49 protein-coding genes (2 of these 49 cut by a window edge) are annotated in these 57,671 nt (G+C 46.8%); 40 read left to right on the forward strand and 9 right to left on the reverse strand.

Annotated features, from left to right (window positions below; translation table 11 throughout):
* Both QMA01_RS00245 and QMA01_RS00250 read left to right on the forward strand, forming a co-directional pair.
* Positions 1–357, forward strand: the final stretch of a protein-coding gene (locus QMA01_RS00245; protein WP_191713647.1) for an LLM class flavin-dependent oxidoreductase. It extends 717 nt beyond the left edge of the window; the window shows 357 of its 1,074 coding nt (coding positions 718–1,074); its start codon lies beyond the left edge, outside the window; its stop codon occupies positions 355–357.
* Positions 354–920 carry an NADPH-dependent FMN reductase gene (locus QMA01_RS00250; protein WP_290214040.1) on the forward strand — a complete coding sequence of 189 codons (567 nt, stop codon included), beginning with the start codon at positions 354–356 and terminating at the stop codon, positions 918–920. The genes QMA01_RS00245 and QMA01_RS00250 overlap by 4 nt, the downstream gene beginning before the upstream one ends.
* Before the next feature lie 77 nt (positions 921–997).
* Here the strand turns inward: QMA01_RS00250 and QMA01_RS00255 are convergent, their stop codons facing one another.
* Positions 998–1,699, reverse strand: a complete 702-nt coding sequence (locus QMA01_RS00255; protein ID WP_290214041.1) for a ketopantoate reductase family protein — start codon at positions 1,697–1,699, stop codon at positions 998–1,000.
* A complete protein-coding gene (locus QMA01_RS00260) occupies positions 1,617–1,832 on the reverse strand; it encodes a 2-dehydropantoate 2-reductase N-terminal domain-containing protein (RefSeq protein WP_290214042.1) in 216 nt (71 codons plus the stop codon). The genes QMA01_RS00255 and QMA01_RS00260 overlap by 83 nt, the downstream gene beginning before the upstream one ends.
* Before the next feature lie 1,166 nt (positions 1,833–2,998).
* Between QMA01_RS00260 and galU (QMA01_RS00265) the strand changes: the two genes are divergently transcribed.
* From galU (QMA01_RS00265) to QMA01_RS00275, 3 genes are all read left to right on the forward strand, one after another.
* Complete coding sequence (galU, locus tag QMA01_RS00265) at positions 2,999–3,880, forward strand: UTP--glucose-1-phosphate uridylyltransferase GalU (RefSeq protein WP_290214043.1); 882 nt, start codon at positions 2,999–3,001, stop codon at positions 3,878–3,880.
* 55 nt (positions 3,881–3,935) lie between these two features.
* Positions 3,936–6,617 (forward strand): glycosyltransferase, encoded by a 2,682-nt coding sequence (locus tag QMA01_RS00270; RefSeq protein ID WP_290214044.1) that lies wholly within the window; start codon positions 3,936–3,938, stop codon positions 6,615–6,617.
* A gap of 940 nt (positions 6,618–7,557) precedes the next feature.
* On the forward strand, positions 7,558–7,833 hold the full coding sequence (locus QMA01_RS00275; protein ID WP_290214045.1) for an excalibur calcium-binding domain-containing protein: 276 nt from the start codon (positions 7,558–7,560) through the stop codon (positions 7,831–7,833).
* A gap of 186 nt (positions 7,834–8,019) precedes the next feature.
* On the opposite strand, the gene QMA01_RS00280 is transcribed toward QMA01_RS00275, so the two are convergent.
* Positions 8,020–9,393, reverse strand: a complete 1,374-nt coding sequence (locus QMA01_RS00280; protein ID WP_290214046.1) for an LA2681 family HEPN domain-containing protein — start codon at positions 9,391–9,393, stop codon at positions 8,020–8,022.
* Positions 9,394–9,628: 235 nt separating this feature from the next.
* Here QMA01_RS00280 and QMA01_RS00285 point away from each other — a divergent pair, with 235 nt between their 5' ends.
* From QMA01_RS00285 to QMA01_RS00300, 4 genes are all read left to right on the forward strand, one after another.
* Entirely contained in the window at positions 9,629–10,690 is a 1,062-nt protein-coding gene (locus QMA01_RS00285; RefSeq protein ID WP_290214047.1) for an S-layer homology domain-containing protein, read from the forward strand.
* A gap of 363 nt (positions 10,691–11,053) precedes the next feature.
* A complete protein-coding gene (locus QMA01_RS00290) occupies positions 11,054–11,692 on the forward strand; it encodes a nitroreductase family protein (protein ID WP_290214048.1) in 639 nt (212 codons plus the stop codon).
* A gap of 115 nt (positions 11,693–11,807) precedes the next feature.
* Positions 11,808–12,236, forward strand: coding sequence for a MarR family winged helix-turn-helix transcriptional regulator (locus QMA01_RS00295; RefSeq protein WP_290214049.1), 429 nt, complete (start codon positions 11,808–11,810; stop codon positions 12,234–12,236).
* Between the two features lie 31 nt (positions 12,237–12,267).
* Positions 12,268–12,564, forward strand: a complete 297-nt coding sequence (locus QMA01_RS00300) for a putative quinol monooxygenase (protein ID WP_290214050.1) — start codon at positions 12,268–12,270, stop codon at positions 12,562–12,564.
* A gap of 158 nt (positions 12,565–12,722) precedes the next feature.
* Here the strand turns inward: QMA01_RS00300 and QMA01_RS00305 are convergent, their stop codons facing one another.
* Positions 12,723–13,475 (reverse strand): SDR family NAD(P)-dependent oxidoreductase, encoded by a 753-nt coding sequence (locus QMA01_RS00305; protein WP_290214051.1) that lies wholly within the window; start codon positions 13,473–13,475, stop codon positions 12,723–12,725.
* A gap of 584 nt (positions 13,476–14,059) precedes the next feature.
* Between QMA01_RS00305 and QMA01_RS00310 the strand changes: the two genes are divergently transcribed.
* From QMA01_RS00310 to QMA01_RS00365, 12 genes are all read left to right on the forward strand, one after another.
* Positions 14,060–14,854 (forward strand): glycoside hydrolase family 16 protein, encoded by a 795-nt coding sequence (locus QMA01_RS00310; RefSeq protein ID WP_290214052.1) that lies wholly within the window; start codon positions 14,060–14,062, stop codon positions 14,852–14,854.
* 20 nt (positions 14,855–14,874) lie between these two features.
* Entirely contained in the window at positions 14,875–16,353 is a 1,479-nt protein-coding gene (locus tag QMA01_RS00315; RefSeq protein WP_290214053.1) for a glycosyltransferase family 2 protein, read from the forward strand.
* 311 nt (positions 16,354–16,664) lie between these two features.
* Positions 16,665–17,360: an N-acetylmannosamine-6-phosphate 2-epimerase gene (locus QMA01_RS00320; RefSeq protein WP_290214054.1), complete on the forward strand. Its 696-nt coding sequence runs from the start codon at positions 16,665–16,667 to the stop codon at positions 17,358–17,360.
* Between the two features lies 1 nt (position 17,361).
* Positions 17,362–18,228 (forward strand): N-acetylneuraminate lyase, encoded by an 867-nt coding sequence (locus QMA01_RS00325; RefSeq protein ID WP_290214055.1) that lies wholly within the window; start codon positions 17,362–17,364, stop codon positions 18,226–18,228.
* A gap of 23 nt (positions 18,229–18,251) precedes the next feature.
* Complete coding sequence (locus QMA01_RS00330) at positions 18,252–19,760, forward strand: sodium:solute symporter family protein (RefSeq protein ID WP_290184125.1); 1,509 nt, start codon at positions 18,252–18,254, stop codon at positions 19,758–19,760.
* A 21-nt stretch (positions 19,761–19,781) separates the two neighbouring features.
* Positions 19,782–21,485 carry an FAD-binding protein gene (locus QMA01_RS00335; RefSeq protein WP_290214056.1) on the forward strand — a complete coding sequence of 568 codons (1,704 nt, stop codon included), beginning with the start codon at positions 19,782–19,784 and terminating at the stop codon, positions 21,483–21,485.
* 83 nt (positions 21,486–21,568) lie between these two features.
* Positions 21,569–22,465 (forward strand): ROK family protein, encoded by an 897-nt coding sequence (locus QMA01_RS00340; RefSeq protein ID WP_203339151.1) that lies wholly within the window; start codon positions 21,569–21,571, stop codon positions 22,463–22,465.
* A 16-nt stretch (positions 22,466–22,481) separates the two neighbouring features.
* Entirely contained in the window at positions 22,482–23,321 is an 840-nt protein-coding gene (locus tag QMA01_RS00345; protein ID WP_203339152.1) for a MurR/RpiR family transcriptional regulator, read from the forward strand.
* Between the two features lie 45 nt (positions 23,322–23,366).
* Positions 23,367–24,140, forward strand: a complete 774-nt coding sequence (nagB, locus tag QMA01_RS00350; RefSeq protein ID WP_290214057.1) for a glucosamine-6-phosphate deaminase — start codon at positions 23,367–23,369, stop codon at positions 24,138–24,140.
* 304 nt (positions 24,141–24,444) lie between these two features.
* The gene (locus QMA01_RS00355; protein WP_203339154.1) at positions 24,445–24,921 is read left to right on the forward strand and encodes a VanZ family protein; all 477 of its coding nucleotides are present in this window, start codon (positions 24,445–24,447) and stop codon (positions 24,919–24,921) included.
* Between the two features lie 222 nt (positions 24,922–25,143).
* Complete coding sequence (locus QMA01_RS00360; protein ID WP_290214058.1) at positions 25,144–29,295, forward strand: tetratricopeptide repeat protein; 4,152 nt, start codon at positions 25,144–25,146, stop codon at positions 29,293–29,295.
* 216 nt (positions 29,296–29,511) lie between these two features.
* The gene (locus QMA01_RS00365) at positions 29,512–30,021 is read left to right on the forward strand and encodes a DUF6241 domain-containing protein (RefSeq protein WP_290214059.1); all 510 of its coding nucleotides are present in this window, start codon (positions 29,512–29,514) and stop codon (positions 30,019–30,021) included.
* A 47-nt stretch (positions 30,022–30,068) separates the two neighbouring features.
* Here the strand turns inward: QMA01_RS00365 and QMA01_RS00370 are convergent, their stop codons facing one another.
* Together QMA01_RS00370 and QMA01_RS00375 are read right to left on the reverse strand one after the other, a co-directional pair.
* On the reverse strand, positions 30,069–30,470 hold the full coding sequence (locus QMA01_RS00370) for a DUF2512 family protein (RefSeq protein WP_191713674.1): 402 nt from the start codon (positions 30,468–30,470) through the stop codon (positions 30,069–30,071).
* 127 nt (positions 30,471–30,597) lie between these two features.
* Positions 30,598–31,422 (reverse strand): aldo/keto reductase, encoded by an 825-nt coding sequence (locus tag QMA01_RS00375; protein WP_191713675.1) that lies wholly within the window; start codon positions 31,420–31,422, stop codon positions 30,598–30,600.
* A 128-nt stretch (positions 31,423–31,550) separates the two neighbouring features.
* Here QMA01_RS00375 and QMA01_RS00380 point away from each other — a divergent pair, with 128 nt between their 5' ends.
* From QMA01_RS00380 to QMA01_RS00430, 11 genes are all read left to right on the forward strand, one after another.
* Positions 31,551–31,886 carry a hypothetical protein gene (locus tag QMA01_RS00380; RefSeq protein ID WP_203339159.1) on the forward strand — a complete coding sequence of 112 codons (336 nt, stop codon included), beginning with the start codon at positions 31,551–31,553 and terminating at the stop codon, positions 31,884–31,886.
* Between the two features lie 352 nt (positions 31,887–32,238).
* Positions 32,239–32,523 (forward strand): hypothetical protein, encoded by a 285-nt coding sequence (locus QMA01_RS00385; RefSeq protein WP_290214060.1) that lies wholly within the window; start codon positions 32,239–32,241, stop codon positions 32,521–32,523.
* 144 nt (positions 32,524–32,667) lie between these two features.
* Positions 32,668–34,404 carry a DNA/RNA non-specific endonuclease gene (locus QMA01_RS00390; protein ID WP_290214061.1) on the forward strand — a complete coding sequence of 579 codons (1,737 nt, stop codon included), beginning with the start codon at positions 32,668–32,670 and terminating at the stop codon, positions 34,402–34,404.
* Positions 34,405–34,406: 2 nt separating this feature from the next.
* Entirely contained in the window at positions 34,407–35,192 is a 786-nt protein-coding gene (locus QMA01_RS00395) for an ABC transporter ATP-binding protein (RefSeq protein WP_290214641.1), read from the forward strand.
* Between the two features lie 307 nt (positions 35,193–35,499).
* Complete coding sequence (locus tag QMA01_RS00400; protein ID WP_290214062.1) at positions 35,500–35,679, forward strand: hypothetical protein; 180 nt, start codon at positions 35,500–35,502, stop codon at positions 35,677–35,679.
* Positions 35,676–37,100, forward strand: a complete 1,425-nt coding sequence (locus QMA01_RS00405; RefSeq protein ID WP_290214063.1) for an amidase — start codon at positions 35,676–35,678, stop codon at positions 37,098–37,100. Before QMA01_RS00400 ends, QMA01_RS00405 begins: the two co-directional genes overlap by 4 nt.
* A gap of 255 nt (positions 37,101–37,355) precedes the next feature.
* Positions 37,356–38,294: an acetamidase/formamidase family protein gene (locus tag QMA01_RS00410; protein WP_290214064.1), complete on the forward strand. Its 939-nt coding sequence runs from the start codon at positions 37,356–37,358 to the stop codon at positions 38,292–38,294.
* Positions 38,295–38,478: 184 nt separating this feature from the next.
* Positions 38,479–38,640, forward strand: a complete 162-nt coding sequence (locus QMA01_RS00415; RefSeq protein ID WP_290214065.1) for a hypothetical protein — start codon at positions 38,479–38,481, stop codon at positions 38,638–38,640.
* A 34-nt stretch (positions 38,641–38,674) separates the two neighbouring features.
* Positions 38,675–39,484 (forward strand): GNAT family N-acetyltransferase, encoded by an 810-nt coding sequence (locus QMA01_RS00420; protein WP_290214066.1) that lies wholly within the window; start codon positions 38,675–38,677, stop codon positions 39,482–39,484.
* 135 nt (positions 39,485–39,619) lie between these two features.
* On the forward strand, positions 39,620–40,573 hold the full coding sequence (locus tag QMA01_RS00425) for a hypothetical protein (RefSeq protein ID WP_290214067.1): 954 nt from the start codon (positions 39,620–39,622) through the stop codon (positions 40,571–40,573).
* Positions 40,574–40,758: 185 nt separating this feature from the next.
* Complete coding sequence (locus QMA01_RS00430; protein ID WP_290214068.1) at positions 40,759–42,876, forward strand: LTA synthase family protein; 2,118 nt, start codon at positions 40,759–40,761, stop codon at positions 42,874–42,876.
* Positions 42,877–43,397: 521 nt separating this feature from the next.
* On the opposite strand, the gene QMA01_RS00435 is transcribed toward QMA01_RS00430, so the two are convergent.
* Positions 43,398–45,014: an aryl-sulfate sulfotransferase gene (locus QMA01_RS00435; protein ID WP_290214069.1), complete on the reverse strand. Its 1,617-nt coding sequence runs from the start codon at positions 45,012–45,014 to the stop codon at positions 43,398–43,400.
* Positions 45,015–45,188: 174 nt separating this feature from the next.
* On the opposite strand from QMA01_RS00435, the gene QMA01_RS00440 reads away from it, so the two are divergent.
* Complete coding sequence (locus QMA01_RS00440; RefSeq protein WP_290214070.1) at positions 45,189–45,572, forward strand: VOC family protein; 384 nt, start codon at positions 45,189–45,191, stop codon at positions 45,570–45,572.
* A gap of 580 nt (positions 45,573–46,152) precedes the next feature.
* Entirely contained in the window at positions 46,153–47,127 is a 975-nt protein-coding gene (locus tag QMA01_RS00445) for a N(5)-(carboxyethyl)ornithine synthase (RefSeq protein ID WP_191713692.1), read from the forward strand.
* Between the two features lie 63 nt (positions 47,128–47,190).
* Here the strand turns inward: QMA01_RS00445 and QMA01_RS00450 are convergent, their stop codons facing one another.
* A complete protein-coding gene (locus QMA01_RS00450; RefSeq protein ID WP_290214071.1) occupies positions 47,191–47,967 on the reverse strand; it encodes an SGNH/GDSL hydrolase family protein in 777 nt (258 codons plus the stop codon).
* A 193-nt stretch (positions 47,968–48,160) separates the two neighbouring features.
* On the opposite strand from QMA01_RS00450, the gene QMA01_RS00455 reads away from it, so the two are divergent.
* Positions 48,161–48,544 carry a helix-turn-helix domain-containing protein gene (locus tag QMA01_RS00455; protein WP_290214072.1) on the forward strand — a complete coding sequence of 128 codons (384 nt, stop codon included), beginning with the start codon at positions 48,161–48,163 and terminating at the stop codon, positions 48,542–48,544.
* A gap of 169 nt (positions 48,545–48,713) precedes the next feature.
* Positions 48,714–49,907, forward strand: a complete 1,194-nt coding sequence (locus QMA01_RS00460; protein ID WP_290184177.1) for a cation:proton antiporter — start codon at positions 48,714–48,716, stop codon at positions 49,905–49,907.
* 48 nt (positions 49,908–49,955) lie between these two features.
* On the opposite strand, the gene QMA01_RS00465 is transcribed toward QMA01_RS00460, so the two are convergent.
* Positions 49,956–52,343, reverse strand: coding sequence for an EAL domain-containing protein (locus QMA01_RS00465; RefSeq protein WP_422766028.1), 2,388 nt, complete (start codon positions 52,341–52,343; stop codon positions 49,956–49,958).
* Positions 52,344–52,636: 293 nt separating this feature from the next.
* Here QMA01_RS00465 and galU (QMA01_RS00470) point away from each other — a divergent pair, with 293 nt between their 5' ends.
* The 4 genes from galU (QMA01_RS00470) to QMA01_RS00485 form a co-directional block, all read left to right on the forward strand.
* A complete protein-coding gene (gene galU / locus QMA01_RS00470) occupies positions 52,637–53,518 on the forward strand; it encodes a UTP--glucose-1-phosphate uridylyltransferase GalU (protein WP_290214073.1) in 882 nt (293 codons plus the stop codon).
* A 182-nt stretch (positions 53,519–53,700) separates the two neighbouring features.
* Positions 53,701–55,806 (forward strand): LTA synthase family protein, encoded by a 2,106-nt coding sequence (locus QMA01_RS00475; protein ID WP_290214074.1) that lies wholly within the window; start codon positions 53,701–53,703, stop codon positions 55,804–55,806.
* A 461-nt stretch (positions 55,807–56,267) separates the two neighbouring features.
* Positions 56,268–57,278, forward strand: coding sequence for a GNAT family N-acetyltransferase (locus QMA01_RS00480; RefSeq protein WP_290214075.1), 1,011 nt, complete (start codon positions 56,268–56,270; stop codon positions 57,276–57,278).
* A gap of 185 nt (positions 57,279–57,463) precedes the next feature.
* On the forward strand, positions 57,464–57,671 hold the start of the coding sequence (locus QMA01_RS00485; RefSeq protein WP_290214076.1) for a VanZ family protein. The gene runs 278 nt beyond the window's last position; 208 of the gene's 486 nt are visible here — the first part of the coding sequence; its start codon is at positions 57,464–57,466; the stop codon falls past the right edge of the window.

Below are 57,671 nucleotides of genomic sequence, written 5' to 3' on the forward strand. Positions count from 1 at the left end.
TTGCCGATCGCGACAGCCGGATTTTTCTATGCGGCGGAATCTTCCCAGCAGGCGCTGAAAGAGCTGTACCCGCACATCAATGAAGGCATGAAACGCACCAACGGCGGTGGGTTCCCGAAACAGCTTTTCGCACAAGGCGTCGATCCGCACAACATCATGAATATCGGCAGCCCCCAGCAGATTATCGAAAAAATCCTTCATCAGCATGAAATGTTCGGCCATCAGCGCTATATCGCCCAAATCGATTTTGGCGGCATGCCGATGGACAACATCAAGAAGAACCTGGAACTGATCGGTACGGAAATCCTGCCGGCCATCAAGAAATACACCGCTAAAAACAAGGAGGGGCAGGCATGAAGATTGTTGGCTTATCCGGTTCCCAAATTGGCTCGAAAACAAGAATCGCCATGGACGCCACCCTTAAAGTGATGGCGGAAAAATACCCGGAAGTGGAAATGGAATTGATTGACCTCGCAGACTACAAAATGGAATTCAGCGATGGCCGGAACTATTTGGATTACAGTGGCGACACCGGCTATGTGACAAAGACCCTGATGGAAGCGGACGCCATCATCATCGGCACGCCGATTTTCCAGGCTTCGATTCCGGCAGCGTTGAAAAATATTTTTGACTTGCTTCCGGTCAATGCGTTCCGCGACAAAGTCGTCAGCATGCTGGTAACAGCAGGATCCGCCAAGCATTATTTGGTGGCGGACACCCAGTTGAAGCCGATTCTTGCGTACATGAAAGCGCAGATGGTGCAAACTTTTGTTTTCATTGAAGAAGTGGATTTTCACCAGAAACAAATCATCAACCACGACGTGCTGATGCGCTTGGAGCGTTTGGCGGAAGATACTGTGGTCTTGACGGAAACGTTCACGAAGATCCGTGAGGAAAAAGAAGCGGAGTATGATTTTTAATTGGATGTAATCACGAGAAAAGACGCCGGAAATTCGGCGTCTTTTTTTGATCTCTTCAGTACATGAGCTTGAAGCGTTCAGAAATGGCCCATGACGTTTTCAAAGGTTGGACTCTTGGCGATTTTGCTGACCATTAAGACAAAAACCGGCTCTGGAACCCGCTCGATTGCCCGGATCCCAGGAGGCGTGATGGTGACTCCGGCATTTTGAGTGGCCTGGAGTGCTTCATGCAGTGCGCGTTTCAACAACACATGGGCATCCCGTGTAGCGGCGAAATGTTCTGGATCTGTATTGCACGCGTAAACGGCTGGGGCCAGCGTCGGAATCAACAGAGCGACATGCGTCTTCAGCCAATCGTCCATGTCTGTCCGAATCTCCGCACGGAAGCCGCGCATCGAACTCAGCACTTCTGCCACTTCACGTGTTCTGGCTGTCACGCTGCCGTCCACTTCGCCGATTGGCAAGGCCATCGGTTTCTTTTCTTCAACAGGCATCATGTGCATGACATGCCCTTTCTTAAAGCCGCCGGGATGCGGAAAACCGGCCATTACCCGTTCTTTGCCCAGTGCGTCAATGAATTCCTGCTGCCCCGCTGCATTGTTCATCATGAACAGAAACGTGGGGATGAATTTATTGGCAGCCAAGGCAGGGAGAATCTCGGACACACGATTTTTGCGCATCGGCACGATAACCAAATCATAATGGTCTTCTTCGTTCAAGTGGTCCACGACTGGCAGGTGTGACCGTCTGTTCGCCAGTTTCCGTGTTTTCGGTGACAATTCCGTACGTTTTCAATTCTTGCTGCCGCTCCTCGTGGTCAAGCAGGGCAACCGAATGCCCTGCCTGTGTCAGCCGTTCAGCGAACAAGCTGCCGAACGGCCCGACACCGTAGATCAGGATGTTCTTCTTCATGGGGATCGCTTCTTTAACATATTGGAAAGCGGCCATGGCTTGAGCAGTGGCTTTTAGAACTGCTCGTTTGAAGGAAGGACCTCCTTTTCGTTAGGGAATGTGTTATTCGCTCCAAGCTCAACGTATGAAGAGATATGTAAAATTGGTTAGTTGTGGGCTTTGATGTGCTCCAAATGTTATGTACACGTGCTATTTAATTGATTTATTATATCACTTTTCATGGCTTGAGCATTACAAGAAATCTCAGCCTGGCCGCGAAGGTTGGCTCGCTTTTGATTCGATATGATTATGATATCAATCAATTCATAATTGAATATTCAGTTAAATTAATTTATGATAGATATAGTACTTTAAAACTAAGGAATTTACATAGTGGTTTGAAAGTTAAAAAACTGGGAAGATCCCGTATGAGGATGCAGGACAATGAAAGGCTCTTCTTCTTGATCATTCAGAAGAAAGAAGCAGAAGGGGAAATGGAGGGATGAAAAGATTAGCGCTTCCGGCTTTATTGCTTGGCATTATTGCTATTGGTTTGTTGATTTTCTGGCTGTTGGGCCAGTATTTATAGAAGATGTGCGAGGCAATGAGATAAATGGATAAAAGGCGTTTCCAGAAGTTTTGTGATTCTGGAAACGTCTTTTTGTTTCTGCTTTGTTATCCAGCATCTGTAAATTCAAGAATTGCCTGAATGTATACTGATTTTTGTTAATTTTGATGAAACAAAAGGTGGGATGTGGTATAGTCCTTTAGGTAAACATTAAATGGTGTGTAATGAACATTATTATTCTGATAAATACAAGTATTTTACATATGAAATAGCGAATGTTACTATAAAAAACAATTCGGAATGAGTGACTGTTCATTATTAAAAAATCAGCCTCCTTGTCTTTGTTTGTTTTTCATGTGGAAAACGACGGGAACGTATTTTTAGAAAGTCGTTCGGTTTGTTCATTTATCTCTTTATCTGGTGGAGTGGGAATGTGCCCGGCTGGTGGCTGAAAAGCTGTGAAAATGAGCAAAGCTGAACGGCTTTCTGGTTCTTTCCGATTGGCGGGTGGCTTGTTGCTGATTCATGAAATCCCTCTTTGTGGTCAACTGCTTGCTTGTTTTTCTACAAGAGCGGGGCGTTAAACTAACTTTTATAAAGACAGAAAAGAGGAATCAGCTTGCAAGTTAAAAAAGCGATTATACCCGCTGCGGGACTTGGGACACGGTTCCTGCCGGCAACCAAGGCGATGCCGAAGGAAATGCTGCCGATTGTCGATAAACCGACCATCCAATACATTGTGGAAGAAGCCATTGCTTCAGGAATAGAAGACATCATCATCGTCACGGGCAAAGGGAAGCGGGCCATCGAAGACCATTTTGACCACGCTGTTGAATTGGAAGATACGCTCTTAAAGGCTGGGAAATTGGATATGCTCGATTCCGTTACAAAGACATCGAAAGTGGAAATCCATTACATCCGCCAAAAACAGCCGCTCGGACTTGGGCATGCCATTTGGTCGGCGCGGAATTTCATCGGAGATGAGCCGTTTGCTGTGTTGCTTGGAGATGATATCGTCGAAAACGATCCGCCTTGTTTGGCTCAATTGATCGAGCAGTTCGACCAGACCCAGAAAAGCGTCATCGGGGTGCAACGAGTCGATGACCAGCACACGGACCGTTACGGCATCATTGATCCGGTTGTGGTCAACGGCAAACTCATTGAAGTTAAGCAATTTGTCGAAAAGCCGGAAATCGGCACGGCACCGTCCAATTACGCGATTATGGGCCGGTACGTCCTGACGCCTGAAATCTTCCGTTTTTTGGGCGAGCACCAACAAGGGACGGGCGGAGAAATCCAATTGACGGATGCGATTCAGAAATTGAACGAAATCCAGTCTGTTTTTGCTTACGAGTTTGATGGAAAACGCCATGATGTGGGCGAAAAGCTTGGGTTTATTGAAACGAATATCGAGTTTGCTTTGAAGCGGCCGGAACTGCGGGAAAAACTGTTGGAACTGTTTCAGCAAAAGTTGGATGAAGCATACATAAAGAACGACTGACAAGGCTTTTATACAAATGAAGAGATCTATTTTAATCGACAAGGAGAAAGATAACGTGAAAACTGACGTAGCATTGCCATTGAAGAAAGTGAAGAAATTAATCGAAAAGGTTTCCGGGTACAAGATCACGGTTTCCAAACCAAAGTTGAAATCCCCTGGGAAACCAAAGTCAAAAGCAGCGATCAAAAAGAAGATGGACGAAGTGGGGCTTGATTACACGTCGATTTTTTCGGAAGCCGATCTGCAGTCGGAAGACAAACGGCTGGTCATTCAAAACATCATCAAAAAACACAGCACCAATAAAGCGTTCAAGCGGACCGTCGATTACATAGGTTATTACGAAAAGCTGCCCGTGGACGATTCGGTCATTTTGTATGAAAGTTTCCACGGCAAGAACATCAGCTGCAATCCATATGCGATTTTCAAGAACCTGGTGAAGAATCCGGACTTCTCGGAATACCGCCATGTGTGGGCATTGAACAACCGGGAGGACTGCCCGGAATGGATCGCGTATTTGCCGAATGTGGAACTGGTCACTGTCCACAGTGATGAGTACTTGAGGTATTTGGTGTCGGCAAAATACTTGATCAACAATACGTCGTTCCCGCCGTACTTCATTAAAAAAGACGAACAGGTTTACGTCAACACGTGGCATGGCACGCCGCTGAAGACGCTCGGCAAAGACATGAACGGCACCTTGGGGCAGCACAAGAACTTGATGAAGAACTTCCTGCAATCGGATTTCATCGTGTCGCCGAACCGGTTCACTGCCGATAAGATTGTGGATTCCCATGACCTCAGAGGAATCTACAGCGGGAAAATTGCCGAGACGGGCTATCCCCGGATTGATGCAGTCACTGAAAACCACGACCACTTGAAAGCTTTATTGGGCTGCGACAGCGCAAAAGGTGTACTTCTTTATGCACCGACATGGAGAGGGGAAGTCGGCAAAGTCAGTGCAGAAATTGACCGCTTTGTCGCCGATGCCCAGCAGCTGGAGAAAACGGTCGGGGACCGCTACACGGTGTTATTGAAAGTGCACAGCTTGATGAAAAAGCACATCAAAGAAAAGAATTTAAAGTTGAATGTCGTGTCTGATGCCATTGATACGAATGAACTGCTCAGCATCACCGATGTGCTGCTGACGGATTATTCGAGCATTTTCTTTGATTTCATGGTGACGCAAAAGCCGATCATCTTTTACGCATACGACCGCTTGGAATACGAAGTGGACCGCGGATTCTATTTGAACCTCGATGACATGCCGGGGGCGATTTGCACCGATATCGGCCAAGTAACCGAGGAAATCAACCGTGCCCATACGTATCAGGAAGATCATGCCATGGAGATCCAGCAAGCCCGGAAGAATTTCATTTCCCTGGAAGATGGAGCGAGCACGCAGCGCTTGATCGATGCGGTCTTTAACCAGCACGAGCAGCATACCTATTCGGTGTTGGATGACAAAACGAATATTTTGATCTACAGCGGTGGATTCATGAACAACGGAGTGACAAGTTCCGTCATCAACCTCATGAACAACATCGATTACGCGAAGTACAATGTCATGATCGCGGATAAGAGCAATTTTGATGAAGAAAGTTCCCGGAATCATGTGAAACTCAACAAGAATGTCAAGAAGTATTACCGTGCCGGCAACATCAACTACAACCTGGATGAATTGCTGGAACAAGAATTGCTGTTCAAGCATGGCGCTGAAACCTTCTATCATAATGGACCTGAGAATTTCCTGGATGACAAGATTTTGGCGATTTACAGACGTGAATATAAACGGATGTTCGGCCACAGCAAAATTGATGTCGTCATCGATTTCAGCGGCTATGTGAAGTTTTGGACTTTGCTTTTCGCGGCCAACAACTTTGATAAGAAGCTGATTTTCCAGCACAACGAAATGATGGAGGAATACGTCAAGGTCATTGCCGGGAAATACAAACACCAGCAAAACCTGAATGTCATCTTCCCGCTGTACAATTATTTTGATTCCATTGTTTCGGTTGCCAAGCATACCCGAAACACCAATCAGCAAAGACTGTCTCATCTGGTCGCGAACAGTGAAGAGAAAATGATCTATGTCCACAACTCGATCAATTACGAGTATGTTTTGGATGCCATCCATGAAAGAGGCGCGGATGATTCGGCTCTTCCGGAACTGATGAACCGGGACATTGAACCGGTTCATGCTATGCGCCAGCCCGATGCAGAGCGATTCAGTTTCGTGACGATGGGGAGAATGTCTCCTGAAAAAGACCACCAGAAACTGATCAGCGCTTTTGCGCTTCTTCACCAAAAGAGAGATGACGTGGAATTATTCATTATCGGAACCGGCCAGTTGAAAGACGAGCTGATCCAACAAATCGCTGACTGCGGCTTGGAAGACCATATCCACCTTGTCGGCCAACTGGAGAACCCGTTCCCGCTGATTCAGGCATGTGATAGTTTCGTGCTGCCTTCCAATCACGAAGGGCAGCCGATGGTTCTGCTGGAATGCCTGATTTTGAACAAGCCGATCTTGGCCACCGATATTCCAGGGAACCGCAGCATTCTGGAAGACGGCTACGGAGAAATTGTCGAAAACTCCATCAATGGCCTGTTCCTTGGCATGGAGAAACTGCTGACGGAACAACCTGCTTTTAAAGTCTTTGATTACAAGACCTATAATGAAGAAGCCATGGAGATGTTCTATCAGTCGATGGGCAAAGAATTGGCGGTTGCTTATTAATATCTAGTTTGAAGGGGAGTCCGGCGTGCCTGTTGCCGGGCTTCTTTTTTTGTGTGGATGGGAATATGCTGAAATACAGACTGAAATGTGAGGTAAAGAAGCAGCGTTCATGTAGAAGGAGGAGAATGTGAGGTAAGGCGAGCGAAAGTGCGTGTAAGGAGACCGAAATGTGAGGTAGAGAAGGCGGATGGTGAGGTAAAGGAGCAGCGTTCATGTAGAAGAGGGGAAATGTGAGGTAAGGCGAGCGAAAGTGCGTGTAAGGAGACCGAAATGTGAGGTAGAAAGGACGGATAGTGAGGTAAAGGAGCAGCGTTCATGTAGAAGGAGGGAAATGTGAGGTAAGGCGAGCGAAAGTGCGTGTAAGGAGACTGAAATGTGAGGTAGAGAGGGTGGATAGTGAGGTAAGGGAGCAGCGTTCATGTAGAAGGGAAGAAATGTGAGGTAAGGATTGTGATAGTGCGTGTAAGGAGACTGAAATGTGAGGTAGAGAGGACGGATAGTGAGGTAAAGGGGCAGCGTTCATGTAGAAGGAGGAGAATGTGAGGTAAGGCGTGCGGAAGTGCGTGTAAGAAGACCGAAATGTGAGGTAGAGAAGGCAGATAGTGAGGTAAAGGAGCAGCGTTCATGTAGAAGGGGAGAAATGTGAGGTAAGGCGAGCGAAAGTGCGTGTAAGGAGACCGAAATGTGAGGTAGAGAAGGCAAAGAATCAGATAAAGGGGGCATACACAGGGAGCAATGATAGTGAAGCCAGAATACAAAATTCATTAAGTGATACATAAGTTTTAATGGAATATAAAATATATTTTTCGAGACTATAGTCACTCTGCGAGTTTGCTGTTAAACTGAATTAGCTAACAATATTTGGATGTTGTTGCTTTAATGCTGTAAAAGTTATCAAAGGGAAAACTCGAAGGCGATAATTGAAAAAGGGGGATTTATTATGAAAAAGATCGGTTTTGCTATTATGTCTTTAATGATCGTAATTAGTTTCACAATCAGCGCGGCACCGATGCCGGCAGATGCTGCAGGCGTGAAGGCAAAGACGTATGCCAACTGTAAAGAAATCAATAAAAAATACAAAGGCGGTATTGCCAGTTCTTCCAAAGTGAAGAACAAAGGCGGCGCAACGAAATACAAGCCGTTTGTATCCAAAGCTTTATACGAAGCGAATAAGAAGAGCGATCGGGATAAAGATTTGATTGCTTGCGAGCGATAAAAAAGTGCCAGGCTCTTCTATGAGCCACCGGTTGTAGAAAAAAATGCCATCTTCGATGAAATCAGCAGATTCGAAGATGGCATTTTTTCGTTTAAAGAGAAGGATGAGGGCGGTTATAATCTGTCCTTGTAGGCAGAACTCTCAACAAAAAACATCCCAAAAAAGTTTTTGGGATGTTTTTTCTATTTATTTCTTCTCCAAACCGATTGTAAACCCTAAGTAGCTCAAGGCATTGCGTGCTTTGAACAAATTGCTCATGGCCATGCGTTCGAGTTCGATCTGCGTCATCTGGTGCTTGCGGAGTTCGCCGTCTTGGGCGATTTCTTCCTGCTTGGTGATGACTTGGACAAAGCTGCGTTCCATTTGGTCGCGCAGCTGCAGCGTCCGGATGGTGGCGACGTTCTGGACCTGGGACAGCTCGTAGCCGAAGATGTCCTTCGACAGCCAGAACAAGGCTTTCAACGCGCCGTTTTTGGTGTCGCGGATAAACGGTTTGAGCGGGTTTTTCATGTTTTCTTCCTCGAACCAGATGCGCTGCATGCCGGCGCGCGGGTCTTTCATATCGAGTTTGTAATAATGGGCCACGAATTGAGCAGTTTTTGTGAACAGCGAGAACGACTGGCGGTAAACGGTCTTCAACTGTTCGTTGCGTTCTGCGCTTGGTTTCTTTTCCTGCGCTTCGTATAAGTTCCAGCGCAACGCCGTGAATTCCGAAACCATGGCGTCCATGAAGGTTTCGAGGAAGACGCCGCGTTCCTGGTCATTGGCTTCTTTGTGGCGGTAATTCAGCGTATCGATTTTCATAGTGCCTTTGGGATCGATTTCATTGCCATCGTTCAGAAGCAAACGGTGCTTGGCGCACCAGTCGCGGTACTCGCGCTCGTGGCCTTCGAAAAAGTTTGGCTTGTAGCTGCCGGTCATATCGATTGGCCCGATTTCCTCAAGCATCTTGACGGCGAGCTTCAGGCGGTCTGCGTATAACGCGCGGCCGTTGGTGTTGCTGATTTTCTCAGCGCCTTTGTCGAGCAAGTCGCGTGACAGGTGAAGCGCTTCGGCTTTCTGGTCTTTGTCGCGCAGGAACGTCGAATAGAACAATAGCCCCCAGCCGCGCTCAGCATCTTTGCGCTCGTAGGATGGATCTTTCTCGGCTTCGATCATGTCTTCCAAGACATCCAGCCCATCGAGTGAACGGCCTACATAAATCAACGCTTCTGCGTAGTTCAGGCAGATTTGATTCCAGATGGTGGTCGGCACTTTGGCACGGAACTGGGCGTGCAAGCTTTCAAAGAGAAACAGCTGGCGCTGCTTCATCGGACTGTTCCAGTCTTTTTGCAGCTGGTGCTGGATGCCGAGTTGGCTTGTTTCCAATAGAATCGCCAGTGGATAGGAAGTTTGGCCTTCCAGGCGCTTTTTCAAATGGCTGATGATATCGTTGAGCTTTGCCGGCTGTGTGCGGGTTTTCTGGAATTCCTGCAGCAGCAGCTGAGCAGCTTGGTATACTTCTTTTAAATCAAATTGCCCGTAATCGTCTGATTGGGCAATGTCCTGTAATGTTGACATGGGAACCCTCCTTGAATAGGTGCTTCTTCTATTATTGTAACGAAGTGTGGGGCAGGGGTCACTCTTTGTTGTCGGAATTTTATGGTTTTCAGTTTTGGAAGTGGAGAATCGAATTTTAAAGGGAATTTAATGTTTTATTAATATCTGAATTTTTGATAATTTATAGGGGTATTCGTAAGATTTTGCTGTTAAACTAAGGTCAAGAAGCAAGCCATTAAACGGAGGAGTGACGAGCGTGAAAAAGCTGATGGGTGTGCTGGTTGTAGTGCTGTCGCTGTTTTTAGCCTTGCCTGTTGCCGCTGCTGCACCGGATTTGCCGCAGAATCACCAGTTTTATGAGGAAATGACTTATTTGATGGAGAAAGGAGTGATTACAGGATATCCGGATGGTACGGTGCGGCCGGATCAGCAAGTGACCCGTGCCGAAGCGACGGTCATGATTGGCCGACTGCAAGGGCTCGATGGGACGAAACGGGCGACGCCGTTCCGTGACGTGCCGGCTGGCCATTACGCCAGCGGCTATGTCGCAGAAGCAGCAGAAGCGGGCTATATCCTGGGTTATGGAGACGGGACGTTCCGTCCGAATGCGCCGATCATTCGCGGGGATATGGCGCTGATTTTGGAGCGGGTCTTTGGTTTGGCGTTTACGTTCAACCAGTCGTTTACAGATGTGCCACAAAACGCCTATTACACAGAAGCCATCAGCAAGATCCTGGCGGCGAACATCACCATCGGTTATCCCGACAATACGTTTCGGCCGAAACAGGCTGTGACGCGCGGCCAGTTCTCTGCATTTCTTGCGCGCGCCTTGGAGCCTGAATTCAAAAACGATGCGACGATCGCCCGTTCCTACCAGAAAGACAAAACCAAAACTTACACGTATCACATGTCCGACGGAACAACAGCGGTCCACCGCTTTGTCGATGTGCCGGATCGCGGCGGGATGGCCTACGGATTCATGTGGACAGTCGAAGTGGATGGCGACACCTACGAATACATGGAGTTTGAAAGCCATCAGCTCTTCGCATTCGGCTATCCGTATTCCGAGTATGATGTCGCGCTCGTCTATCCGGTCCAAGTCGGCAAGACCTTCAATGTGGGATTAGGCGATGAAGTGATTGTTCATACCATCACGGGTGTCAACAAAACCGTCGAGACGCCATACAGTACATTCACCAACGCAACTGAAGTGACGACGCAGGATGGTCTGCGGTATTACATGGCGGAGGGCTTTTCAACGATTAAATCGATCAACGCGCAAGGGCGTGTGGAAAGTGAATTGGTGAGTGTGGAATAGGACGGAATAGTGAGGAATTGTGTGCGTGCCTGGCACGCACACAATTCAATTTGCGGAGTTACGCACGCTCAATATAAAATGCGTTTACTCAAAAAAACTTATGCACGTAAAAAAAGAAATACGCACGTTTGAGTTTTAAAATTAGCAGCTAGTTAACTATTCGCCCTCAGGTTTAGGTGCCTGGCACGCACACAATTACCAGCCGCTCTGCATTCTGCAGAGCGGTTTTTATATAAATCTGAGCAATCAGTTCATATGAATTGCATATTTTGTAAAGGCGTATTATATTGTATGAGACATCAATCATTGACCCATCAATTATATGGGTTTGACAATCAGTAGATAAAAAGGAGTTTCGACAGTATGCAAAAATTAAAAGTAACAAATGACTTCGATCAGATCGTCAACGGCCGCCGTTCGATCAAACTATATGACCCGGCGGTGAAAATAAGTCGTGAAGAAATGACCGAAATCATCGCTCAGGCGTCGAGAGCTCCGTCTTCGATCAACCTGCAGCCATGGCGTTTTCTGGTCATCGACAGTGAAGAAGGAAAAGAAAAGTTGCTGCCTTTGGCTTCATTCAACAGCAATCAGGTCAAGACTTCTTCAGCGGTCATCGCCATTTTTGGAGACCTCAATAATTTTGATTATGCTGAAGAGATTTTCGGCAAGGCAGTGGAGCTGGGCTATATGCCTAAAGAAGTGAAAGAGATGCAGTTGAACTACTTCACCCCTCTGTTTGAAGAAATCAGCAGGGAACAGATGAAAGACACCGTTATGCTGGACTCCGGTCTTGTGGCGATGCAGCTGATGCTGGTCGCCCGTTCGTACGGATACGATACAAATCCAATCGGCGGATACGACAAAGAACAGATTGCTGAAGTATTCGGCATGGACAAAGAGCGCTATGTTCCGGTTATGCTCATTTCCATCGGCAAAGGGGTAAATGAAGGCTATCCTTCTTATCGCCTGCCGGTAGAGACGATTACAACCTGGAGCTAAGCCAGTGTTTATTTCCGTTGCGTATTGGCCGGTGGTGTATACTAATGATTGACAGGTCAATGAATAGTGAACCGCGCTATCAACTGGCCTCAACTATTAAGTAGGAGGTCCCGTTATGACGTGTTCATTTTCAAAACAGGAACAAGTCCTGCAGCAGTTCAAAGGGCTCACCAACCAAATCAGCCCAAAGTTTGAACGGTGTACAGGCATCAGTGCATCGCGTTATGAGTTGCTGTCCCAGCTTTATCAAACAGATGAAATCAACCAGTCGACCTTGCAGAAAGTCGTCAATATCGACGGCGCGGCCATTACACGCCACTTGAAGCAGCTGGAAGCCAGCGGAATGGTGACAAGACGAAGAAATCCGGCAGATAACCGGGTGATTTTCGTCAGTTTGACCGAAGAAGGGCGCAAACAGATTGTCGAATACCGTAAAGAAAATATGGGATTTGTGAAGCAAATGCTCCATGATTTTACGCCGGAAGAAGTAGACGTCTTGTCTGATATGCTGAACCGCATGCAACACAATATCGTTGATTACTGATACAAAAACAGTAAAGGATAGGTGAGACTCAATGATCATCATTCACGCCAACATGCAAGTAAAATTGGATCAAGAGCAGGAATTTCTGGAGGCAATCAAAGAACTTCTGCCAGCAACACGAGCGGAAGAAGGCAACATCAGCTACGAGTTGATGAAATCCATCGAGCAGGACGGCCATTACACCATGGTGGAAGTATGGAAAGACTTCGAAGCCACGACTGTCCACGGCAAAAGCGAACATTTCACGGCTTTCACCGATAAAGCGGCAACGTTCATGGCTGCCCCAATGGAGTTGAAAGTGTTTAACGGAGAGACTGTCGAAATCTAAATTTATAAATTTGTAATGCCGCTCTGCATTTTGCAGGGCGGTTTTTTATGTGTGAATTGTGTGCGAATTGTTTGCGTGCCTGGCACGCAAACAATTACCTAAAAACAGCCAGCTTCGGCAAGAAGCTGGCTGTTTGCTATAGTAGTCGATTTTAAAATTTAAAGCGCCGCCATACCGCCATCGATCCGGTACTGCGACCCTGTAATGAACGTACTTTCATCGGATGCCAAGAACACTACCAGGCTCGCGATGTCGTCCGACTCGCCGTAGCGTCCGAGCGGAATGCTCTTGGCCATTGTGGCTTCATCCACTTCCAAACCGGTTTCCAGGGAACGCATCATGCGTGTGTTGACTGGTGACGGATGAATAGAATTGACGCGGATTCCGTGAGGCGCGCTTTCCACTGCTGCCGCTTTCGTCAAACCGACAACTGCGTGCTTCGACGTGATATAAGGCGAAACGTTCGGCGATCCGCCGAGTCCCGCAACCGAAGAAGTGTTGATGATGCTGCCGGATTTTTGCTTGATCATGACCGGCAATACTTTCTGAAGCCCTAAGAAGACGCCGCGTACGTTGACGGCAATGACTTTATCGAAATCCTCCACTTTTTGTTCGGTAATCGGTGCTACTTTGCCTTCGATACCGGCATTATTGAAGAAAATATCAATTTTGCCGAATTGCTCTACGGTCTTGTCGACGTACTTCTGGACATCTTCTTCTTTCGAGACATCCGCTTGAACCGTCAGCACTTTGCCGCCCAGTTCTTTTTTCGCTTCAGCGAGTGCATCTTCGAACAAGTCGACCAAGACGACAGAAGCTCCTTCATCCAAAAAATGCTGTGCTGTGACTTTGCCGATTCCTCCGGCTCCGCCTGTAATCACTGCTACTTTATCCTGTAATCTTCCCACCATACATTCCTCCTGTTAATTTCAGAATTGCTGAATAATTATTGAGGTACAGTTCTTATTCTACTAGTAATATAACTGATATCAATTAATTGGGGTTATTGGGTGGAGCCGAGACCCTCATTATTAAATTATTATAGAAAGAAAAACAACCAGCTTCTAGCCGAAGTTGGTTATTTTAAAGTAAAGGATGCGTATTAAGTTCGTGTGTTTATGTAATTGTGTGTGTGCCAGGCACCCATACAATTTCCCCACTATTAAAGCCACCTAATTAGAAATCCTAAAAATGCTGTTCCTTCGCTTTATGCGAAAGAACAGCATTTTTTGTGTGTGCAAATGTAACTAAAGAGTAATTATAAAGAACTATTCTTTAATTGTTTAACAAATTATTTATTTGGTTGCATATATCTATTTGCCTAGTCTTTTTTAAATGTTATAGTTTATTGAATTATCAGTAAATAATAAGTAATGAATATTCAGTTTTATTTATTATTAATTTGATATTTAATAACTTATTTGATTTACGGGGGTGAGGACTTTAAAAGGGGCGATTGTATCAAAAGCTTCAGTAAAAAATAAGGTGGGTTGAAATGAACAAGATATATGGGGTGATTTGTACGACGGCCATGCTGTACTGTACGCCGGGAGAAACGTTTCTGGAGCGGCAGCTGAGTGAATTTACTGAAGTTCAAAAGGAGGCAGTTATGGAAGTTGAGCAAGCAGATTCGTGGCAATTGGTGTGGCAAGAAGAGTTTGAAAGCAATGAAATTGAAATGGAGACGTGGAATGTGCTGGACGATGCTTTTGGTTTCGGCAACCGCAAACAGCATTACAAACCCAAAAATGTTGAAGTCAGCAACGGGGCATTAAAAATTACGACGAAAAGAGAGCGGTCTGAAGGGATGCCTTATACCTCTGGGGCAGTGACGACGAAAGGCAAAGCGGTTTTTCAGCAAGGCAAGCTTGAAGTAAGGGCTAAAATGCCTTCGGGCAAAGGTTTGCTTCCAGCGATTTGGCTTTGGACAAACAGCGGAAACACTTATCCAGAAATCGATATTGTGGAAATCCTCGGCCAGGAGCCGGGCCAGGCCTGGTCGACGATTCACTACGAAGTGGGCGGCCTTTACAGCAAAACCTATAGCTACGCGGATCTGCAGGATTTGACCGCGGATTTCCATACTTATGGAATTGAATGGGAGAAGGACAGCCTGACTTTTCTGATTGATGGCAACCCCGTCTATACCACTGCGGCTTACGTTCCGGATGAAGAGATGTATTTGTTCATCAATACAGCTGTTGGAGGAGATTGGGTGGGGGAACCGGATGGCACAGTTGAATTTCCGAAGGAACTTTTGGTGGATTGGATCAGGTATTACAAAAAATAAGACAGTCTGGAAGTGGGATTATGAAAATCATACTAGTGGTCGGTTTATTGCTGTTTGCTATTTTCTTCTCGTTGCAGCTTATGTATTTGTTTCTGTCGTTAAAATTGTCAAAACCCGCTAAACAGCAAAGTGGCCAAAGAGTGCCTCAACAGAAATTGACCATTTTAGTGCCTGCATACAATGAAGAAATGGTCTTAAGGAGTTGCCTGGATGGCTTCCGTAATTTGGTCTACCGCAATTACGAGCTGATTATTATTAACGACGGCTCAAAAGACGGCTCCATTCCTTTGTTGATGGACGTGCTGCAATTAAGGGAATGTCCACTTCCTGCAATGAATAAGCTTGAGTACGAGGCTGTTAAAATGACCTATTGTTCCGATCTGTATCCCCACATACATGTAATTGATAAAGAAAATGGCGGCAAAGCCGATGCTTTGAATGCAGGGGCTGACCATTCAACGGGAGATATCATCATTACGCTTGATGCCGACAGCGTACTGGAGAAAAACTCGCTTATGCACATCAATGAAGCGATGCAGGATCCTCTGGTTATCGCGAGCGGCGGCATGGTGCATGTTGGACAAATGTACAAAGGAGGCCATCCGGAATTTAAAGGAAAAGGCCTGGTGAAATACCAATTGTCTGATTACATGATGTCGTTCTATGTCAAACGCCTGGTGCAAGCAAAATTCGGCTTAATGTCCGTCGTGTCCGGCGCATTCGGTGCATTTCGGAATTACGCATTGTTTGAAGTCGGCGGCTATAAGAAAACGATTGGCGAAGACATGGAAATCACACTCAACTTTCAAAAGCTCATCCATCAAAAATACAAAAACAGCAAAATGCTCTTTGTTCCGAAAGCGCAATGCTATACCGAAGTTCCTGCTGACTTTAAGAATCTGTCTAAGCAGCGTGTCCGCTGGCAGAAAGGGTTTCTCGATTCCTTGCGAATCTACAACAAACATAAAGTCCATAACCTGGGGATGAAGTTCGTGATGTTTATGATTTTGGATGCCTTACTGCCTGGAGTAGTTGGCATTGTCACCACATTTGCGCTCATCGTATCGCTTTTCACTGGGGATCTGGTGGGACTGACGTTGATCTTGTTGATTATGACAGCGACTTTGCAAATCTGCCTGCGTTTGACTGCTTACCGAATCGCCATGCAATATGACCATCGGTATTCACTCGTAGACTATGCTAAAATTTTCGTTTTTTCAATTCTTGAATACCCCACTTATCGGATGCTGGATACGTATTATTTCGTCTATGGCTCGGTTGCTTACCTGTTTCAGCACAACCACTCATGGAATAAAGTGGAACGAACCGGCTTGGTTTCCATCTATCCCGAAACCCTGGCTGTAAATGGCATACCAGAGGTGCTTCAAGTGGCCCATGCAATGGTTGTTGACACAGTCCTGGAAACCTTGGAAAAAGTAGAATCGGTCGAGTCGAATGAAACCCAAAAAACGAATGAGGGAGTTAAAAAAGTTGGATAGGGAAATGACTAGCATGAGTACGCTCGTTCGCTATTATTACATAGAATCATCTTCTTGAAATCAATAGATTTCAAGAAGATGATTTTTTGTTTTGAGGTGAATTGTGTGCGTGCCTGGCACGCACACAATTCACACACAATTAAAAAATAAAAATGAAAGTTAAAAATCATTTTAAAAATAAATGTTGAAAGTTAATTGTCATGATGGTATAGTTCGATTAATAAAATATTTCGACAACGAACAGGAGGACGGCTATCCAATTCAGCAGAACCTTGAAGAAAAGAAAATGAATGAAGATAGGGAGTTTTTAAATGACGGTTTTAGAACAGATCCATAAAAAAATAATCGTTTCCTGTCAGGCGCTGGAGGAAGAACCACTTCATGATCCGTACATAATGGGGAAAATGGCGTTGGCCGCAAAAATCGGGGGAGCCAAAGGAATTCGTGCAAATACTGTAACGGATATCCAGGCAATCAAAAAAGAAGTGGACTTGCCGATTATCGGCATCATCAAGAAGGATTATCCGGGGAGCAATGTTTACATCACGTCGACACTTCAGGAAGTTGACGCACTGGTTGAAGAAGGCGTTGACATCATCGCAATGGATGCGACAAAACAGCAGCGACCGAACGGCCAAAGCTTCAATGAGTTTTTTTCCGAGGTTAGGCTAAAGTATCCCGACCAACTTTTTATGGCGGATGTATCGACGATTGAAGAAGCACTGGCGGCCGAACAGGCAGGAATGGATATTGCAGCTCCGACATTGGCCGGTTATACGCCTTACTCAGTGGGCACGGTTCCACTCGAATTGCTGAAGGAAATGACGGACAAGTTATCGATTCCCGTTATTGCGGAAGGAAATTTCGATACACCCAATAAAGCGCAGCTAGCTCTTGAGGCGGGTGCACATTGCGTCGTCGTTGGAAGCGCTATCACACGGCCGCAGCTGATTACAGAAACATTTGCGAAAGCGATAGAAAAAATAGAAAAGGGACAGGTGATATGAGATGAAAGGTTTATATACAGCATTGATGTGTTCATTCGATGAACAAGGAAACGTGAACGAAAAAGGATTAAGAGAAATCGTGCGCTACAATATCGAGGTTTCTGAAGTGGATGGCCTGTACGTCAACGGCAGTACCGGGGAAAACTTCCTCATCTCGACGGAACAAAAAAAGCAGATCTTTGAAATCGTCAAAGATGAAGTCGGCGATCAAGTGAAACTGATTGCGCAAGTCGGCTCTTTGAATATTGAAGAGGCATCCGATTTAGCCAAATTTGTTACCGACCTTGGATACGATGCCATTTCAGCGGTAACCCCGTTCTATTACAAATTCGATTTTGAGGAAATTAAAGACTATTACAATACAATCCTCGAAGGCGTCGATACGCAACTCATCATTTATTCGATTCCAGCATTGACAGGGGTTAATATGAACCTGGAACAATTCGGAGAGCTGTTTGAAAACGAAAAAATCATCGGCGTGAAATTCACGGCACCGGATTTCTTCTTGTTGGAGCGCTTGCGCCATGCATTCCCGGACAAACTGATTTATTCAGGATTTGACGAAATGCTATTGTCTGCAAGTGTCTTGAATGTAGACGGAGCGATCGGCAGCACGTTCAATGTCAATGGCAAGAGAGCGAAGCAAATCTTCACATTGGCACAGGGCGGGAAAATCGACGAAGCGCGTGAAATCCAGAAAGTGACCAATGACTTGATTGAAGAAATTTTGAACAATGGACTTTACCAGACGATTAAGGAAATGCTGAAAACGCAGGGAGTCAACGCTGGGTTTGTCAGAAAACCGATGAAACAGCTGACAGAAGAAAGAGCGATTAAAGCACGTGAACTAGCTAAAAAATACTTGTAATGACGAACGGGGGTATGGGATAGATGAATGGGACATTTGCGGTTATCGATTATGTGATTTTATTTGCTTATCTTTTGTTTATTTTATATGTGGGAATTGCCTTTGCCAAAAAGGAAATGAAAGGCAAAGAATTCTTTAAAGGGGACGGCTCGATTCCATGGTGGGTGACTTCGGTCAGTTTGTTTGCCACCTTGCTCAGCCCGATATCGTTTTTATCACTTGCTGGAAACTCATATTCCGGAACATGGCAGTTGTGGTTTGCTCAACTTGGCTTATTGATCGCCGTGCCTGTAGCAATCTATTTTTTCCTGCCGGTTTATCGCAAACTGGATTTGGATACGGCTTATGAATACTTGGAAAGAAGATTTGATAAGCGGATGCGGATTTTAGGAAGCCTGCTTTTCATTGTTTACCAAATCGGGCGCATGTCGATCATCATGTACTTGCCTGCGATTGCATTAGCTACTGTAACCGGCATTAATGTAATCGTCATCATCTTGTTTATGGGGGTCATTGCGACCATCTATTCTGCTTTCGGCGGATTGAAATCTGTCCTTTGGACCGACTTTATCCAAGGGATCGTCTTGATCGGTGGCGGGATCTTCGCCTTAATCATCCTGCTGTTCTCCATTAATGGCGGGCTTGGAGAAGTCATCAGTGTCGGGACCAGCAATGAGAAATTCTTTGGAGATATCGCTTTATTTGATCCGAACCTCATCAATAACAGTATTTTAATCATCATTTTGGGCGCGGGATTATCGACGACGTTTTCGTATATTTCCAGCCAGGATATGGTGCAGCGCTATTTGACGACGAAAGATTTGAAGGAAATGAATAAAATGACGTACCTGAACGGTGCATTGTCATTGGGTACGGCAACTTTGTTCTTCTTGATCGGTACATCTCTGTATGTTTTCTATTCACAGCAAACGGCTGCTATGCCGACAGGGAAATCGGATTTGATCTTCGCCAACTTCATCGTCAGTGAATTGCCTGTAGGGGTTTCAGGGTTATTGATCGCCGGATTATTCGCAGCCGGCCAATCAACGCTTTCAACAGGACTGAACTCAGTGGCGACAAGCTGGACGCTTGATATTCAGCAAGTATTAAGAAAAGACATGAGTGATGAAAAGAGCACACGGATGGCCCGTACAGTATCGACGGTTGTCGGGATTTTCTCTATCGCCTTTGCGATTATTCTTGCGTACTCCAATGTCGGTTCTGCTTATTCTTGGTTTAATGGATTGATGGGCTTGGCACTTGGGATTATCGGTGGGACCTTTACGCTTGGTGTCTTGACGAAACGTGCAAATGCAAACGGTGCTTTGTTCGGTTTTATCGCTACCACGATCTTGGCTGTCTACATTTCTTACTTTACGGATATCACATTGTGGGCGTATTCGATCATTAACTTGGTCGCTTCGATCGTCTTCGGCTATGGCTTCAGTCTACTGTTCGCCAAAAAAGAAGAAAAAGACGACGATGAAGGAGTCACATTCTTCGATTACAATAAAGTGATTAAAGAAAAATAAGCTTTAGATTTAGGTGGGAGCATGTTGGAAATCTCTCGAAAGATCAAAACAGACGTTTTAGTGGTCGGCAGCGGACTGGCAGGAATTAAAGTTGCAAAAGAATTAGCCGATCAAGGACATGAAGTCTTGCTGGCAACAAAAATGAAATTGGCTTCTGGTTCAAGTTTTTATCCGTTGAAAGCTTCGCTGGGTACACAAGTTACGAGTAGTAATTCCGATAAGCATGTCTTTTTGGCGGATATTACAGCATCGAGCAGAGGCATGCACCGCCAGGATTTGGCGGAAGTATACGTGGACGAAATTCAGGATCGCGTCAAAGAATACAGCGATATCGGCGTGGTTTCCAAAAAGCTCGAAGGCGAACGGAAAGCTTGTTTTGCTGAGCATCCAAGAGATATTTACTTGCTGAGTGATTGGGACCAAATCAGGGAAAACGTATCCGGAATTTTTGGGCGCTATGAAAATTTGGCGGTGTTGGAGCGGACAGTGGTCATTTCACTGATAAAAAAAGAAAATCGGATTGCGGGCGCATTGATGTTGGATCAATTCAATCAAGTGGTGCTGGTGGAATGCAAGGCAGCCGTGCTTGCCACGGGCGGGTTCGGCAGCATCTACAAGCACAACCTGAATCCGAATGATGTTGACGGATCAGGCCATATACTCGCTCTTGAAGCAGGAGCCAGGCTGGTCAATATGGAATTTATCCAATTCATCCCAGGCATTACATCTCCGCGCTATAAGACCCTATTCGGCGAACATACTTTGGCGTATTGCCGAGATATTGTCAAAGATAGTGGAGAGAGCCTGTTGGATGGAGTCCTTCCGGCAGGGCTCGCGAAAAAAGAATGTCTGGATATCCGCAGTACCCATGGGCCGTTTACAGATTCACTGGAATCCAAATATGTGGATATTGCGATGATGAAGGAAATCATCACTGCCAAAAATGAGAAGGGCTTTAAATTAGTTTTCCATAAAGAACTATACGAAAATGAAGAAGAGTTTTATACCGTCTATTTAAATTGGTTGAAGACAAAAGGAATCGATATGCTGAAGGATGAGGTGCGGATTGCGCCTTTCGCCCATGCCAGCAATGGCGGTGTCCACATCGATCCATACGGGCGCTCGGGTGTGCCAGGATTGTATGCCATCGGTGAACTGTCTTGTAATATCGAAGGAGCCAATCGGCTTGGGGGCAACTCGACTGGCGCCTGCATGGTTTTTGGCAAGCGTGCAGCAGCGGACTGCAGCCGTTATCTGGCAAAAGCCAGACTTTGTGCCATCAGTGATCAAGATGCCAAGCGCCACTTAAAAACTGTATTGGGCAACGGCGATGGCAACAGAGTTGGAGAGAACAGTTCGCCAGAGTCTGACAAAGAGCAACTCCACCAGACCATAGAGAAAATCAGGGAAATACTGTGGTATTCTGGAAATGTCGTCCGTTCGGAAAAACAATTGCTCGCCGCACTGGAGAAGATAGCCGAGCTGCAGTCCAAAATGGATATCAGCCGTTTATTCGAACAGCAGGAAACCAGAAAAATGGTGATCAAAGCAAAGAACTTCATGGAATTGTCCCAATTGTTGCTTCGGGCGATGCTAGAGCGAAAAGAAAGCCGGGGAGCGCATTACCGCGAGGATTATTCTGCTGAAAATCCAGCATTCTCCAAACGCTTGTTTATTTCAAGAAACCCTGCAGGGACATTATCGCTGGAATTCCTGGATCAGTAAAGAGCAACTTCAAGTATCAAGAAAAGAGAAAAGCCTAGTTGTGGTTTTTCTCTTTTTATTCATTCAGAAAAGAGGAAAACAAAATGCAGCTTGGTGTAATTGATATTGGCGGTACGTTTATCAAATATGCAGTCATGGACGAAGAAGGGGCATTTCTGTTCCATGACTCGGTTCCGACGGATGCAGACCATGGCGCCAATAGCTTAGTGGCCAAAATAGTGGGCCTCTGCGGCCGAATCATGAATGATTTTGAAATCGACGGAATCGCCATCAGTTCAGCAGGACAAATCGATTCACGGCAGGGAGTGGTGGTCTTTGCGACCGATAATCTCCCGGGCTATACTGGAACCAGACTGGCCGAGTTGATATCTGACCATACCGGCTTGCCGGTGACAGTGGAAAATGACGTTAATTGCACAGCACTCGGCGAATCCTGGAAAGGGGCTGCCCGTGGAATAGACAATTTTCTCTGCGTCACCATCGGTACCGGAATCGGGGGAGCACTGTTTTTGAACGGACAGCTGTATACTGGAGCAGGCTTTTCAGCTGGTGAAATTGGACACATGGTTTTGCATCCGCATGGTCGTGAATGTACGTGCGGCAGCCGGGGCTGCTATGAACAATACGCTTCAAGTTCGGCGCTCCATCGTTCAGCGGTAGAAACATTCGGAGACGAAATGACTGTAAAAGCGCTGTTTGAACGCGTCAAATCAGGCGATCGAGAAGCAATTGGCATATTTGAAGTATGGATAGATAACTTGACGACCGGCCTTCAGTCGCTCGTTCATCTATTCAATCCCGAGTTGATTGTCATCGGTGGTGGCATTTCCGCACAAGGCGAATTTTTGCGTCAGGCGATTAATCAGTCACTGGAACAGAAAATCATGCCGAACCATCAAAAATGGCTGCAGATCAAAATGGCTGAACATGACAACAAATCAAATTTACTGGGAGCAGCAAAAAGCTTCCTGACACATTAAAAAGGAGGTGGACACGATGGAATCTAAAACAATGGCAGGACCAAAACCTTCTATTTTAATGGAACAGCACAAACATACTTTCACCAAATCAGAACACAAAATCTATGATTACATCCTGTCGCACCCGGACAAAGTCCTTTACCATTCCCTGACGGAGCTTTCGGAATACAGCAAAGTGGCTGAGGCGACAGTGTTGCGCTTTTTCCGCAAGCTGGGGTTCAAAGGCTTTCAGGACTTTAAATTCCTCTTCGCCCAGGAAGTGCCTCAAGCCAATCATGCGCCACAAGACGAATCGTTCGTTCATCGAATTCGCTACAACATCGTCCAGGCCATCGAAGATTCTTCGGAAGTTGTGGATTTGGGCACGTTGGAGAAATGCATTAACGCGATCGATGCTTCTCAGGATGTGGTGATTTTCGGAATCGGTTCATCGGGCATTGCCGGCTTGGATATGCAAAATCGTTTGATGCGGATCGGCAAGCATGTCAATGCCATTACAGACTCCCATTTCCAGATCATGAGAGCTTCATCGCTCAACGAAAACTCAGTGGTGATCGCCATCAGTTTGACGGGAAGCACCAAAGATATCGTTGACGCCGTAAAATTAGCGAAAGAAAAAAAGGCTACAGTCATTGCCCTGACCAATTATGTGAAGTCGCCATTGACCAAATATGCTGATCATGTTCTGTTGTCTTCTGCGAAAGAAAGTCCGCTCGACAGCGGTTCGCTGGTATCGAAGATTGCCCAATTGTATTTGATTGATTTGATTTGTACGGGTCTGACAATGAATAATGTGAAAGATGCTGAAAGTGTTAAACGGGAAATTACCGAACATATTGCTGGAAAACTATATTAGGGACGAAGAGTTCTTTACATATGGCTTTCATTAAGAGGTGGAAAAGTGCAAATTATTAAAGCAAAGAACTATGAAGAAATGAGCAGACTTGCGTGCTCGCTGCTTGTGGAGCATGTGCAGCAAACTGAATCTCCGGTAATCGGATTGGCGACAGGTTCGACGCCAGAAGGGCTGTACAAATGCCTCGTTAAAGAATTCCGGGAAGGCAGAGTTTCATTCCGCGCGGTGTCTACATTCAATCTAGATGAATACGCCGGTCTGTCCATGGAAGATGCCAACAGCTATCAATGGTACATGACCGATAAACTGTTCGCCCATGTAGACGTGCCCGCCCGGCAAATCCATTTGCCTGACGGAATGTCACAGGATTTCGAGCAGGAATGTTTAAATTACGAACGACAAATTCAAGAAGCCGGCAACATCGACATTCAAGTCTTGGGACTGGGCTTGAACGGCCATATCGGATTCAATGAACCGGGAACATCGTTTCTAAGCAGAACGCATGTCGTCGATTTGGACGAATCGACGCGCGAAGCCAATGCCCGCTTCTTCCCAAGCATTGACGAAGTGCCGACCCAAGCCATCAGTATGGGAATCGCTTCCATCATGGAAAGCAAGAAAATTTTGCTTTTGGTATCCGGAAAAGAAAAAGCCGAAGCCTTGTATCAGGCGATGAACAGCCCGGTCTCGGAAGAATTTCCGGCAACAATCCTACAGCTGCATCCTGAAGTCACCGTCATCGCCGATGAATTGGCGTTGTCGAAAGTGCTCGAGTCATATGGAGAAGACGCCATCGCTCATGAATTGCAAGTGAAATAGACATACAGGTGAAATAGATATACAGACAATTAACCCCCTGCCGTCACGGCAGGGGGTTAATTGTTTGGGAATTGTTTGCGTGCCAGGCACGCAAACAATTCCCTTTGAATAGGAGAAAAATACTAGTCAATTTTCATCGTGGGTCTTATAATGAAAAGAATCAAGTTGCTCTATAAAATTAGAAGAATTAATGATATAGCTATTCGATAAACCCAGTCTATTTTCCATCAAGGCTCAACCCATTTGAATCACCATGCAAATAGAGGACTTACGACTATAGAAGAAAGCTGAAGGGAAGAACGCTTTGAAAGCTAAATACATACCGGTTGTGCTGTGGGCTTTGTGCATCCTGCTGGCCACCAACAACTACAATTTTCAGTCCCTTTTATTCGCTCAGGAAATCGATTTCCACATTCGCCTGTTCCCGAACTTTTCGGATCTGTTCATCACGAGCGATATCCATTTGGAAAGCAAGACCTATGTGTTTCAGAAAGTCGGTCATGCCCTGTCTTTTGGCATCCTGTTCTTGATCTTGGCCAAAACCATTGCCAACGATACCAAAGCCATCATTCTATGCAGCTTGTTTGCCTTCTTCACGGAAGTGCTGCAGTTGTTCTTTGAACGGAGCGGCAGGTTGAGTGATGTGCTGATCGACATCGGCGGCATTTATCTTGCGTATCGTTTGAGTGTTTACGTGAAAGCACAGGGAGGACCGGTTCCGGCTTTCTGGAAAACCGTCCAAAAAATTTCCGGCGCCTTTGCGGATCAGAAATCGCGTTAGTCTTAATAATAAAAATCGCCGCCTCTTCGATGGTTGAAGAGGCGGCGATTTTTATTAATTATGAAGAGAACGTCAGTAAAAGAACTTATTAATTTAAATAAAAGTTACCACGTTAAAATTATTTCCTAAGACCTCTGAAATGGTATTGCATCCTATAATTTTCCACTATATAATAAATCAACCACATTTTCATAGGGCAATGGGAGAGGCGGGAACAAACAAATGAAAGCGACAGAGATACAGACAGCACAGCAAGCCGTGGAGGCGATCCGTCAGTTATGGGCGGGGCGTTCAATCGGGAAATTGCGTGCGTTTTTAGGGGAACTCGAGACAGAGGATGATTTTTACCGGCTGATGCGTTTGACGGATCAGGCGGATTTATATACGTATAGCCATTTGCTGGCAACTCAGGCGCATAAGCGTTTCGGGACGCTGCGGACATTTACGTGGAGTTGTGCGCGACTGCTTGAAACGGGGCGCAGCCTGGAAGCGGAAGAACGCATGATGGGCAGGTTGCAGGGCATTTCGTCTGTTAACGATTCGGTGGAAGAGCTGGCGTCGGCGCATCAATTGCTGCTGCGGGTATTTGCCCAGCTGAACCGCCTGCCGGAAGCGAAAGCGCAACTGGATCGTTACGCGGAACTGAAAGGTTTTGTCTGGCCGGACCTGGAAGGCTTTTATTTTATCCACAGCGGAGAATGGGCTGAAGCGGAACAGGTATTGGAAAAAGTCTTAAGCGATGAAGTGACCGAACGCAGCCCATACGTACGGCTTCAATACGCCGACGTACTGGCGATGACCGGCCGCCAAAAAGAGTCGTTGGACGTTCTGGAACATGGAGAGCAGATCGAACCCGGCACATGGACTTACCGTGCGGACATCATCCGCACGCTGTTTTTCCTGGGCCATTATGAAGGAACACTGGATTTGATCGCGGCATACAATGAAGAAAATCCATACCATGTCCACCGTCCGTCTTTTATTTACATGACTGCCGAAGCTCTCTATAAACTCGAGCGCTGGGAAGAGTTGAAGGCATGGGTCGCGGATCACCCGAAAGTGCTGGAGAAAAGTGTCTACGGTAAAGGCGAAATCCGACAGGAAGCCGAGCGCCGGGAGCTGCAATTGACGCCGAACATCCAGAAGCTCAATTATTGTGTGCCGGCATCACTCGCATTGATGCTGGAAGCGTATGGCATGAAAAAAGGGCAGGACGAAATCGCTGAGCATGTGTTTGACGTAACGGGTTCAGATCTGCAAAAGACCATGGAATACATGGAGACGCTTGGGTTTACAGCGCGTTATTTCAAAGGGACGATCGGCGTTTATAAACAACTGATCGATGCTGGAATTCCGGTGCTGCTGAGCATGATGATTGAAAACAATGCGCATGTGCAAGTGGTCATCGGTTATGATGACCGGCTGCAGGCGTTGATCATCCAGGATCCGAATGACCTCGGGCCGTATTTATTGTCCTACTTGGATGTCGCCGATACGTTCAAGTTGACCGATTCCTTGAGCATGGTATTTTTGATGCCGGAACAGCTGGAAATGCTAGAGTTGCTGGACAGCAAGCAGCACGACTTTTTCAATGAATTATTCACCATTTGGGGAGACGACACGAAAGGCCGCGACAAAAACCGGTCGATCGAGTTTTTGAAGGCACATCCCGATGAGCGCTATGCGGCAGTGGTCGGTTTGGTGACTTTGTTCTCAGAAGAAGCGAAAGCCCTTCATTCGACATGGCTCGAAAAGATCCACCAGGACCTCGGCAAAGAAGACGGCGAAGTGGCTTTGCTTGCGGCGCATATGCATTACCAGAAAGATGAGACGGAACAAGCGCTGGCAAGCCTTGCGCTGGTGAAGGAAAAGAATTCGCCATACGCGCTGTTTTTGAAAGCGGCGATTTTGATGAGCCGCAATGAACACCAGAAAGCGATCCCGCTCTTGAAACGCTCGATTGAGTGGGACAATTACCAACCAATGGCGTACAGCCATTTGGCGCGCTGTTATTTGGAAGTCGGCAAGACCTACCAGGCATTCAAATGGTCGAGCATCGCACTTGACCAGGTGCCGAACGACATCTCGACGCGCATTACGCATAGCCTGATCCAATACGAATCGGGTGCTTATGAGAAAGCGTTGGCGCGTTTCCGTGAACTTTCCGACGAGCAGCCGGAAGATGGGTATTTCATTTACGAAATGGGCCGTTGTCTGTTGGCTCTCGGGGAAGAAGAGAACGCCATCGGGGCATTCGGGCGTGCGCGGGATATTGATCCGAAAGAACCGTTTTCGTATTTGCGGATTGCTGAAATCCACCTGGCCGCAAAAGACTGGCCAGAGGCGGAAAGCGTTCTGCATGCCGGCATCGCCAATTGCGAAACGGCTGATGTGCTGCATCAGTATTTGGGCCATCTCGACATGGAAAAAGAACAGTATCAAGAAGCGGAAGCGGAATACCGCAAATCGCTTGAAATGGACCCGAATGATTTGTTTACGGTGACGCATATTGCCCATGCGCTGCTCAAGCAAGAGAAAATGGCCGAATTGGGTAACTGGGTCGCGCATTATGCGGAAACCGGCGATACCGATTATTTTGTCCGGACAGCAGCGATGCTGTGGCAGGAGTCAGAGGACGATGCGGGCAAAGCACTGGCGCTGGATCTGCTGGAAAACGGTATGGCGCGTGTTGCGCTGGATCTCCATGAAATGGCTGAGCAGTATGCGGATTTCGGCGACGCACCGCAGTTCCGCAGCCGCTTGTTTGATTTCTTCAAAGGCCTGCGTGAAAAGAAAGCGGATGCGCTTTTGCTGTGCTATGAAGCGAGTCTTTACGAACTGGAGGACCATCAGCGTTTTGCGCAAATTCTCTACAGCCAGGCGGCGGAACTGGATGGCCTGGCGTTAGCTCCTTACCGCCTTGGCTTGCTTGCTGAACAAGCTGGGAAATGGAATGAAGCACTGGCTCACTTCACGAAATGTGCGGAAGCGGAAGCCGGCTTCACAGGAGCTCATGAAGGATTGATGCGGACGCATTTGGCGTTGGAAAATAAAACACAAGCGTTTACAGCGGCTTTGCATGTGCTGGAAAATGAACCGCTGCTGCTTGATCTGGGTGAGCTGTTCGGTCTGATCGACAATGAAACACAGCTTGCGGCTGTAGAGAATTCATTGAAGAAAGTGTCCTTGCAAGTACCGGAGGAATGGCTGCTTGCAGCACAAGCTCATATAGCAGAGAAAAAAGGCGATTTATCGGGAGCAGAATCGTTGTTCCAACAGGCGAAAGCAGTCAACGGGGCCTATCCTTCGCATTACCAGCATATCGAATTTTGCGTCCGCCAAGGAGATGTCAAGCGGGCAGTCGGCTTGCTGGAGGAATTGATTGCCGAGCATCCGGACGAGGAAGGTTTGTATGCTGAATACGTTCGTTTGCTGATGGACATGCGCAAAACCGGCGACCTGCACAAACGGTTGAGAAAACGTCTGAAAGGCGAGGAATTGGCGATGGCGCAAACGTACAGCGCAGATCAATTGGCGGAATGGGTCGATGAAGAGGATGAAGAAGCGCCGAAGCATTTTATCCGCAGGCTGCGTGACAAGTCACGGCGTTTCCTGATGCTTTCAAACGTCATTTCGCTTTACCTGGACGCCATGAAAAATTTCAAGGACAGCGAAGTGCCGGTGCTGCATCTCGCCGACTTCTATATGAACCGCGGAATGGCGGATGATGCGGCGGAAGAACTTGCCCCGTTCGTCAAACGCACCGGCCATTTTGGAGCTGCCAAAGCGCTGCTGCAGGCGACGCTGCAGGAAGCGAACGAAAAACAGTCCGAAAAGCTGTTGAATAAAGCCATCAAACAGGCGGAACAACTTCATTTGGAGCAGCCGGCAGATATCGATATTGTATTATGGCAAGGCGATATGGCGGCTGTACTCGGCGAAATCGCACGGGCAGAGGCGTATTACGAGCAGGCGATTGCTTTGAATCCATACCACAGCGAAAGCTATGTCCGTTTGCTGCATCTGCTGGCAGAGCACCGGCCGGAAGACGCCAAACGTTTCGAAAGCCGTCTGCCCGAAGAGCTGCAAGTCAATGAATGGATTCGCTTGTCGCTGGCCATGATCTACACGACGATGGGCGACAGCGCAACTGCCACAGAACGGCTGTTGGCGCTGCAGGATGATGAACCCACATACTTGCCGGTGGGCTATGAACTTGCACGTGCTGCCATGAAAGCCGGGCAACCCACGCGTGCCAAAGAATTGCTGAGCCAGTTATTTAATACCGAAGGTGGGGAACAATTTATTGAAACCGCCATCGAAGAGGAATTGTTCGAAGAAATATTGGAAGATGTTTTTGCCGTAGGGGTTTAACTCTGTTCCAAAAATAAATACAGCTAATCAAACCACCTTTCCTGAAGCTCATAGATTTCAGGGTAGGTGGTTTTTGTATGCCGAAATATGGCAAAGGTGTGAGTGGATGATTGCCTGTATTTGTCGAAAAGAGTTGAATTTGGTACTACCTTTCTTCATAATTATTAGGGATATAGTCATGAAGTAAATACAATAGGTTCAAGGAGTGGCAAAAGAATGAAAATGATGGTCAAAACGATAAGTATAACAATCGGCGTCTTGGCGCTGTTGGCAGGAGCCGGTTATTATTTTTTCACGCAAAATTCCACGAGCGGCGGAGAAATAACGAAAGTGGCGGACAAAATCGAGGAGCGTGAAGAAAAAGAAGGCACGCCTGAAAAGAGCGGAACTGAAGAAGAAGATGCTGATATGACAGAAGTCGATTTGCAAATCCTACTTCATCAGATGACGCACCAAAAAATCAGCGCTGGCAAAAAGAAAGGCGCTGTCGAAATGACGCAAGAGAACATCGATGGCTTGCTGCTGATTGTACAAGCCAACAAGCATCTGTATGAGCACGGCCCTTTTTATGAAGACGCCTTGACCGAGTGGCAGCAAGGAGATTTCTCCAACTCCGTCACGGTCCACAACACCATTTGGGATTGGCATAAAGGTACGGTCGGCAGAGCAACGGGGCTGATGAGCGCCGAAGAAGAACAGGAATTTGTTGAAAGACATTTTAGATAAAAATACTATACATAGAAGAAGAGGCTGTCCGCGGACAGCCTCTTTCTTCAGCTTCTTGCCGATTTGTAATTGTTGTACTCAGGCACCACCGAGCGGTCCACATAAAGGTGGAAGAACCACTCGCCGGCTGACAGGACCAATGCGCCAACCAGCGCCGGCGTCACCATCTCGAAATTCTGGCCGGTCAACAGCCAACCGATCAGCCAAATGGTCAGGAACGCCATGACGAAATCAACAAAAGTTGCGATGGTATTGCGCCCTGACTGATTTTCCGGTCTGCCGGCATTCAAAAAAATCATGATATCGCCCATTGCGTAGGACAACGCTGTCAGCGCCAAACTGATCAGCAGCGTATCAACAAACGAAACATCAAAAATCAAGGTAAGAACGATCAATAAGACAGCAGCCACCATTACAAATTTAATTGCCAGTGCAAGCAAATGCCTCAATAGCTTCTCCTCCTTATATAAATTCTATTAAGGAGAATTTACCCGTTTTCCGAATAGAGTATGCCGAAATGTGAAAATAACAGAAAAAGCCGCCTCTCCATTGGCTGAAGAGGCGGCTTTCAAACGATTAACGTACGTTCATTTCATTGGGGTGAGCGCCTTTGCGGCGGTCTTTGTTGAGTGCGTTGATTTCATTCATTTCCGCTTCCGACAGCTCGAAGTCGAAAACATTGAAGTTCTCTTCGATGCGTGACGGCGTCACGGATTTCGGAATGACGATTGTGCCGTTTTGCAGGTGCCAGCGAAGAACAACCTGAGCCGGCGATTTGCCTTTGGCTTCGGCGATTTTCTGGATGGTCTCATCTGTCAGCACTTCGCCGCCTTGGTCAAGCGGGCTCCAGGCTTCAACGAAGATATCATGCTTAGCGCAGAATTCCTTCAATTCGTTTTGTGCCAGGTACGGATGGCATTCCACTTGGTTCAGGACCGGCGGAATGTCGCATTCCGCAAGCAAACGCTCGAGGTGCTCAATTTCGAAATTGCAGACACCGATCGCTTTGACGCGGCCGTCTTTATACAGCTGCTCCAACGCTTTATAGGTATCCACATAATTATCGAATTCCGGAGTCGGCCAATGGATCAAGTACAAATCGACGTAATCAAGGCCGAGGCGCTCCAGGCTTTCTTCGAATGCACGTAACGTATTGCCGTAACCTTGGTCGCTGTTCCAAACTTTTGTCGTGATGAACAACTCTTCACGCGGCACAGTCGTTTCCTTCAACGCTTTGCCGACGCCTTTTTCATTCTGGTAAATCATTGCGGTATCGATCGACGTATAACCCGTCTCCAACGCTTTTGAAACAGCTGCGGTTGCCTGGTCGTCTTCAACTTGCCAAACGCCAAAGCCCAGCTGTGGCATTTTTATCCCATTGTTTAATGTAATAAAGTCCATTATGCATTTCTCCTTTAGGTTTATTCGGTTAGAGTAGATGTTTACCCGGTACTTCGGAACTCTAAGCATTATTATAAAGGAATCTTTCAACTTCTGTCGAAATAGTTTTGAGAGAGGAGTTGAAAGCCATGAGTATGCAAAAAATTGTCGAAATGGATTTGGTGCGCGACGAGTACGGCAACTATTACAAAGTGGTCGGCACCCATATGGAAGAGGATAAATTGACTGCCATCGAGGTTTCGAACCTGTATTTCGAGAAATCTTTCGAAGCCGGCACAGACAGCCTGGACGAGAGTTACCAAAGCAAGCCGTTCGGCGTCTATATCCAGGACCAAGTGAACGCCTACATCGAGGACATTCAGCAAAACGAACGCCCGATCTACGGCATCCGCGACTTGATGGTCAACCGCATCAAAGTCTACGCGGTCGACATCACCCAACCGCACCCAAAACGCAATTTATAATAGAAGATACGAAGCCATCGCCAAGCTCACAATGAGCTTGGCGATGGCTTTTTTATGGCTTGGAAAGTATTTTGTGGCCAATGGAAAGTATTCCGCCATTAACAGAAAGTATTTGCGCTCCATTGGAAAGTATTTGCCCCGAAACAGAAAGTATTTCCATATAACTGGAATAAATCGTCGTGGATTCCTCCCGATTCTGGAAATACAATCCCCAACAGAAGAAATACGCTTCTTAAGCGGAAAGCGCAGCATGCGCTTTCCTTCTCTTAGCCATCCAGTGCCTTCCTACAATGATTATTTCCGGCATCAGCGGGTAAAGAAGAAGCAACGACACATTCAGGAGGGATGCATCATGACCAACAATGACGCACACGATAAGAACCTGCACCACAACCAGGATAATGAGGAATCAACACTCGATAAAGTCGTCAAAAAAACCAGCGAAATGCTGAGCGGCAGCGATGAAGGCTGGGAATCCTTCGGCAAAACCGACGTAAGAGAAACTGCAGGCGACGATTTCCAAAACGCGCCGGATGAAAGCTCGGAAGATGTGCCGACGGAAGACCGAGTCATCCGCGATCCGAAAACCGGTGAAGAAACAATTGTGAAGAATGACAATAAAAAATGGTCACTTTAAGCGAGACACTCCACGACCCATTCCACTCCCTGGAATGGGTTTTCTTCGTCCAATTGTGATAAACTTTTTTTTGAAGGTAATTAATAGAATATTAAGTTTTTAATTGAAAAATATAGCCTATACGTCGGAAGGGGATGGAAGAGGATGGCCAAGAAGATGGAACAGATCCAGCAGGAAGCGTTGCAGCGTTATTTAGCATTTGAGGAAGAGCGCCGGCTGGAAGCACAGGCGGCAGCTTCAACAGAACGGATGATGACACGGTCGAGCATCATCAACCACCACGATAATTTGGCGATGGAGCGGATCATCAACCAAAGCGATTTGTTTCCGATTGCGCATCTGCAGGCGGGGCTCGACGTCAGCAAAGCCGTTTGCCGCATTTCGATCCGCAGCCAATCCGGCCAGCTGGAAAGCTACGGCACCGGATTTCTGGTGGCACCGAATTTATTGCTGACGAACAACCATGTGCTCGAAACGTCCGAAGCGGCGATGTACGCGGTGGCCGAGTTCAATTACGAAGATGACGTCCATTTTATGCCGCGCGACATCATCAGTTTCCGCTTGGATCCGGAAGCGCTTTTCATTACCGATGAGGCGCTGGATTTTACACTCGTGGCGGTAGAGGAAAACAATCAGCACGACATTCCGCTGACCGATTTTGGCTATTTGCCGCTATTGCCGAAGCCTGGGAAAATCCTCGAAGGCGAATACGTCACCATCATCCAACACCCGAATGGCGGTCCGAAAGCAATCACCATCCGTGAAAATGAAGTCAAATTCATCTCTTCGGACTTTGTCCATTATGTCAGCGATACTGAGCCCGGATCATCAGGTTCGCCGGTTTTTAATGATCAATGGGTAGTCGTGGCGCTGCATCATGCGGGTATTCCAGATCCAAATGACCCCACTAAGTGGATTGCCAATGAAGGGATCCGCATCAGTTCGATCATCCAGCATCTCAGCGAGGCGCGCAGCAGCTTGGAAGAAGAACATTCACGTGAACTGCTGGACCAGCTGCTCACTGTTGTCATGCCGGGCTCTGCTGCAGAACCGATGGAAGTCGGTGTGTTGGCCGAAGATTGGTATGCGGATGCTTCCGGATATGATCCAACTTTTCTTGGACAAGGGTTCGACGTACCTTTACCCGCATTAGGCGAAGCACTAATAGACGATGTGGCACAAACTGCGGACGGCAAGAGAGTCCTTGATTACATGCATTTCTCGATTGCGATGAGCAAATCGCGCCGATTGGCGTTTTACACAGCCGTCAACATCGACGGCAACCAGTTGGTGGACGTCAAACGCAGCAACGACCGCTGGTATTTTGATCCGCGAATTGACGAAGCTTACCAGATCGGACCGGAATTTTACCAATCAAACGATATCGACCGAGGGCATTTGGTGCGGCGCCGCGATCCGAACTGGGGCGTTGATGCGGTGAAGGCCAATGAACACACATTCCATTTCACCAACTGCTCTCCCCAGCATAAGAATTTCAACCAAAAAGCGTGGCTGGATCTGGAAGATTATTTGCTCGATAATGCCCGCGACCACAGCATGAAAGTCTCGGTGTTCACAGGGCCTGTGTTCCGGGACGATGACGTGCGCTACCGGGATGCACAGATTCCGGATCAGTTCTGGAAAGTGGCAGTGATGCTGAAAGGCGATGCGGCCTTATCCGCTACTGCTTACTTGCAGACGCAGGAAGATTTGATTGGCGGAGACCTGGAATTCGTCTACGGCCAGTTCGGGACTTATCAAGTGCCGGTTACGCAAATCGAAGAACTGACAGGGCTTGATTTCGGCAATCTGCGTGATGCTGATCCAATGGCAGCGGGGCAAGCAGCTCGTGTCCAGCGGGCGGAGGATATCCGTCTATGAAAATGATGTTGGAACTGGAAGGAGTCACCCGAAAAAGAGACGACAAAACCGTGTTGAATGGCGTCAATTGGCAGGTCCGAAAAGGCGAACATTGGGTGCTGTACGGCTTGAATGGCGCCGGGAAAACCTCACTGCTGGATTTGATCAATGCTTATTTTTTCCCGACGGAAGGCAAAGTGACAGTACTCGGAATGGAATTCGGCAAGACCTATCTGGCAGAAAAGCTGCGCAGCCAGATCGGTTTTGTGTCTGCCTCTGTCCAACAGAAGTTGCCAATTTACGACAATGCATATGAAGTGGTGCTGAGCGGAGCGTTCGCTTCTCTCGGCCTGTATCAGGAAACGACGGATGAAATCGACCGAAAAGGCGTCGAGATTCTCCGGGACCTCGGCTGCCTTGATTACGCCAACCGGGATTACCATACCTTGTCGCAAGGCGAAAAGCAGCGCGTGTTGATCGGGCGCGCGTTGATGGCGGACCCCGAACTGCTTATTTTGGACGAACCGACCGCCGGACTCGATTTCATCGCCCGAGAAGAATTACTCGAGTCGATTGCCACCATCGCGCAAAAGCCGAACGGCCCGACCATCATCTACGTCACCCACCATATCGAAGAAATCTTGCCGGAATTCAATAAAACCTTATTGTTGAAAGCCGGCAGCGTCTTCGCTTCCGGCAACACAGAAGAGCTCATCGACAGTGAACAGTTGTCCGGTTTCTTCGATATGCCCGTAAACGTCGTCTGGAGCAACGGACGGCCCTTGCTGTCAAAAGTCAGAAACCATTGAATGGCTGAGGGCGGGGTCCCAAGCCTGCTTGGGACCGAAAGTGCAGGCCTGCACTTTCCTGGGTTTGGGCATTAGAGTGTTTTTGGCAATTTGCACTGTATATCCAATTCACTGGAAGAAGTCGGCAGCAATACACCGAATAACTTCAACAAACCCTGTCCGACAAGACACGCTCTTGCCGGACAGGGTTTTATTCTGCTGAAAATCATCGTTAAACTATCTGAACTATCTGCAAACTGTGATAAACTGTCGGTAGACAACCCAGATTCTCAGACGTTTTCAAACTATCCGAATGGGAGGACTTGCTATGGCAGAGGGCATTCACAGGATTTTAGAGGAACGTGGGATTCAAGTACCGGAAGCGCATCAGGACATGCTGGTGCAGCAGATGAAAGCGGTGCAGCAATTGCGGGGAACCGTGGACAATTCGCAGCTGAAAGATTTCGATATGGGGCTGACGCATGTGCCGGGAGGTGAGCGGCCATGAATGAAGAATTGGCAGCACAATCCATTGGGGAATTGGCACCGAAGCTGCGCGACAAACAAGTGTCGCCTGTTGAAGTGACGGAAGCTGTATTGGCCAATGTCAATGCGTATGACGGAGAAATCAACGCCTTTATTCGTGTGCAGAAAGAGCAGGCGCTGGAATCGGCCAGGCAGGCGGAGCAGGAAATCCAAAGCGGCAATTACCGCGGCTTCCTGCACGGCATTCCGATGGCGCTGAAGGATATTTTGTATTTCAAGGACGAACCCGCGACGATGGGCTCGAAAATCCATGAAGGATTTATCGCTGATTTTGATGCGACCGTAGTATCGAAGCTCAAACTGTCGGGCGCGACTTTTCACGGCAAGCTGAATATGCACGAGTATGCATGGGGAGCGACGACCACCAATCCGCATTACGGAGCCTGCAAGAATCCGTGGGACCTCAGCAAAATTCCAGGCGGCTCAAGCGGCGGGTCCGGTGCTGCGGTGGCGGCGAACATGACCATCGCTTCGCTTGGGACAGATACCGGCGGTTCGATCCGGATTCCGGCATCAAGCTGTGGCATTATCGGTTTGAAGCCGACGCATGGCCGCATCAGCAAATACGGCTGTTTTCCGTTGTCGTGGAGCCTTGACCATATCGGCCCGATGACGAAAACCGTTTTCGACGCAGCGCTCCTGTTGGAAGTGCTCGGCGGTTACGATCCGAAAGACCCGACATCTGTGGACCGGCCGACGCAAAATTATTCCGGAGGGTTGAATGAAGATGTCAAAGGGCTGGTCATCGGCATCGAGGAAGGTTATTTCTTTAAAAATGTCGACAATCGTGTCAATGAAGCGGTCCAACATGCACTGCAGCAACTAGAAAAATTGGGCGCGCGTATTGAGACAGTCCGCATCCCATCGCTTGCACAAGCCGAATTTGCGGAACTTGTCACCATCACAACCGAAGCAAGCGCCATCCATCATGACAATCTGGTCAAGCAGCCGGAAAAATTCGGTGATGACGTCCGCTTTTTATTGGAAGTAGGCGAGCTGATGTCAGGTGTCGATTATGTTCAGGCACAACAGATCCGCCGCAAGCTGGATCTCGATTTTGCGGCAGCGTTTGAAAAAGTGGATGTGCTTATCACGCCGACTCTTCCGTTCCTGTCACCGCCGATCGGCGACAGCACCGTTGACATCAATGGCCAGGCGCTAAGTTTTTTGGATGAAGTCATCCGCTTCACGGGTCCGGGCAATTTGACCGGCTTGCCGGCACTCAGCATTCCATGCGGTGTCCGCGAGGGGTTGCCAGTCGGTCTGCAGATTATGGGCCCGGCGTTCCAGGAGGAAAAAGTCCTCAACGTCGCCTACGCAATCGAAAAGCTGGAGCTGATGAAAGGCCATAAGCCGGATTTGACAGCGATTAAGCCAATCTAACGCGTTTAACTAATAAAATCTTATCTTGGAGCGGAAAGCGCAGGCTTGCGCTTTCCTGGGTTTGGGCATTTAGAGTGGTTTTGGGCATTTATCGTGGTTTGGAAAGTATTTTGCTTCTTTTGGAAAGTATTTAGGCTCAAACAGAAAGTATTTTCAGCCATATGGAAAGTATTTGTCCCAAAACAGAAAGTATATCCATTTATCTGGAAAAAATAGCTAGTTCTACACTAATTCAACCTGAAAGGATGACGAAATATGGCCAATACGCACCAATTTCCGGAAGATCGCGTGCATTACACGTGGGATAAGGACCCGCAGCCGGTGTTGACGATCGACAGCGGAGACCAAGTGGATTTTTCCACCCGGGAAGTAGCGGATGATCAATTCAATAAAGACTCCAAAACGGAAGACATCGCCACACTCGATTGGGCGAAAGTCTATCCGCTTGCAGGACCCGTCGAGATCCGTGGTGCGGAACCGGGTGATACGCTGGAAGTGGAAATCCTCGACCTAAAGCCGGGGAGTTGGGGCTGGATGGCGATTTTGCCTGGGCTTGGCCTATTGCCTGAAGAATTTCCAGACGCCTACTTACGGACATTCGATTTGAGTGACGGCGAATCTATCCATTTCAGCGACAACATCAAAGTGCCCATCACCCCGTTCCTCGGCACGATGGGCGTCGGTCCTGCAAATGCCGAAGGGCAAGCCATTATGCCGCCTGGAACATTCGGCGGCAATATGGACACTCGGCAACTGACGGTTGGCACCAAATTGTATTTGCCGGTGCAAGTGGCGGGCGCCATGTTTAGCTGCGGCGATGCCCATGCAGCGCAAGGTGACGGGGAAGTTTGCGTAACGGCGCTTGAATGCCCGATGCAGGCATCGCTAAAGTTCCGTCTCATTAAAGGCAAATCGATTCCGGCACCGCAGTTCCAGACAGCTGGCGCATTGACGCCAAAGGTCGACCATAAAGGCTTCTACGGCACGACCGGCGTCGGACCTGATTTGATGGAAGCGGCACGCGACGCCATCCGCGCCATGGTCGATCACCTGTCCGAAAACTACGAGCTGGAACCAAAAGATGCTTATTTATTGTCCAGCTTGTGCGTCGACCTTAAAATCTCTGAAATCGTCGATGCAGGCCAGTATGTGGTGAGTGCACTGCTGCCGCTTGCGGTGTTTCAGGAAAAATGAATGAGCAGAACCCGAACACTGCCGAAAACGGCAGTGTTTTCTAATGAAAAAATAAACTGTCTTTAAAGTTATCTGAATTAACTGCATTTTTAATAAACTCTGTGTTAAACTAAAATAGGATTCAGAAGAGACTAAAATCAGCCAATTACTTCCTATTAAAACTACACAAGGAGAGATTGTTTAAATGGAAGATATCTATTTTGAGAAAGACTATGCGCGCTTATATGAAAAAATAGAGAAGGGGAAGTGCGAAGAGTTTATTTTTGATCATCCATTAGGAACAGTCAGCCATCTATTTATTAAACGTGAAATTCCCATAGAGCTGGAGGGGCGCTTTTTTTTATGATTTGGTAACGCCTTATGGATACGGCGGCCCGCGTATGATCAGCTGCAAAGACGGCGACAGGTTAGCGCTGGTCGCGGCTTTTCAGCAGGCATTTGGCGATTATTGCCGTGAAAATGGAATCGTTGCAGAGTTTGTCCGTTTTCATCCGGTTGTGAAAAACCACTTGGATTTCAGTGATTGCTATGAACTGAGCTTTAAACGCCATACCATCCAGACCAACCTTGCAGATACAGATGATCCCATTCTTACTGAGTATTCAGCTTCCTGCAAAAGAGATATCCGGCGTGCGTTAAAGGCCGGTGTAGAGTACCGGATTATGGAGCATCCTGAAAATCTGAATGCCTTTAAGGAATTGTATTATTCGACTATGGAGCGAAATGATGCCCAAGCGATTTATTATTTCAATGATGAGTACTTCCAGAATTGCATTGATTTGCTGGGTCCTTATTTAGTGGTAGTGGAAGTGACTTATCAGGGCAACATTATCGGCATGAGCTTAAGCTTTGTCTGTGGTGACTTTATTCACGTTCATCTGACCGGAACGCTTCAGGAATACCACGGGCTGGCTCCCGCTTATGTGCTGCAATATGCCCTTGTGCTATGGGGCAAGGAAAAAGGGAAAGCATTGATTCATCATGGTGGCGGGCGGACTGGTGAACCGGATGACAAACTCTACCTGTTCAAGAAAAAGTTCGGGCGTAATGAGGAATTCGATTACTTTATCGGCCAGAAGGTTTGGAACCCGGCAGTTTACGACTTATTGTGCAGGTACGCAAATCCGCCACTCAATACGGAGCAGTTTCCTGCTTACCGGAATCAAAGCTCTCTTGTAACCATCAATTAACGGTGCGTTGTCTCATCTGCTGTCAGGAATTACAAGAAAGGTCAAAAGGGCGCCGATTTCTGAGTTCCGTCTTGGCCATTTAATAAAAAACCAGCAAGTTAAAAGTTTGTTCCAAGAAACAGTAGGAGGTTCGTTATGAAAGAGATTGGTGGATATTTTGGGTTGGATAATCTGGCAGGCACTGAATTTTACAAAGACCTGATCGGGCTTAATACCGGTCGGCATGCCCTGCTGTACTTGCTGAAAGCGCGGCGCATCACCAAATTGCATATTCCCTATTACTTATGCGACTCGGTTAGCAGGCAGCTGGTGAAGTATGGCTATGAATTTGAGTATTATCATGTGGACCAGGAATTTCAGCCGATTTTTGATGAAGAACTGGCACCTGGCGAATACTTGTACATCGTGAATTTTTATGGGCAAATTACGGAAGAAAAGACACAGGCATTGAAGCAGCATTATGGGCAGGTGATTCTGGATCATAGCCAGGCTTTTTTCCAGAAGCCATTGCCCGGTGTCGATACAATCTATTCCTGCCGCAAATTCTTCGGGGTGCCGGACGGTTCTTATTTGGCAACTGATGCAATTCTGCATGAAACGCTCGAGCAGGACATTTCTAAAGACCGCATGAAGCATATACTTGGCCGTTACGAGGCGCCGGCAAGTGAATATTACCATGATTTTCACAGCAACGACGGTGTACTCGATGAAACGCCGCTCCTGGCAATGTCCAAACTGACCCGCAATCTGATGGGCGCCATTGACTACGACAAGAGCTGCCGCATAAGAAATGAAAACTACGCTTATCTGGAACAACAATTGGGTGCAGATAACCAAATGAATCTGACCAAACCGGAAGGCGCATTCGCCTACCCGTTGCTGGTGGAGGACGGCATACCCATCCGAAACAAGCTGGCCCAGCAGAAAATCTACATCCCGCTGCTTTGGCCAAACGTTCTGGACGACTGTCCGGAAGATAGCATCGAATACCAATACGCCGCGAACATCCTGCCGCTGCCATGCGATCAACGCTACAATTTAGAGGATATGGCTTACATGGTGGAGATGGTGAAAAAACAGTTGATGTAAAAAGAAGCTCCGGCTTCTTTTTTTTTATGAATGGAATCCGTGGATGTAAAGGTTCTATTGTAAACTGAACGTAAAAAACATTACGTCTTTATTAATAAAATCAAAAAAAGATGCTATACTAAACGGAATAATCCACTATCGGAATAGTTTGTGCAGAGTTTGAATTACAGAAAAGAGTGAGTCCGTTGTTTACTAATCTTTCCAAGAAAATCACCGTCAAAAAGCTCATCGTCTGGATGCTGACTGTATGTTTTATGGTCGGCTTGCCGTTTCTGACGTTGTATGTCAGTGAAACGATTGTCCGAAAAGCGTTGGACATGCCGTTTTCTGTCTGGACGACGGAGTTTACCAAGCGCTTTGCCTTGAATATCATCATCTTAATTGCGGTCTTCAATGTCTTGTATATTCTGCCGCGCAAATGGTTCATGTTCACCAGTTTTCTGGTGAGCTGTATCCTGGTTATTTTTGCGGTGGCCAATAATATGAAAATCGAGCTGCGCAATTCCCCGATTTCCCTTGGCGATTTCGCTTTGCTCAATGAACTGCGTGGATTGGAAAATCCCGTCGATTTGTCGATGCCGCTCATTCTCGGGGGAAGTGTGGCTTTTCTGGTTGTCACTGTTGCCATTTTTTGGCTCGTACCGAAAGTCAAAGAATGGTGGGTGCTGAAAATCGGCGTCTCGGTCCTGTCCATGGCTTTCCTGGCCATTTTATGGACGGGCTATCCGTTTTCACCGATGGAAAAAGTGCAATTCCAAAATACCTGGTGGCAGCAGGAAGTCGGAACGATGAGAAATGGCTTGTTCGGCAATTTTGTCTTGCTGGCGCAACAGGCGAAAATCGACCCGCCGGAAGGCTACTCGAAAAACACCATTGAATCGATCGGCAAAGACTATGTGCCGGCCGAAAGCACGCCAGAAGAAAAGCCGAACGTCATCATTCTCATGAGCGAAGCCTTCATCGACCCGTATCATTTTGGGGAAGAGCATTTTACCCAGGACCCGATTCCAAATTTCCGCAAGCTGTACGATGAATCGATGCACGGCACCATGTATTCGCCGGAATTCGGCGGAGGAACGGCGAACGTGGAGTTTGAAGCGTTGACCGGTTTGAGCCGACAGTTCATGCCGGACAGTTCTGTCGCGTATCAGCTGTATGTCAAGAAGCCTTTGCCTTCCGCTGCTTATGCATTCAAGGACGCCGGATATGAAACGACCGCCATCCATTCGTATTTCGGCTGGTATTACCAGCGGGAATCGGTTTATCGTCTGCTGGGCTTTGATCAATTTATTTCCGGGGAAATGATGGATCTGGACCACGCGCTTGGTTCCGGCTGGGGCTTTCCGAAAGACCATAACATCACCAATTCGGTGCTGGAAACCCTGGACACGACCGAAGGGCTGGATTTTGTCCACGCTGTAGCAGTTGAAGGGCATCAGCCTTATAAACCGCAGGAAGAGTCCGAGTTGGTGAAAACCGGTGAACTGCCGGACATCACCCGGCAGTACCTGAACAAATTCACCGATAAGATGAACAGCGTCGACAAAGAAATCGGCCGCCTTGTGGAAGAACTCGAAAAACGCGACGAGCCGTCGATTTTGATTTTCTTCGGCGATCATTACCCGACTTTCGGGAACAATAACCAAGTCTACGGCTCGCAAGGGACGCAAATCGCGAATAATATGCTGGGGGATTACGACGATTTCATCAATACTCACAATGTCCCTTACTTCATTTGGAAGTCGGAAGGCAACGAGCCGAAAGAACTGGACTTGTCGCCCAATCAATTCGGAGCCATTGCTTTGGAAATGGCCGGCGTCAAAGGGAACACAGTGACCGCCATTCTGGATGACATGCGGGCAAAAGGAGAAGCGGTCATTCCGTATAATCAGTGGCAGAAGCAAATGGGCGCACAGACAGAAGAAATGGGCGACCTGCACCAAATGCAATTTGATTTGCTTCACGGCAAACGCCATGTTGAAAAAACGATTCCTGGTTTGATTGCCATGCCGGCGAACGATTACCACCTGGGACTGTATCCCGAAATGGATGTCCAGAAAATCACCGACAACGGCAATTCCTTTGAAATCCTGACCAAAGGTGTTCCGAAATTCACGAAATTATTGAGTGAAGACAATGAAGAGCTGGTCGCCGAATGGAATGAACTCGGCAATGGGCTTTCGACATTTACGGTCAATAAAAGCGATGTGGAAGCCGGAGAAAAATTCCGGTTTGCCCTATACGATTCATTGGAAAATATTCTGCGGAACACCGATTATTTTGAAATAGCGGAAACGCCGTAATACGCAAAAGGAGCACATGAAGTCGAAACTTCATGTGCTCCTATACTGTAGACAGAATCTACTCAAAATGAATAACAATATATAATTCCAAACGGGCTGGCCACTTCGCTTTCCGTGGGCTCAGCTTCAGCCTCCTCGTCACTGCGTTCCTGCGGTGTCTTCAGCTTTCGCTGTTCCCACAGGAGTCTGCGTGGCCAGCCCGTTTGGAAGCGTCCCGCTACAAAAGAGAGAGCAAGCTAGGCAGTCACATAAAAAACAGCTTAAATGAAATTGATCATCACGTTGCAAAGGATCCGAAGCGCAGGGCGGCGACTCCTGCGGGACAGCGAAGTGTCGAAATCCACTCGGACCCGAGTCCGAGTTAGTTCGGCGCGAGTCCGCGGAAAGCGTCCGCCTGCAGCGCAGGATCTGCTGCAAATCAGCGGAAATGAATCGTTATTCTTTAAAGGATATAACTATTCTTTTGTCTAAAAGCTAGGAGCACATGAAGTCAAAGCTTCATGTGCTCCTTTTTTTATCTTTTATTCAAACCAAAAGTCAGCAAAGTCATATTTATATGCACGGTAAGAGAACGTGCTGGCCTCATACTTGAACTGGGCCAAAAGCTCGCCTTCTGCGCTGTATTCTTCCAAGGTCTTGGCCATGCCGCTGTTGATGACGATCGAGTCGCCGGTCAATTGGGCATTGCTGACGATGGAGGAATAAGGAACATCAAATTCCTGGACCCGGTCATAGCTGCGGTTGTTTTCATCCACCAGGAACTTCGTGAACTTGGAGCGGTCCTGGTCGTTGGCTTCGAAAGTCTGGCTGGTGTCGCGGATGACTGCCCCTGTGTAATCCGGGCGGCTTTCGTACCACCAGTAATTATTGTTGTACATATACAAGTAATACTGGCCTTCCGGCAAGCTGTCATCCGCCACATAGGTAACGGAATGCTGGCCGGCTTGGCTTGGAAATTCGCTGGACTTTTCAAGCCGCAGCTCTTCGCCTTCGGTGCCTTCCCAGACGTCGTGGATGCCGATCAAGTAATTGATGGTCGGCTGCGTATAGATGTCATCAACTTTAACGATGGTCGAATTTTCCCGCGCGCTGAGGATCAGCGAGTCGCCTGCCAAGTCAATGGAGTTGAAATGAAGCCAGTCCCAGACGCTTTTGCCATCTGTTTCCACCGGTTTCGTTTTTTGCTTATAGCCGCTCAGCAGTTCATTGAAATCGACCAGCAGCTTTTGTTCGCCGGTGTTCAAGTCAATGCTCATCACCAAGTCTTCGACGGTGTTTTTAGCCGGGTCGGAAACGAGCGTCAGCACTTGGCCGTCTTCGTTGATGACAAAATCATGGTGCATGACGTAGCCGTTCAGTTCAAAGGTGTCAGTGATTTTGCCGAGTGGGTTCATCCGTGCGAGCTTTTGGTCGGTCGTGGTGAAGACCATCGAATCTTCGTAAGCCACCATCCGATCCATGCGGTAATCTTCCGAAATGATTTCAGCGCGCATGGTGCCTGCGTTATCAAACAGGAACGTGTAGCCATCATAATTATTGACACCCATCAACGCGAACAAGCCATCAGCGAGTTCCGTATTTCCGGAAGACGCCGTCTGTTCCATGGTGATCGGGTAGCCGGAAGTGGTTGCAGGTGCCGCCACTTTGAATGAATAAGTATCGCCTTGTGTGCCTTCTTCATTGATATAGGTCACTTCAACCGTATTTTCTTTGCCTGGCACTAGACCGATCACTTGATATTCTGCTTCTGCAGCAGCGGGATTGGCGTCTTTTGCATCACGCGTAAAATCCGATGCGCCTTCTGCAGAAACCGTATACGTCAATGTACCGGAATCCGCTGCCTGAAAATGAAGATAAAGCCCGGTGGTATTGGTGCCGAATGGATTCATGACCGCAAGCGGCTCGGACACTTTATAGTTTTCTTCCTGTTTCAGGGCATCCAGCTCTTCTTGGAGCCGGTCGACAATTTTCACGTCATAAGCGGAACTGGAAGGGCTCACCCGCGTATCGAGAAATTCAAGCTCTTCCACCGTAACTTCTATTTCGCCGTGATCCTTCATTTTCACTTCTTCGCTGCAGCCGGTGAGCAAGCCCGCAACCAGCAGTGCAGCACCGGATAGCCAAAATTTTCGTTTCATTATGTAATCCTCCATTAGTTGATCGGAATCATTAAACCTTAGTAACTTTACCATATATGAAAGTTGTATTTCAATTTTATGATGGATTTTTATTACTTTCAATGAAGGGAATTTAAAGGAATTTGAATTCTTTGTGGCGAATGCAACTGAAAACGAAGCAAAGGAGTGTTTCCAATGGCAGAAGAAAACAAAGTACAGCCGGGATCCATCATTTCTTCAGATTTAACGGTTCATCATGCAGAAACGGTCCGCGATTTCTATAAGGAAGTCGTGGGGTGGGGACATAGTGATTTTCAGATGGGAAACTATGCTGATTATATGATGAACACGCCGGATGGAAATCCGGCTGCAGGAATTTGTCATCAAGCGGGAGACAATGAAGGATTGCCACAGCTATGGCTCGTCTATTTCGCGGTTGCGGATCTGAAACAAAGCCTCGAAGCCTGCCAAAACCGCGGCGGCATCGTCCACCGCGAACCCGAAGGCGCCATCGTGCCAGGAAGCTACGCCATCATCGAATATCCAGCCGGCGCTTTCTGCGGGCTGAGCCAGATCTGAAAAAGCTGCTGCCTAGAGAAAAAAGCGGAAAGCGCAGACCTGCGCTTTCTCGTGTTGGGCATCCGGCGGTTTTAGGGTGTTGAACAGTATTCAGGTGAGAACGGATCGTATTTTCCTCAATCGGACAGTATTTGTATCCAATGGACTGTATATGCCGGAGTTTGGACTGTATGTCCAACAACTGGAAGAATAGCTGGTCTCGCATTTAAAGAATAGTGACGCCACCTCCTTATAATCTCCGCGACCAGAATTACAGTCTATAAGTAATGGAATTATGATTAAAACGTTTTTCGGGTTCTGTAGATAACGGACGAAAAGCTGCTTATTCAGGAATTCCATTTCCTGTTCCAGACGAAAAATAGCGTTGTTGCATCAAAAAAATATATTTAATAGATACGCTTCAAAGTACTTATATTTTTTCCGGTATATGGTATGATTCAAAATAGATCAGCTATACGGAAACGATATTAATATATTAACTCACTCGACAATTTTTGAGGGTTGTCCGGTCGATTCTGTATGAAATGTCTATTATCAGCCGATCAGGATTCACCATCAGTTCATTAATTGGAGGTTTATTATGTACACAATAGGATTTGTCATCAGCCACAAAAACAATGAAAAAAGAAGAGCGCTTTTGCCGCAGGATATGCCGAATATCAAAAACATCAAGCAGTTATTTTTTGAAGTAGGATACGGCGAGGCATTGGGCTACTCGGATGCCGAGTATGAAGTGTCAGGCGCTCAATTCGTTTCACGTGAAGAAGTGCTCCAATGTGACGCCATTGTCGATGTGAAACTGGGCAACGCGGATTATTTCGATCAATTGACACCTGGTAAACTGTTGATCGGTTGGGCGCATGCCGTTCAGGATATCGCCTTTACAGATTCGGTGCTTGCAGGAGACCATACAGTGGTCGCTTGGGAAGAAATGTTCGAAGACGGCCGTTACATCTTTTACCGCAACCGCGAAGTTGCCGGAGAAGCGGCGATTCTTCAAGCGTATCAATATTGCGGCAAAATGCCTTACGAAACGAAAGTGGCGGTTCTTGGAAATGGCCATACGACAAAAGGTGTGCTGCGCATTCTTCACGGCTTAGGTGCCGATGTTGATGTCTACGGGCGCAAGCTGGAATCCCTGTTCATCAAGAACATGGGCAATTACGATGTGCTGGTCAACTGCGTTATGTGGGATACGACACGTACAGACCGCATCATTTATAAGGAAGATCTGAAACGCCTGAAAAAAGGAGCGATGATCGTCGACGTCAGCTGTGACCCGAACATGGAAATCGAAACGTCCCGTCCGTCGACCATCGATGATCCCGTCTATACAGTGGATGGCATCATCCATTACACGGTGGACAACACGCCGGCAATGTTCCCGCACACAGTCACGAAAGTGCTGAGCGAAGGATTTTCCCCGATGGTCGATAACTTTGTCGAAGGCAATTGGACCGACATGATCCGTGATGCCGTCGTCATCGAAAACGGCCACATCATTGATCACCACATTAAAGAGTTCAGAGAAGCCAGAAACCTATTAGTGAAATAAAGAAAACAGCCGTTTCCAGTGAAATCATTGATTTCGTCGGAGCGGCTGTTTTTTATTGACCTCTTACTTACCGATCAGTTCCGTAGCCATGTAAACTTTAAGCTTATCAAACAAATAAGCTTGCCCTTTCGTATTTGGGTACAGCGAATTCTGCATCAATGCCGTTTGGGAGATGGCATCACTATGGATTTCAGCAGCCATCACTTGATAGAAATCAAAGAAATGAACGTTGTTGGCAGCAGCCAACGCTTCGCTTGCCTTCATATAAGGCATCATCTCTCTATTGTCCCCGACAGAAGTAGTCGGGTTCGGCGTGCGGATCAGTACTTCCGTATCACCCGATGCCGTGATTTCCTCTAACATCACTCCGTAGTTTTTGGCATACTCTTCAACCGGAATCCTCCAGCCGCCGAGTGCATCGTTCAGTCCTGCGGAAATGACGACCAAATCAGGTGAATGATTCAAGACGTCACTGCCAATGCGCTGTTTCATATGGGAAACAGTATTGGCATTCATCCCGGCGTTGACGATTGTTGCTTGATCCGGATAATTGGATTCGAACCATTTTTCCAGCAATGCCACATGATTCGGATTGCCATCCGGCAGCGAATCGGGGGACGTCACATAATCGCCTAGAAAGACGATGGTGACAGAATCTCCTGCAGCCAGTTTTTCCGCAAACGTCACGGGTTCTTCGGCGGCCACTGCCTGAGCGCCGCTTGTTTCAGGGAGGAGTGCTGTTTCTTCTGTGATTTCGATATTGCCGAAGTTGGTTTCACCGATGATAATCACAAGAATCAGGCTGATGATAAGTATGTAAATAAACTTGTTGAGCATCATATTACCTACCTTTCTTATTCAAGGTAATTACATATTACCATAGAAAGAAGTATAATTAACTAAAATTTCAGAATTTTTATGAGTATTCAGGCTTAAATCCCTTAAAAGCGCTGTTTTCGTAGTTTTAAAGGGTTATAATGGGGAACAATATAAGTAATGTATAACTGTCACGGATATAAAGGAGGCGCCGGAAATGAAGCAAATAGGAGAGAAATTGAAAAAATTAAGAGAAGATAATCAGCTGAGTGTAGATGAGCTGGCGCTTGCATTAGGTTTTGCAAAAACGGTGATTTGGGGTTATGAAAGCGGCAAAAAGCAGGTAAGTGTTTCCCATCTGGAAATGTTGGCCGATTATTATAAAGTGACTGTCGATTTCTTATTGGAACGGGAACAAATCTCTGACACATTGGACCTTCTAAACCTAACGGATTTGAATTCCATCAAACTGGTTGTAGATGACCAGCCGGTGAATCAAGAAGAACTTGCAGAAGTAACCTCTTATCTACAGGTCAAACGCCGCTTAAAAGAAGAAGCTGATCAGCTTCAAGGACGGTTTGCGGACTTGAAAGAGGGTTAATAAAAAGTGCAAAGCAGCCATCAATGGATGGATGCTTTTTTTAGTGGGCACAGAGTGCCGGGCAGTCACTTGGAAGTAGAGCAGCCATCGATTCAGCTCTTCGTTTGAAATGGCCTTTTCAAGGGAAGAGACCCAAGTAATCGAACTGGAAGTATTGGAGGAGATAGGCATGACGGCGGCTTTGGCGACGGTTTTATTGTGCATCGGTTATTTGGCATTTACAGTTGATAAAAAACAAGAGAACTTTCCGGTGCCGGTTGTACTCGTGCTGATTGGCATCGGTTTGTCATTCCTGCCTTATTTCAAGGAGATTGAAGTGACGGAAACGATGATTTATGATGTTTTTCTGCCGGGACTTTTATTTGTATCGGCTTATCAGTTCTCTACAGACGCGCTGCGGAAAAATGCCGGCATCATCGGATTGCTCAGTACTGTCGGACTTGGATTGACGATCGCGTTGGTCGGTTTGGCGGTCTATTGGATCGGGGGCTGGTTCTTTTCCATCTCGTTGGCAGGGGCGATGGTGATTGCGGCAGTTCTGGCGCCGACAGATCCGGCTTCGGTCGTCTCAATCCTGAAAAAGTCTTCGCCTGACAAGAGCATCGCCGATATCGTCGATGGAGAATCCATGATCAATGACGGCACCAGCATCGTTTTGTTCAGTGTATTGGCAGGGATCTATCTTGAATCGCAATCGTTTGATGTGCTGTCGGCATTGGGTGAGTTTTTCTATGTCTCGGCAGGCGGTGTTATTCTTGGCGTTGCAGTGGGGTGGCTATTGAGCAAAGCCGTCCATATCACCCATCACCGGGATTACCAGGTCATGCTAAGTATCGCTTTGGCATACGGGGCTTTTCAGCTGGCCGAAAGCTTCGGGTTTTCGGGTGTTTTGGCGACTGTTTCAGCAGGCATCATGCTGTCCTGGGAATTTTCCCATGCCAATAAGGAAGACCATTACCGGGAGGCCTTATCCGGATTTTGGGATGTGGTCGAACCTTCCTTATTGTCGCTGCTGTTTTTACTGATCGGCATTGAAGCGACAGAGCATCTGGTCTGGGACAATTGGCTATTGGCCATCCTTATTTTATTCGTCAGTATCGCGATTCGTTTTGTGATCGTCGGCGGTACGTTCAAGCTGTTGGCTGGTACTAAGCATGAAGCGATCTGGAAAAAAGCGCTGCTTATTTCCTGGTCCGGCATACGCGGTTCGATGTCGGTTTTCCTCTTGCTCCAGCTCGGTGTGATGGCGGCGGGAGGCGCTGCAGATGAGTTGATTTCACTCAGTTTTTCCGTGGTCATCTTGTCGCTGATCATCCAGAGTCTGGGCATCCATCCTTTGTCTAAATTATTGGAATCAAAATAAAACAGCCCTCGTATGGAAGCTAAGGCTTCTGCACGGGGGCTGCTCTGTTTATGCTTTTACATATAATTCTTCAATCATTTCAGGAAGCATCGGTTTATGGAAAAAATAGCCCTGAGCTTGGTTGCATTTTTTGGTTTTCAAAAAAGCCAGTTGTTCCGGCGTTTCCACCCCTTCTGCAATCACATTCAGCTCCAGGTTATGGGCCATCTGAATAATGGTATCAACCAGAGCCGCGTCTTTGGGATTGCTGTGGATATTGCGTGTGAAATGCTGGTCGATTTTTAATGTATCAATCGGGAACATTTTCAAATAGCTCAAGGAGGAATAACCCGTGCCGAAATCATCAATCGACAAATGGATGCCCATAGCTTTCAATTCCTGCATTTTTGAAATGGCGGAAGCTGTTCCTTGGATGATGCTTTCAGTCAATTCGAGTTCCAAAAACTCAGGAGCAAGCCCTGACTGCTTCAAAGCGGATGTAACGATTTCAGCGATATTGCCTTGGGAAAACTGCTTTGCAGAAATGTTTACAGCCACACGGAAAGCTTCTAAACCAGCATTCTGCCAGGATTTATTCTGCTGGCAGGCCGTATGGAGAACGTATTCGCCGATCTGGAGAATCATGCCGTTTTCTTCCGCGATGGGAATGAATTCTGCTGGAGAAATCGGTCCCAAAAGCGAGTGATTCCAGCGGACCAATGCTTCGACGCCGATGATTTTTTCGGATGTGATGTCGATCTGCGGCTGGTAATGGACCGTGAACTCGCCAAGCTCCAATCCTTTGCGGATACTCATGGCAATTTTGGATTTTCGTGAGACCAACTCATTCATTTCGGAAGTGAAGAATTGGAAGTTGTTTCGGCCTTCCTCTTTGGCGCGGTACATGGCGATGTCGGCATTCTTGACCAATATTTCCGGTGACTGGCCATCAGAAGGGAAGAGGCTGCCGCCGATTGACGAAGTAGTAAAGACGGTCTCATCATTTAATAGGAAAGGTTCGTTCAGCGCACCGAGAATTTTTTGTGCAACCGCTTCTGTTTTCGTGTAATCCGCATTCAGCAGCAATACGATGAATTCATCGCCGCCAAGGCGTGCTAGCGTATCTGTTTTTGAAAGGCAGGATTTGATGCGTGTGCTTGCCTCAACCAACAGGCGATCCCCGGTTTGATGGCCATAAGTGTCGTTGATCAGTTTAAATTGGTCAAGGTCCAGATAAAGAATAGACAGCACTTTCCCATTGCCTGCTGCCTGATCGATTGACGACTCGAGACGATCGTTGAATAAGCGCCGGTTCGGCAGTTCGGTCAAGGAATCCAAATAAACGAGATTGCTGATTTTCTCTTCTGTTGCTTTCCGTTCGGTGATGTCCCGGATGATCAAGCTGTAATAAGCGCTGTTCGCCATCTGCCAAGTGCCCATGGACAATTCCACTGGAAATCGGGTGCCATCTTTTTTAAAGCCAATCAATTCAATGGTTTTGCCGATCAGGTCCAATGAATCGTGTTCCGGATGAGTTTGATGTTCGAAAATCATTCGGACATTCTGTTGCTGGATCTCTTCTTTACTGTAGCCGAAAAGCGATTGAGCTCCATTATTCCATTGGCTAATGGTTCCTGCAGCATCTGTAACGACAATGCCGTCTGCAGTGGACTCGATGACCGAGTGGAATTGGCGATCGTAATCGTCTGACAGCGACTTCACTTTCGTCTCACTGCGGATGCTGGTAATGGCAATCAGCAAAATCAGCGCCATCCCAATTCCGACATTATAGGCAATATAACTGCTGCCCATCGTATTTCCGGCCATTGTATGTGTGTGTGAATCCATTTTAAATTGCACAGCTGCCATGCCGACATAATGCATTCCTGAAACGCCTATGGCAATCAATGCTGCACTAACGACTTTCAGTCCAATCAGCTTGTTGCGTGCCCGCGCATAAAACAGCAGGAACATCGCCAGGAGCGAAGCGGCCAAAGCGACGAAAACTGACAGGATAACCAAAGGCACATCGTATTGGATGTTGGCCTGCATCTGCATAGCTGCCATACCGCTGTAATGCATGGCAATAATGCCGATTGTAATCATTATGGCACCTATGGCCACTTCTATTTTGCGGACTTGTGGTTTGCTGGTGATGGCAAAGGCAATTCCGCTGGCAAATAAGGCAGGGAAAATAGAAAGAATGACTAAGGGTGTATGATAAGTGACCTCCACTGATACATGGGAAGCCAGCATGCCGATGAAATGCATGGACCAAATTCCAAGGCCCATGACCAGAGCGCCATGAAGAATCCATTTAACCCGACCTCTGCCGACAGTGGAAAATAATGTGCTGCTTATAGTTAAAGCTGTATAAGCGGAAATGAAAACGACAGCAATGGATAAAATAAATAATGGCCAATCGTAAGATAATGGTAATAAGTTCAAAAATTTCACTCTTTCTTTTAACTTGAATGGGTGTTTAGGGTTAACTATACAGAAAAAACAGGAAGTTATTAATAGATTTATAGATCTATAGTCTATTTATTTTAGCATCTTACTACTGTTTTGATAATAAATTTAAATTTCTGTCAACTCAAGGGTGCTTATTTGCTCAGACTGCTTTATACTGAATAGTAAATGGAAAATAAAGAAAATAATTTGGTCTATTTGTAGAACATTGTTCGGATTCAGCAAAATGTATGCAATGAGTTGTATCAGTCAAAAATGTGGATTGGGAAGGTGAAGAGATGAAAGTCAAAAAAGCGATTATTCCGGCTGCGGGGCTCGGAACACGATTCTTGCCAGCGACAAAAGCCATGCCGAAGGAAATGTTGCCCATCGTTGATAAACCCACTATTCAATACATAGTCGAAGAAGCGATCGCTTCGGGAATTGAAGATATCATCATCGTAACGGGCAAAGGCAAGCGTGCGATTGAAGACCATTTCGATCATGCTTTCGAACTTGAAGATACGCTGTTGAAAAAAGGCAAGACCGATATGCTGGATTCTGTTTTGGAAACATCTACTGTCGAAATCCATTACATCCGACAAAAAGAGCCGCTGGGCCTCGGACATGCTATTTGGTCTGCGCGCCGCTTTATCGGCAATGAACCGTTTGCTGTGTTACTGGGCGATGATATTGTCGAGAACGATGAGCCTTGTCTGGCTCAATTAATGAAGCAAAATGAAGAGACCGGCAAAAGCATCATTGGTGTTCAGCAGGTGCCGGAAGATGAAACCCACCGCTACGGCATCATCAATCCTGTTTCAATTGACGGGAAATTGATCAAAGTTGATAATTTCGTCGAGAAGCCCGCCGCGGGAACGGCGCCTTCGAATTATGCCATTATGGGGCGTTACATCCTGACACCGGAAATTTTTGAGTTTTTGGGCCGCCACCAGCTTGGCGCAGGCGGCGAAATCCAACTGACGGATGCTATTCAAATGCTGAATGAAGTCCAATCGGTCTATGCCTATGAATTTGAAGGACGTCGTTTTGACGTTGGTGAGAAATACGGCTTTATCGAAACGACCATTGAATTTGCGTTGAAGCGCCCTGAATTGAAAGATCGGTTGCTGAAGTTATTTGATGAAAAGTTAAAAGAGTCGTATATCAACGAAAAGTGATGGCCTGTGTATAGATAAAGCAAAGCGCTTCAGCCACTAAGGCGAAGCGTTTTTTTGCCTGCAGCCGGTTATTGCAGCCGGCAGATAATGGTACACTGAAAAGGTTCTATATCCATTGGAATAGGATTTGAAATTTTTATAATCGACTCTAAAAGAAATGAGTGTTTGAAGTGGTGAGAAATTTGAGTTTCAAAAAAATAGCGGTGTGGCTGTTGATGCTTTTCTTCATGGTCGGCTTGCCGCTTGCAACATTGTATGTCAGTGAACGGCTGGTCCGTGAAGTGCTGACTTTGCCGCTGCGGGAATGGGTGGCGGAATTGCCGGAGCGCTTTATGGTCAATGTGCTGCTGATGCTGGCATTATTCAATCTATTGTATATTCTGCCAAGAAAATGGTTCATGGTTACGAGCCTGTTGCTGAGTGGTTTTTTGGTTGTCTTCGCTTATGCCAATCAAGTGAAAATGGAGCTCCGCAGCTCGCCGATCTCAGTCGGGGATTTTGCATTGCTGAAAGAATTGGGCAGTCTGGAGCAGCCGGTTGGCATCAATGTTCCGTTGCTGGCGGGCATTGGTTTGGCTTTTATTGTGTTAGTTGCAGCAATTCTATTTTGTGTACCGAAGCTGAAGGAAAATTGGATTCTGAAGACAGGAGTTTTTCTTGTTTCCGTGTTGTTCCTGGTGATGATGTGGACCGACAAGCCGGCCTCTCCAATGGAAAACGCGAACTTTGAAAATACGTGGTGGAAGTTGGAATTAGCACTGATGCGCAACGGCGTCTTCGGCAACTTCGTCATGCTGGCTAAAAATTCCCGAATTGAACCGCCTGAAGGTTTTTCTGCAGATAACATGAAAACCATTGCGGAAAAGTACCAGCCGGATGAAAGAACGGGCGGAGAAAAACCGAATGTCATTTTCCTGATGAGTGAATCGTTCGTTGATCCATATTTATTTGGGGAGCAGCATTTTGCTAAAGATCCAGTCCCTAATTTCCGCCGTCTCTATAAGGAATCACTGCATGGCGGAATGTATTCCTCAGAATTCGGGGGTGGGACGGCCAATGTAGAATTCGAGGCGTTGACTGGCTTCAGTATGCAGTTTATGCCGGCGAATTTCGTGCCGTACCAGTTGTATATTACCAAGCCGTTGCCGTCCGCGGCTTATGCTTTCAGGGAAGCGAATTATGAAACAACAGCAATCCATTCCTACTTCGGCTGGTTTTACCAGCGTGAATCGGTGTATCGCCAAATGGGCTTTAACCGTTTTATCTCGGGTGAATTCATGGATTTAGACCAACCCAACGATCCCGGAAAAGGGTTTCCAAAAGACAAGCACATAACCGATTCAGTCATAGCGGCGCTGGACAGAACCGAAGGACCGGATTTTATTCATGCAGTGGCTGCTGAAGGCCATAGTCCTTATTACAAAACCGAGCAATCGGAATTTATGAATAGCGGCACGTTGCCGGAGGAAACAAAACAGTATTTAGCCAATTATACGGGGAAAGTACATGGTGCTGATGCCGAACTCGGGCGAATGGTGGAAGAGATCGAAGCGCGTGGCGAGCCGGCAATCCTGGTGTTTTTCGGAGATCATTATCCGTCCTTTTCAGATAATGAAGCGATATATGGAGAAGCGGGCACAGGCATCGCAAACGACATGCTGGGGGATTACGACGATTTTATTGCCACCCATAAAGTGCCGTATTTCATCTGGAAATCCGATGGAAACCAACCCGCAGAGCTGGATGTTACACCTAACCAGTTCAGTGCTTTGGCGCTCGAAATGGCAGGAGTCCAGGGCAATAAGGTGACAGCAATACTGGACGATATGCGTGAACAAGGAGATTCGGTAATTCCGTACAATCAATGGCAAAGTGAAATGGGTCCGCAGACCCAGCAGATGAAAGACCTGCAGATGATCCAATACGATCTGCTTCATGGCAAGCGTTATTCAGAATACTTGATGCCGGACCTTGTCAGAAGGCCTTCTGCGGATTACCACTTAGGGCTTTACCCTGAAATGCATGCGCAGAAAGTGCTGGAAACTACAGATTCCTATGAATTTTATGTTGAAGGGGCTCCCAGATTTTCAGAGGTTTTGGTTGATGGTGAACCTGTTCCTGCAGAATGGCAGTCAGCAGAGCAAGGTTTGGCCGTATTCAGTGTGTTGAAAGATCAAGTGGAAGAAGATGCAGCGATTCAAGTGGTTGTCTACAACTCCAGAGGAGCCGTATTAAAAGAAACGTCTGAATTTACAATTGAAGAAACTGTTGTAACGAGCAGACAGTAAAAGCAGCGGCCGAATTATCGGGCCGCTGCTTTTTCACTAATTGGATAGTATCAGCGGAGTTATCTCCGTAAATTCACATGAAAATATCCTCACATATTTAATAAGTACCCTCCATGAGTATCTGATAAATCATGGAAACTGCAAATGATAAATATTATAAAGATTTGATTAGTCGAAGGCGCCAGCTTATTTGTTTAGGAGGGGAGAGCCATTGTCATATGCTTCTACCTTGCAGTAAAGTTTGTTCCTTTTTCAGTCACTAAACAAAATTTCAGGGATGGATCAACTTGTTTTGACATTAAGTAGTTCAAATAATCTAAAAAATCAGTGTTATCAGTGGAAATTCTCTGGAAGTATGATAAACTATCTAACTATAGATGAAGTAATGTAAACGGTTGGAAATTCAATAAGAATACTGACTTTGCTACGGCAAAGAACAGCTACAAGGAGGCAAGGCCCAGGTGAAAGATATTTACTTTGAACGTGATTATGGGCGTTTATACGAAAAGATTGAGCAGGGGACATGCGAAGTTTTTGAATTCCAGCATCCAGTAGGGAATGTCAGCCATTTGTTCATCAAACGGCTTATTCCGGTATGCATCAATGAAGAGCCCTATTATGACATCAGTACCCCTTATGGCTATGGAGGACCAAGAATCATCAATTGCCAAGAGGGTAGCGAGAGCCAATTGGTTCACGCATTCCACGGCGCTTTTGAGGAATATTGCCGAAAAGAGAACATTGTCAGTGAATTTGTCCGTTTTCATCCTTTATTTACAAATGCACAGGATTTTAACAGCAGCTATGAATTGACATTCCGCCGTTACACTACCGGAACAAACTTGAAGGATTACGAAGATCCGATCAAATCGGAGTTTTCCAAGTCTAAGCAAAAAAGCATCCGAAAGGCGTTGGCGGCAGGCGTGGAGTATAGAGTGACAGTTAATCCGCCCGATTTGGAAGAATTCAAGCGCATTTACTATCGCACGATGGGCAGAAAAAATGCTGAGGCTGTCTACTATTTCAATGATGACTATTTTGAAGAGATGCTCCAGCATTTAGGAAAAAATATTCTATTAGTGGAAGTTCTATATGAAGGCCAAGCGATCGCAATGGGCCTGAATATGGTCTACGATAAATTTATCCACATTCACCTGTCCGGTACCATGGAGGAATTTCATCATCTGTCTCCGGCATTTGTCATGCGCCAGGCACTGGTGATGTGGGGAAAAGAAAATGGAATAGAACTGATCCACGAAGGCGGCGGTGTCACAGGCGAGATCGATGATCCGTTGTACTTGCTGAAAAAACAATTCGGCAAAAATACAGAATTCAAGTACTATGTCAGCTATAAGATATGGAATCAGAAAGTCTATGAATTGCTTTGCAAAACGGTGGGGACAGAAGTGGGCACAGGATCATTTCCGACATATCGTTCAAAGAAGAATCTTGAAGAACCTGTTGTTCCTTAAAAAATCAATAGGCTCTCTAGTAAAAAGTCTGCATCTTGATGCAGGCTTTTTTTATAGTTCGGCAAAAGTGTGGAACGAATAATGATTGGAGGATTGAGTGCTGATGTCAGGTGAAGTTTTCCGATGCCGAATGCTATAATAAAACGAATGCCATTAATCGATTCTACTAGTAAAGGATTTGTAAAATGACTGCATATAGAAGTATTTCCTGGATTGCCGCCTTTTCGTGGATGGCTGTCATTTTTTATTTGTCGCATCAGCCAGGCTCGGCATCAAGTGATTTGAGTTCAGGCATTGTAGCGACGCTATTGAATTTTATCGATCAAGTGGCTCCGAACCTTGAATTAAATGTAGAAAGTTTCCATACCTTCGTCCGGAAAAACGCTCATTTTA

This window comes from Planococcus notacanthi (genome assembly GCF_030407825.1).
Taxonomy (GTDB): Bacteria; Bacillota; Bacilli; order Bacillales_A; family Planococcaceae; genus Planococcus; species Planococcus notacanthi.

Excerpts from the sequence above, each read along its gene's own strand:
- QMA01_RS00250 (WP_290214040.1), top strand. The coding sequence starts at position 354 with ATGAAGATTGTTGGCTTATCCGGTTCCCAAATTGGCTCGAAAACAAGA.
- QMA01_RS00260 (WP_290214042.1), bottom strand. The coding sequence starts at position 1,832 with ATGAAGAAGAACATCCTGATCTACGGTGTCGGGCCGTTCGGCAGCTTG.
- QMA01_RS00275 (WP_290214045.1), top strand. The coding sequence starts at position 7,558 with ATGAAAAAGATCGGTTTTGCTATTATGTCTTTAATGATCGTAATTAGT.
- QMA01_RS00280 (WP_290214046.1), bottom strand. The coding sequence starts at position 9,393 with ATGTCAACATTACAGGACATTGCCCAATCAGACGATTACGGGCAATTT.
- QMA01_RS00290 (WP_290214048.1), top strand. The coding sequence starts at position 11,054 with ATGCAAAAATTAAAAGTAACAAATGACTTCGATCAGATCGTCAACGGC.
- QMA01_RS00295 (WP_290214049.1), top strand. The coding sequence starts at position 11,808 with ATGACGTGTTCATTTTCAAAACAGGAACAAGTCCTGCAGCAGTTCAAA.
- QMA01_RS00300 (WP_290214050.1), top strand. The coding sequence starts at position 12,268 with ATGATCATCATTCACGCCAACATGCAAGTAAAATTGGATCAAGAGCAG.
- QMA01_RS00305 (WP_290214051.1), bottom strand. The coding sequence starts at position 13,475 with ATGGTGGGAAGATTACAGGATAAAGTAGCAGTGATTACAGGCGGAGCC.
- QMA01_RS00310 (WP_290214052.1), top strand. The coding sequence starts at position 14,060 with ATGAACAAGATATATGGGGTGATTTGTACGACGGCCATGCTGTACTGT.
- QMA01_RS00315 (WP_290214053.1), top strand. The coding sequence starts at position 14,875 with ATGAAAATCATACTAGTGGTCGGTTTATTGCTGTTTGCTATTTTCTTC.
- QMA01_RS00320 (WP_290214054.1), top strand. The coding sequence starts at position 16,665 with ATGACGGTTTTAGAACAGATCCATAAAAAAATAATCGTTTCCTGTCAG.
- QMA01_RS00325 (WP_290214055.1), top strand. The coding sequence starts at position 17,362 with ATGAAAGGTTTATATACAGCATTGATGTGTTCATTCGATGAACAAGGA.
- QMA01_RS00330 (WP_290184125.1), top strand. The coding sequence starts at position 18,252 with ATGAATGGGACATTTGCGGTTATCGATTATGTGATTTTATTTGCTTAT.
- QMA01_RS00335 (WP_290214056.1), top strand. The coding sequence starts at position 19,782 with ATGTTGGAAATCTCTCGAAAGATCAAAACAGACGTTTTAGTGGTCGGC.
- QMA01_RS00340 (WP_203339151.1), top strand. The coding sequence starts at position 21,569 with ATGCAGCTTGGTGTAATTGATATTGGCGGTACGTTTATCAAATATGCA.
- QMA01_RS00345 (WP_203339152.1), top strand. The coding sequence starts at position 22,482 with ATGGAATCTAAAACAATGGCAGGACCAAAACCTTCTATTTTAATGGAA.
- QMA01_RS00360 (WP_290214058.1), top strand. The coding sequence starts at position 25,144 with ATGAAAGCGACAGAGATACAGACAGCACAGCAAGCCGTGGAGGCGATC.
- QMA01_RS00365 (WP_290214059.1), top strand. The coding sequence starts at position 29,512 with ATGAAAATGATGGTCAAAACGATAAGTATAACAATCGGCGTCTTGGCG.
- QMA01_RS00375 (WP_191713675.1), bottom strand. The coding sequence starts at position 31,422 with ATGGACTTTATTACATTAAACAATGGGATAAAAATGCCACAGCTGGGC.
- QMA01_RS00380 (WP_203339159.1), top strand. The coding sequence starts at position 31,551 with ATGAGTATGCAAAAAATTGTCGAAATGGATTTGGTGCGCGACGAGTAC.
- QMA01_RS00385 (WP_290214060.1), top strand. The coding sequence starts at position 32,239 with ATGACCAACAATGACGCACACGATAAGAACCTGCACCACAACCAGGAT.
- QMA01_RS00390 (WP_290214061.1), top strand. The coding sequence starts at position 32,668 with ATGGCCAAGAAGATGGAACAGATCCAGCAGGAAGCGTTGCAGCGTTAT.
- QMA01_RS00395 (WP_290214641.1), top strand. The coding sequence starts at position 34,407 with ATGATGTTGGAACTGGAAGGAGTCACCCGAAAAAGAGACGACAAAACC.
- QMA01_RS00400 (WP_290214062.1), top strand. The coding sequence starts at position 35,500 with ATGGCAGAGGGCATTCACAGGATTTTAGAGGAACGTGGGATTCAAGTA.
- QMA01_RS00405 (WP_290214063.1), top strand. The coding sequence starts at position 35,676 with ATGAATGAAGAATTGGCAGCACAATCCATTGGGGAATTGGCACCGAAG.
- QMA01_RS00410 (WP_290214064.1), top strand. The coding sequence starts at position 37,356 with ATGGCCAATACGCACCAATTTCCGGAAGATCGCGTGCATTACACGTGG.
- QMA01_RS00415 (WP_290214065.1), top strand. The coding sequence starts at position 38,479 with ATGGAAGATATCTATTTTGAGAAAGACTATGCGCGCTTATATGAAAAA.
- QMA01_RS00420 (WP_290214066.1), top strand. The coding sequence starts at position 38,675 with ATGATCAGCTGCAAAGACGGCGACAGGTTAGCGCTGGTCGCGGCTTTT.
- QMA01_RS00425 (WP_290214067.1), top strand. The coding sequence starts at position 39,620 with ATGAAAGAGATTGGTGGATATTTTGGGTTGGATAATCTGGCAGGCACT.
- QMA01_RS00435 (WP_290214069.1), bottom strand. The coding sequence starts at position 45,014 with ATGAAACGAAAATTTTGGCTATCCGGTGCTGCACTGCTGGTTGCGGGC.
- QMA01_RS00440 (WP_290214070.1), top strand. The coding sequence starts at position 45,189 with ATGGCAGAAGAAAACAAAGTACAGCCGGGATCCATCATTTCTTCAGAT.
- QMA01_RS00445 (WP_191713692.1), top strand. The coding sequence starts at position 46,153 with ATGTACACAATAGGATTTGTCATCAGCCACAAAAACAATGAAAAAAGA.
- QMA01_RS00450 (WP_290214071.1), bottom strand. The coding sequence starts at position 47,967 with ATGATGCTCAACAAGTTTATTTACATACTTATCATCAGCCTGATTCTT.
- QMA01_RS00455 (WP_290214072.1), top strand. The coding sequence starts at position 48,161 with ATGAAGCAAATAGGAGAGAAATTGAAAAAATTAAGAGAAGATAATCAG.
- QMA01_RS00460 (WP_290184177.1), top strand. The coding sequence starts at position 48,714 with ATGACGGCGGCTTTGGCGACGGTTTTATTGTGCATCGGTTATTTGGCA.
- galU (WP_290214073.1), top strand. The coding sequence starts at position 52,637 with ATGAAAGTCAAAAAAGCGATTATTCCGGCTGCGGGGCTCGGAACACGA.